Genomic DNA, 55,654 nt, shown 5'->3' with positions numbered 1-55,654 from the left:
CGGGTTTTCCCTCTGCGACTATGGCCACAACGCCGACTTCTCCCACACGGAGGAGTGGATTGAGCACCTTACCCGCCAAGCCCTGGAGCACGGCATCCCGCAGGGCACGGCCCTGAACATCAATATCCCTAAAAACTCCGCTGCGCCCATTGCCGGGGCCCGCTTGTGTCGCCAGGCCCGGGCCAAGTGGCAGGAGGAGTTCGATCTGCGCCACGACCCCCACAACCGGCCCTATTACTGGCTGATCGGCTCCTTTGTGAACGAAGACCAGGGCCAGGATACCGACGAATATGCCTTGGCCAATAACTACATTTCCATCGTGCCCTGCCAGTTTGATCTGACGGCTCAGCACGGGCTGCGCGAAATGAACGCCAGTTGGCAGCTGAGCCCCACTCCCAGTGGCCAGCAGGCCCCGGCTCCCAGCCTGGGCAGTGCCGAGCCAATGCCCGGCGAATCGGCCGAGGGGTTGGGTTAAACCAAGAGGCCTGCCTATAAAATACGCCCCCGACTGCTTGAAGCGGCCGGGGGCGCGGTGGTTATGGAGTGTTGCCTACCGGCCAGGCAAGGAAACGTGTTTGGGACGAGCGGAAACAGAGTGATGGGGCTTCTTGACGACTGGCACGGCGGCCAAGTGCGGGGCCGTGGGCAGAGCTGGCGGAAGCAGATGGCGCAGCAGCCACGCCAGCCCCAGCAAAACCACCACCAACAACAGGAGCTTCTTCATAAACGAGGCAGGCAGGTACAAGCCAAACCTACCAGCCCCGGCATGAAGAGCGTGTGAACCTAGCGTTGTGTGGTAGTAGTACGGCGGGCATTGTTCCGCTTCACCACGGCGGTTTTGCGGCTTGCGGCCGGGACAGGCGTAGTTACGGCGCGGGTTTTATTGGAAGTGTGGTAGTTGCCGCTGGGCGTGGCTACATCGTGGGTGCGCGTGGTGGTGCGTGTGTTGCCGTTGGGGGTGGTTTGCGTACTGGTGGCAGTTGTTTTCTGCTGCACAGCCTGGGCATGCGCGGTAGTTGCAGCACTAGCCAGTACCAGTAAGGTCAGAAGCTTTTTCATGGGAAATGGAAGAGTGGGAAGTGAACGATAGGCTAAATACGCAGCCCCGTTTCCGGAGTTTAAACGCCCCCTTACTACTTCCTCTACGGTGGCCCGGACCGTGACTGTGTTGATTAACCCGCCTTGGAAGGTGCTGTTTTCGAGCCTAGCGGCCCTCGTTCAACTCTGCCATAATCTCGGCAAATAGCCGGGCTGATTTTAGCCGGTCTTCGGGCGCGTACATGGTGGAGGCGGTGATAAGCTCATTGGCGCCAGTTTCGGCCAGGAAAGCTTGGAGTTGCTGCTTCACGGTTTGTTTGCTGCCCACGAAGGAATATTTCAGCATTTGCTGCACGGCCGGGTGCTCCCACATTTCCTGTAGCTCCTCGGTCATGGCCGTAGGCGGCTGGATGGGCGCCCGTGTGTTGCCAGTCAATAGCCCCACAAACATGCGGATAAGGCTGGTAAACAGCTGCTGGGCTTCCTCATCGGTATCGGCTACGAAGGCATTGAGGGCCACGATGACGTAAGGCTGTTGCAGCACATCCGACGGCGTGAACTCGGCGCGGTAAATCCGCAGGGCGTTGAGCAGGTGGGTAGAGGCAAAGTGGCTGGCAAACGCGTAGGGCAAGCCCAGCTGGGCTGCCAGGTGGGCACTATCGGTGCTGGAGCCCAGGATATAGAGGGGCACGTCGGTACCTTCGGCTACGGGGGCGCGCACGGCCGCCTGCCGATTGGCGGACGAGAAATACGTCTGAATTTTGCCAATTTCCTGGGGAAATGAGTGGGCCGCCTGCATAAAGTCCGAGCGGATGGCCTGCGCGGTTTGCCCATCGGTACCGGCCGCCCGGCCCAGCCCCAAATCAATGCGGCCGGGGTAGAGCTGCGCCAGGGTGCCGAACTGCTCGGCCACCAGCAGGGGCGAGTGGTTGGGAAGCATGATGCCCCCGGAGCCCACCCGAATACGGGTCGTATTCTCGGCCACGTACCCAATGAGTAGGGAGGTGGCGCTGCTGCCCACGTTGTCGGAGTTGTGGTGCTCAGCCAGCCAGAAGCGTTTATAGCCGAGCTCTTCGGCTGCTTGGGCCAGGGCCAGCGAGTGGTGCAGCGTCTGCTGCAGCGTAGTACCCTGCGACACGATGGCCAGCTCCAGCATGGAATACGCCACTGGCTGCGGCTGGCGGCTAGTGTTATTGACGGACGAGGACATGGTTCTGTTAAAAAAGAGAAATGAAAAATTTGCCGCCCCAACTGCTTGCACAAAGCGGAAGGCTGGCCTGGGCAGTTCCAAACTGCCGCGCAGGGTGTCGGCCGGGTGGTCATCCTGCAGAACGAGTACCACCAGCTCCACAAAGTGGCGCAGGCTATTGGGGTTGACTTCCTGCGTCGGCCACAGTTGCGGCACGTACAAAGCTGGGTTCTGGCTAGCGTTGGCGGCGGTTGCCGGGTGGTGTCAGCAAGCGTGATTTTACCCCTTGCTTTCACTGGTGGTGTCCCGCCTCAGCTGCTTTTGTTTTCCATGTTGGAGGGCTATTGGGTGCGCAGCGAAGGAATTCTGGCGTGAAGGACTTCCTGGAAATGTCCCTGGAAACTAGGGTAGGAGGTTGAATAGTATAAACACATAAGCAATACCCAATGTTTTGCGTGCCAAAAAAGCCAGTTTAGTACCGGGGCTGACTGGCGGCTAGAAGGCTTACGTCGTTTTAAGCAGCTGCAGAAAGCTTTCCAGCTCCTGCAGCTTGGCCGGGTTAATGGACAGGTGCTTGGTGCGCCCTTCCTTGGCCGACTCAATCAGCCCTGACTCGACTAACGCCTTGAGGTGCTGAGACATGGAGGGCTGACTAATAGGCACAGATTCAAATAAGTCAGCGCACCCCTTGTGCGTTCCTTTGGCAATTTCCAGCAGGATGCGCAGCCGCGTCGGGTCGCTCAGGGCCTTAGCCAATTTAACGAGGGAGGTGGTGTCTGCCGGGGCGTTTTTTGTATGCATGCGCATGTGCTTATGTGTTGTCAACTGCCGGGAGCACAGAAAGGTTTGGCCTGCTCTATCGGTTTGATTTACCGGACCTGCTAGCTGCCAGGGTACGCCGGTTTCTGCAGTGCTAAGCAGCCCATCCAGGATTTATGGCTTCTATAATTCATTCACCGTCAGCCCCAGTGAGTGTTCAGTCTGCCTCATTCGACCAACTAATACTGAAACGTATTAGCAGGGATGAATGCACCGCAACCGGAATCAGTAGGGCAGCTTACCAGAAAACAAACCAGGGGGGTAACCGGCATTTCCGAGCGGCCACTATTTCCGTTTTCTGCGACGAACCTCTACGCAAAGTGCAGACTAAACGTGGTGCCTTGGCCTTCCGAGGAAGTGACCGTGAGCGGGGCTCCATGAAACTCGGCAATGGTTTTGGCAATGGGCAAGCCCAGTCCGTAACCTTCGGGGGCCGAGGCTCCGGCCTGAAACCGCCGAAACCGGTCGAAGAGGTGAGGCAGGTGCTGGGCCGCAATGCCCGGTCCCGTGTCCGTTACTGAAAGCCGGTAGCCACCCTCCGCCATCTTGCCCTCAATCAAGATGCTGCCGCCCCAGCGGTTGTACTTCACGGCGTTGCTCACGAGGTTGAACAGCAGCGTGAACAGCAGGGTCCGGTTGGCTTGCGGTACCACGTAATCGGGCTGCAGGTCTTCCAGCAGCTTGATGTCGCGCTGGGCCAGACGGTCTTCCAGCTCATTCGTCACGTCGGCCAGCACTGAGGCCAGAGATACAGCCTCGTCGCGCAGGTACTGCTCGTTTTCAATGTTTGCAATGAGCAGCAGGGTTTTCACGGTGTTGCGCAGGCGGTACAGCGTCTTCTGCGACTCCACAATTTTCAGGGAGTGAGCGTGGCCCAGGGCCGGGTCCTGGAGCATGTTCTCAAACCGGGTCTGCAAAATGCTCACCGGCGTCAGCAGCTCATGCGACACGTTGGACATAAACTCCCGCTCCTTCTCGAAGGCCGACTGAATCAGGCGCATCATGTCGCTGAGGCTGGTGTCGAGGCGGCGGAAGTCGGTGGTGCTGGTTTCCAGGGGGGCGAAGGAGAAGCCCGAGGGGTGGTGCACGCCCTGAAGCTTGCGCACAATCAGCTGGCGCAGGGGCCGTAGCAGGGCGTGGGCAAAGGCCGCGTCGGTGAAGATGGTCAGCAGGGCCCCAATCACCAGCACCCACAGGGCCATGCGCCGCAGCGTATCCGTGAGCAACTCCACGGTGGCCAGGGAGGAGCCGATTTCCAGCCGGTAGTTGCGGCCGGCGGTGGTAAACTGCTGGCTCAGAATCCGAAAATCCTCCACCTGGTTATCCACCTGCCGGGGCTCGTCGAAGATACGCGGGGGGTGGGGGTCGTGGCGGCCGTCGGGGCTGGGCGGCAGGGCCGTAAGGGTAATATATTCCTGCTTGAGAATATTGTAGTCGGCGTACTGCTCGCCCTGCACGAAGGCCGAAATACCGTTGCGCTCAATCAGCTCCAGCACCTCAGTACGCTTCTCGTGCAGGCGCTGGTCGGTGTGGGCCACGGCCACCCGGCTCACAATGGGCGGAATCACCACGGCTCCCAGCAGCACCAGCAGTAGCTTGGACAGCGCATTAAACAGGGCCAGCTTGGCTTCGAGGCGCATTTTGTTGAATTAAAGATTGAGAATTAAAAATTAAAAATTCTTCGGCGTGCCTGCGCTTTGGCGGCTTAGCATTCGGGTCTGATAAGGCAATGGGCCACCAATTTTTAACGTTTAATTCTCAATTCTTAATTAGCGTCAGCTATCCGGTACCCGATTCCCCGCACGGTTTCCAGGAAGTCGGTGGGGGCGAACTGGGCCAGCTTCTTGCGGATGTTCTTGATGTGCACGTCGATGTAGTTGGAATCCGAATCATCTTCCAGCACATTGCCCCAGAGGTGTTCCCCCAGCTGCAGGCGCGTGAGTACCCGGTTCTTGTGCAGCAGCAGGTAGTGCAGCAGATCGAACTCCTTTTTGGTGAGGGTCACGTCCTGGTCGTGGTAGCGGAGGGTACGGCCGGTGGCATCCAACTGAAAGCCGCTGCCAAATAGTAGCTCCTGGCGCTTCAGGCCAAACTTGCGGCGAGTAATGGCCTGCATGCGGCTTTGCAGCTCCAGCAACGAAAATGGCTTGGGCAGGTAGTCATCGGCTCCCAAATCCAGGCCTTTTACCCGGTCGTCGATGGCGCCGCGGGCCGTGAGGATGATGAAGGATGCTTCCTGCCGCTCGTTGCGCCGGGCCTCGCGCAGCAGATCCAGGCCGTCGCCGCCCGGCAGGCCCAGGTCCAGCAGCACAAAGTCGTAGCTGTTCACGAAAATCTTCTCCGAAGCCTCAGCGTAGGTATAGGCCGAATCGACGAGGTACTGGGACTGCAGCAAAAACTGCCGGATTTCCTGGTGGAGGCTTTTCTCGTCTTCAACAATGAGCACGTGCATAACGGGGCAGAATGGGCTGATAGATGCTGCAACATACGCACCCGCACCGTGAAGAGCCCATGAAGTTGGCGTGGCAGCCGCCCGGGCCCGAGTACCAAGGGGCTACCTCAGCGTAGGTAAATCAGCGCAGGTAGCGGCTAAGTCATAAATGCTGGCAATACCCAGCTGCCGGGCCTGCTGGCGGCGCATGAGCAGGGCGTAGGGGTTGTTGAAGCCCAGCGGGGCCAGCCACTCCAGTTGTAGCGGCGGCGGTACTGCCCCCGCACGTAGTGCAGCACCTTTTTGGGGCTGGGCCCCAGGGAGTCGAGGGCGGCGGCGGAGGGCTGCAGCACCATCAGCAGGCCGGTGCCGGTGTACTCGGGGTACATGTCAATGGTGTCAGTACGCAGGGCCTCCGCCCAGACGCTGGTGCTGCTCAGGTCGTCATTAACTTCCACGCCCAGGTTGGCGTGTAGCCTCAAATCAGAGTGGTGTACAGTTCCAGCAGAATGTTCTGCTCGGCAAAGATTTTGGTTTCCCGGGGTGCTAATTCGCACCGTTAGCTCTAACAGCAGCCGGGCCGCCTTAGCCAAAGCCCGACTCAGTAGCTCTAAATATTCTTGAACTATTACAGTAGATAGTAGAAGTTTTATTCCTGAATTATAGTATCTTATACTAGTTAAGTAAGTAGGTAAATGCTCCTCTGCCAATACGTCAGCCAGCCATGGCGTGCGGAGCTGCAGGCTCAGTCGTTCCACCGCGAAGAATTCCCGCACAAGCTGGTTGGCCGGCCGAAACAGCAGCTCCCCAGGCACAGTGGCCACGTTTTCGGCCGCGGTATAGTAGGGTAGCAGGCCCACCTGCTGAATCAAGTAGCCGATGCCCCGGCGCAGCTGCTCGGGTTGCTGCTCGCGCACATCCAGGCCGTTGATAATTACGGTACCGCCATCGGGCTCTACCAGGCGGTTGAGCATACGCAACAAGGTAGTTTTGTCGCAGCCGTTGGGGCTCAGCAGCACCAGCGTTTAGTCGGCCCTGAGCGTAAAGGAAGCGCGGCCTGCACCACGGCCAGGGAGCCGTAGCGGCGGGTGAGGTTGCGAGCCTCAATAACGTGCAGTGGCTGGATCATTAATGGGTCAGGATAAACATACACAAACGCAAAAGGCCCTCCCGGACGGGAGGGCCTTCAGGATAGTACCCGCCGGCGGGCTGGATGTTTACTCCTTCACTACTTTCAACACCACCGGCTGGCCATCTACCACTACTTTGGCCAGGTACAAGCCAGCGGGCAGGGCCGATACGTTGGTCAGCTCCAGCACCCCGGCCTGAGTAAGCTCCGCACTGAAATTCTGGGTGTAGACTACGCGGCCCGCCAGGGTGGTCAGCTGCACGCTGGCCTGGGTGGGGGCCGGGCCGGTGCTGCTTAGCAGTAGCTGCAGCTGCTCCCGGAACGGGTTGGGGGCCGCCGTTACGCTGATGCTACGCGCGGCACTACGGCCGGGGCTCAACGACAAAACGGCGCTGTAAGAGTTGGTGCCATCCTGGTCAACTTGCCGGAGGCGGTAGTAGCGGATACCGCTTTGCGTGGTAGCGTGGCGGTAGGTGTAGCGGTGCGCCTGGCTGGAAGTGCCGGCTGCGGCCACCTGGCCCACCGGCCGGAAAGTACGCCCGTCCTGGCTGGCCTCCACTTCAAAAGCCGCCGAGTTCAGCTCCTGGGCCGTGTGCCAGGTCAGGTCGGTGTACGTGGCTGCGGCCTGCCCCCCAAAGAAGGTAAGCGTAACCGGCAGGGGCGGGTTGGAGAAGGTGGCTGTCTGGGTGTTGTAGGCCACAAACGCCAGGTCGCTGTTGCCGCTCAGCAGCACCCGAAACTTGCGGATAGCGCCTACGTTGGCGCTGGTAATGCCGAAAGCACTCAGGTCGGCGGCCCAGAGGCGCAGGTCCCGGTCGGTTTGCCGAAACCCGGTCGTCAGGGACATGGGCCGCTCCGAGGCCTCGTAAAAGTCAGCCGTCCAGCTGCCTACTGGGGTTATACTAGTGAAGGTAACCGTTACCGTACTCCCGATTACCTGGTTGTTGGCATCCAGAAACTGGTACTGGTCCTGGGAGCCGGCGGGGTCGGCAATCTGGGTTACCAGAATATCGGGCGTTCCGTCACCCAGGGCCGAGGTTACCACTTCCGAAATCGAAAAATCGAGGGTGCCGCTGGGCACGTTGGCCGCGCCCGTGCCCAGGTTCAGGCCATTGCGGCCGTCACGCAAGTAAAATGGAATATCGTTGGCCGGGGCCGGAGAGCTGGCGCCGTTGGCTACCTTATCGTACAGTTCTCCCAGGCCTACTTTGGTGTTGCCGCCAACGTTGCCGCTGATGGCCAGCACCGGCAGGGCTTTAAATTGGCTGGGCGTAAACACAAGCTGTTGGGCTTCCAGCAGGGCATCATCTACCCCGGTTGAGTACCGGACGTTGTTCAGCGAAAATGCCAGTAAATCGTGCGAGTTATTGGGTTTGGTGGCGTTTTTGACCGTAGTCGAGCTTTGCCAGAAGCCCCCGAAGCTGGTGACGACTTCCGTTACATTGTTCACGGATTGGGCGCGGGCGGTGAGGGCTCCCCCCAGCAGGGCAGCCACCAAGAAGGTACAGTTTCTTAACATAGGAAAAGGTAGAGGCAGGTAGGCAATCAGAGCGTAAGTGGTTGCCACACAACGTAGTGGTGGCCGGGCAGGAGTTGGAGTGTGCAAAACTGGGTATTACTGCGGCGCCATCCAACCGGGCAGCTGAAATAACCCGGGAATTTTTTGCCCCACTTTCTGCGGGCGTCGCAAGCCGATATGTGCGGAAAGTCAGTTGCTTTGTAATCAGCCAAGGGTTGTCATGCTTTGGTGTAGAACCAACCATTTTCTGCTTATGAATATGCGTAGACGTCTGTTGATCAGTTTATTATCGTTGGTTTTGCTGCTGGTCAGCAGTAACTGCGGCCGTCAGGCTTGGCAGCGGCACTATGCCCAGGGCCTGGATACCCGCGTGTACATTGTGCGCCACGGCGAAAAGGAGCTGACGCCTGGCCTAGCCGACCCGCCCCTGACGGCCGCCGGCCAGCAACGCGCCCTGGCCCTGCGCGACTCGCTGAAGGGCAACATCATGCTGAGCGGCGTTTTCAGTACGGCTACCAGCCGCACGCGCAGCACCGCCCAGCCCCTGGCCGATAAGCTCAAGCTGCCGGTACAAACCTATGATGCCCGGCAGCTGACCGCCCTGGTCCGCCGCATCCGCCAGGAGTACCGGGGCCGCGCCGTGCTGGTGGTGGGCCACTCCAATACTATTCTGGAAACGGTGGAGGCCTTAGGGGCCGCCCGGCCCCTGGCCACCGTCGGGGACGGAGAATACAACTACCTGCTGGAGGTGCGGATTCCCCGCGACTCTACCCAGCAGCCTGCTGCCACGGCCCGCCGCTATGGCCCGGCCAACCCCTAGCACTCCTTTCTGAGCCGCCTAGCTGCAACCCAACCGCCATTTTCGCCTCTATGAGGCACTCTCGAGTCCCGCTATATTCTCTCTTTCTATGCGTTTTTCTTCCCTTGGTCGGGCACTTGGTCTGGCTACGGCCCTGGTAGCCACTGCGCCCCTGGCCGCCACTGCCCAAACCACCGCCGACTCCGTGGCCATCCGCAAGCTCTATGATGAGGCTCTGAGCCGCGGGCAGAGCTACGAAAACCTGCGTTACCTCACCGGCCAGATTGGGGGGCGCCTCAGTGGCTCAGCCCAGGCCGAGCAAGCCGTGCAGTGGGGCAAAGTGGTGATGGAGAAAATGGGCCTCGACCGGGTGTACCTGCAGGAGGTGATGGTGCCGCGCTGGGTGCGCGGGGCCCCGGAAAAGGCGCAGGTAAGAGGCTCCAAAGGCAAAGGCCTGGCTCTGAACGTGTGCGCCCTGGGCGGCTCGGTAGGTACCAACGGCAAGCTGAAGGCCGAGGTGGTAGAAGTGCAAAGCATGCAGGAGCTGGCCGCCTTGCCCGCCGAAAAAGTGAAGGGCAAGCTGGTATTCTTCAACCGCCCCATGAACCCGCTTTACATTGAAACCGGCCGGGCCTACGGGGAGGCCGGTGACCAACGCCGCAGCGGAGCCGTGGAAGCGGCCAAGCGCGGGGCCGTGGGGGCCTTGGTGCGCAGCCTCTCCCTGGCCCACGACGATTTTCCGCACACCGGCACCATGCGCTACGATGAGCAAGTAGCCAAAGTGCCCGCCGCCGCCCTCAGCACCAACGACGCCGACCGGCTCAGCCAGCTGCTCAAAGCCGACTCTGACCTGACCGTGGAGCTGGAAATGAGCTGCCAGCAGCTGCCCGAAATCAAGAGCTACAACGTGGTAGGCGAAATCAAGGGCTCAAAATACCCCGAGCAAATCATCAGCGTGGGCGGCCACCTCGACTCCTGGGACCTGGGCCAGGGCGCCCACGACGATGGAACTGGCTGCACCCAAAGCATGGAAGTGTTGCGCCTGCTGAAGGCTACTGGCCTGCGGCCCGAGCGCACGGTGCGTGCCGTACTCTTTATGAACGAGGAAAACGGTGTGCGGGGCGGCAACAAGTACGCCGAGCAGGCCAAGGCCCTTGGCGAGAAGCACCTGGCCGCCATGGAGTCGGATGGGGGTGGATTTACACCGCGCGGCTTCTCCATTGAGGCGGAGCCCGCCGTGGTACGCAAAATCCAGACCTGGCAGCCTCTGTTCCGGCCCTACGGTAGCGGAGAGTTTGTGGCCGGCCACTCCGGTACCGATATTGAACCCCTGAAGGAGCAGGTAAAGGCTCTTATCGGCTACCACTGCGACTCCCAGCGCTACTTCGATATTCACCACACCGCCGCCGATACCTTTGATAAAGTGAACCGCCGGGAGCTGGAGTTGGGCGGAGCCAGCATGGCCGCCCTTATCTACCTGATCAGCAAGTACGGCCTCTAGCCCTACACGCCCTCGCCCCGAGTATCAACGCCCTGCCGCGTGGTGTCGTACTGCCAGTACGGGAGCTACGCGGCAGGGCGTTGATACTCGGGGCACTTTGTATACTCTCAACTACCCATCCTATGGAGCTTTACCTGGTTGCGCTACTACTGCCCGAGGAGGTAAGCCAGCAGGTGTGGGCGCTAAAGCAGGAGGTGCATCAGCTTACTGATAGCCGCAATGCCATCCGGTTGCCCCCGCACATTACCCTGATTCCGCCGTTGCGGCAGCCCCCTGAGTTTGCTGGACAGGCCACCCGCCTCCTGGCATCTTTCGCGGCGGCTCATCACGCCTGCCGGGTTCAGCTTCATGATTTCAGGTGGTTTCAGCAGCGCACCCTATACGTGGCGGTTACGGAGGCTGCGGAATTGCACGAACTACACAGTGCTTTATACCAGCTATGCGGCCGGCAGCTGCTCCCGGTGCCCCAGTCAACTCGCCCGTTCGTGCCGCACGTGACCCTGGCCACCCGCGACTTGCCACCCGCCCAGGTACCCGCCTTGCGGGCGGTTTTCGAGGAACGCCGGTTACATGCCCCGGCCGTACTGCAGCAGCTGGTACTATTTCGCCACGATGGGCAGGTGTGGCAGCGCGAGGCCGAGTTCCACCTTCAGCCTGTTGTAGCGTGACCACCATACAACAGAACCGCCCGACTGCGAGCAGCCGGGCGGTTCTGTTGTATGTATGCGCAGCCGAATTACTCGGCGCTGACGTTCTTTTTGGGGCGGCCGGGGCGCTTGCCGGTAGCGCTTACGGCGCGGGGCTTACGCTCTTTTTTAACAATCTTGTATTCAGGGTCCAGCATTTCATTGAGCTCCGTGAGCAGCTCATTTACCTTTCCTACCTGCTTGCGAATTTGCGTGAGTAGGGCGTCATTATCCTCGGCATTTGCCAGGATTTGTTGCAGTTTGTTAAGGTCAGCAGTTGCCATGGGGCTAGAAATTTATTTAGGAAGAAAAGTAAAACTCAAATTTGAATATTTTTTTCTGTGATGACAAGCGCATTTTTCGCGTACTCTTACTATCATCAACAATTAACTGCCAGAAAAGCCACTGCAAAAGCAGTGGCGGTGAACAGCGTGTAGTTCTTAAAAAGAGTGATTTTGCATACGGAACTATGGGCCGGAAGTTGTAAGCAGAGAAGTTTTATTTGCGCAATTATGCGTAAAAAAATAGGAAGCAGCCGCCTGTATATTTAGGCAGCTGCTCCCTTTTTTAGGCATTATATGCACCTAATTTTGTTCCAGAATTTGGAATAGCTCATCCAGCTTTGGCGTAAGAATAATTTCGGTTCTTCGGTTAAGTGCCTTATTCATAGCGCCGTCGTTGGTGGCTATTGGGGCATATTCGGCCCGGCCAGAGGGGGTGACCTGCGCCGCTGGTAACCCGGCCTGGGTTAAAATCCGGGTGATTTCCGTGGCACGTAATACACTCAAATCCCAGTTGTCGCGCATGCCAGCTGTGCCTTTTGCAACGGGTACATTGTCCGTGTGGCCTTCTACCAGCACATTTACATCCTGATTTCCTTTCAGGGCAATGGCCAGCTTTGTGAGGGCCTCCTGGCCCTTGGGGTCAACCTTGGTAGAGCCGGATTTAAACAGCAGTTGCTCGGAAAGCGAAACGTATACTTTCCCGTTTCGCACATTTACTTGTAAATCCTGGGCAGTGAAACCCAATAGCGCATCGCCAACTTTTTGCCGGAGTGCTTTCACGGCCGCATCTTTTTGATCAAGGATACGCTGCATATCTGCAATTCGCTGCTCCTTGCCCCGCAAATCAGCCGAAAGCTGGGAATTCTCTTGCTGGGCTCCGCTTAGGTTGACATTCAGCTGATTTACTTGCTCACTTTTAGATAATAAACTCGTGCGCAGTGCTTCTTCATTCTGACTTTTTTCCTGCTGAAGAGCCGTTTTCTCGACCTGTAACTGGTCGCGCGAACGAGTTGCGTCTGTGTATTGGGTTTGCAGCGCGGCGTATTTTTTTTGTGATACGCAGTTGGTAGCTCCAAAAAGCAGACCTATGCCGCACGCAGCGCGCAAAAAGTGAGTTGAAGGGAAATATTTCATGGCAGAAATCAGAGGTGTACTACTTGTAAGCGGGCAGTCTAAGTTCAACGCTTGATTTGCCGGCGTAGTTACGGTATCGGTATCGGAGGTTTAGAACGAGTTAGAAATCAATTTGCCGGGGGAGTTGAATGGTTTGTCGTATTTTGGTGCCCGCCCTATACTTCTTCAATTCTATTCGCTTGCGCTTTTACTACCTCGGCTTGTTTTGGCTGTTCTCGCTGGCTGCTCAGGCTCAGAACTCGCCCATTACGGCGCGCTACTGGGTCAGCTTCCGCAACAAAGCCGGCCAGACTCTCCGGCCGGCTACCTATTTCAGTGCCCCTGCTCAGGCCCGGCGCCGGCGCCAGCACCTGCCCGCCGCCGATAGCACCGATTTTCCGGTGCGGCCCGATTTTCTGGCCCAAGTGCGCGCCACCACTGATACCATAACGCTGGTAAGCCGCTGGTTTAACGCAGTATCCTGCCGGGCTACGCCGGCCCAGGCCGAGCGGCTACGCCACCTGCCGGGTGTGCGGAGTGTAGTAGCCTGGCCCCTCATGCCCATGTTGCCGGCTGGTAAGGCTGCTGCTCCTGCCCGCCCGCTCACGGCCGCCGAGCGCTCGTTGGCCCGGCGGCAAACGGCTTCCCTGGGAGCCAAGGACTTTCAGAAAGCCAACCTCAGTGGGAAGGGCCTGCGCATTGCCATTTTTGACGTGGGCTTTAACGGGGCTGACCGGCACGCGGCGTTTGCGCACTTGCGGCGGCGGCAGGCCATTGTGGGTACCTACGATTTTTTGCGCCGCACTCCCTTTGTGTACCAGGGCGGCAACCACGGCACGGAGGTGCTGTCCTGCATTGCCGGGCAGCTGCCAGATAGTACCTACCTGGGACTGGCCCCCGGAGCTGAGTTTCTGTTGGCCCGCACCGAGCAGATGTACCGGGAGCGGTACGCCGAGGAGGAAGCCTGGCTGGCCGCCGCCGAGTGGGCCGACCGCAACGGGGCCGATATCATTAACTCTTCCCTGGGCTACACCGACCGGCGCTATTTTCCGGAGCAGATGAACGGCCATACCAGCCTGGTAGCCCGCGCCGCCGAAATGGCGGTCCGCAAAGGCATATTGGTGGTAAACGCGGCCGGCAACGACGGCGACGACCCCAAGTGGCGCACAGTAGGCACCCCCGCTGATGGAGACTCGGTACTGGCAGTGGGCGGCCTCGACCCCGACACGTACCTGCACATTGACTTCAGCAGCTACGGGCCGGCTCCGGGCAAGCGCCTGAAGCCCAATGTGGCCGCGTTTGGAGCGGCTGTGGTGGCGTTGCCCGGTGGCTACACCCGCACCCAGGGCACTTCCTTCGCTAGCCCTCTGGTGGCGGGCTTTGCGGCCTGTGTGTGGGAAAAGCAGCGTAGCCTCACGGCCATGGAGCTGTTCCGGCAAATTCAGCAGGCCGGACAGCTGTACCCGTATTTCGACTACGCTCACGGCTATGGGCTGCCCCAGGCCCGGACCGTTTTGCAGGCGCGCCCTCCAGTCGCCCCAACCTTCGATTTCGTCCGTCAGGATTCCACTCTGCGGGTTGTCATTCGGCCAGAAGCTGCGTTTGTGCCGGCTCGCACCTTACCGCTTTTCGCCGATTCGGTGCAAGCAACTACTCCGGCCGGCGGGAAATCCGTAGCGCCAGTAGGGCAGGAGCAGGCCCAAGGCCCCCATAGTACTGAACCCGACGAAGTAGTGGCCCCAGAGCTTCCTCATTACCTGTACTGGCAGGTGCTGGACGCCGCCGGGCATCCGCTGCGCTACGAAGTGCTGGAAGTAACCCAGCGCGTGGTGTTGCAGGTGCCTGTAAACCAGTTTGAAGGTGAAAAATCAGTTCGGGTGCACTACCGGGGCTATACCGCAACGTATCCGGCCAAATGAAGAGGACGCTACTACTAGGTGCACTGGCCACCGGCTGCCTGCTGCTGCCCCAGGTGCAGGCACAACGGGTGCTGCTGCGCGCTACTCCAGCCACCGACTCCATGGAGGTTGGGTACGGACCAAACCGGGCCTTTTTTCAGCACGTGTTCCTGGGGTATGCGGCCGTAGTCGGCCGGCCCACCGGCTCCGGCGCCGACTTACGGTACTGGGCATCCTCTGAGCCATTTGCCGGGGTGCGGTATAAGTTTAAGATCAGCAAGGCCCTGGCCACGGGTTTTGATGTGCGCTACGCCCGGCTGGTATATTCGCTGGAGCAAAATAGCCGCAAGCTGCTGCCAACTACCCAGCTCCATCAACAGGAGTCCATCGTACTTTCGCAGCTGCACCTGGAGCCGTACGTGCGGCTTGGCGTCGGGCGTCGGGGCAATGTGATTGGGCGCTACCTGGATGTCAGCGGCTGGGGCGGCTGGGTAATGGCATCAACGCACCGCACTCAGGACCAGCCCGGCCCAACGGGCAGCAAGCGGATAAACACCGTGGAGCACGGCCTGGGCTACGTCCGCCGCTGGCCTTACGGGGTAGGGGCCCGGCTGGGGGCGGGGCGCTATGCTCTGCTGGGCCGCTACCGCCTCTCCGATACCTTTACGGCCTCAGCAAACCCTGCGTATGCGGAACTTCCGCGCTGGTTGGTGGGGTTTGAGCTGGGATTGTTTTAAATACAGTGAAAAAAGTGTGGTAAGTGCATCCCAACGGGTAGTTCATCCCGTAAAAAGCCGCATAGGCTATAGTGCCTAGGGTCTCGGCTCTGCCTCCCCACCGGCTAACTGATGCTCCTCCCTTCCACTCCTGATTTTGCAGGAAAATACGCTGATTCCGGCTACCACTGGTTTTTGTATTTTGCCGAACTGATTTGATGATGGCTCACTCCCCTTTTATGAAAAAGCTTGTACTCCCTGCCGTGGGGGCCTTGTTTCTGCTCCAGCTTGCTTCCTGTATCAATACCGAGCGGGAGGTAGGGACATCCAAGAATGCTGACCGGGTTTTCACACCTTCGCCCGAGGCCAACCGGGGCCGTGTGTCGGAGCGCACTGTGCTACGCACGGTGAATGCGGCGCACACCTTTTCCTCTACCAAAGCCAAGGATAATTTTGTGTTGCAACTGCGCGGGCCCAAAATTGCTACTTCGCAGGCCTACTTCATGATCATCAGCCCCACCGGGGATACGCTCCGCAAGGAGGTGATGCCGGCTACGGCCCTCATCAACGAGCGGGACCTGGACGACCCCCAGGCGGCTACCTTGCGCGACAAGGAAATTGCAATTCTGCAGGGTATGAACAGCTTCTTCCGCGACGACCGGTTTGTGCAGCCTGCTGTGCCCCGCGCCGCCCCCCAGCCCCAGAACGTAGATGCTCAATCCTGGACTTCGGTAAAGGAGGATGCCCGTGCTGTGGGCTTCGATTATCCATCGGCCGATGGTCGGGAGCGGCGAGTAGCGTATTCCAAAAAGCTCGGCCGTGCCGTCGTCATTGCGGAATAGGTACTCCGGCTTAGCTGTACAAAAGCCCCGCCCGATACCGTATCGGGCGGGGCTTTCCGCTGCTAGGTGGGGGCCGCCGCTACGGCATCGTAAAAGCTAAATCGAAGCTGACCACGCTGGCCTGGAAGTCGATGTTGCGCTGGTAATAAGCATAGCGCACATCCAAGGACTTAAATTTGGCCACCTTGCGGCCGCCGGCCCTGTTGCTGAACGGCGTTTTGAAGCGCGAAATGCCGTACACCGGGGAGTAGCGCAGCCCCAGCCCGTACTTGTTGGCCGAGAATTTCGATAGGTCGTAGTCGGAGGTGTAAAACTCGTCGGTGAGGCTGTGCTGGGCGTAAGCGGCGAAGTACCTGGCGGCCGTCTGGGTGTGGTAGCGGTAAAAGGGGTACAGCACGAAGAAGGGCGTGACCTTCAGCGGGGCTTCCAGCTCCAGCGTGTGGGCCGTAATGCCGAAGTTGTCGTTGTAGAAGCGGTAGAAGCCACGTAGCTGCACTATGTCGGTGGCGTAGTAGCTCAGGCGCAGGCCCACCGGGTACTTGAAGCGGCGCTGGGGGAGCTGCTCGACTTTCGGTAAAGCCGTGTTCTGGAAGTATACCCGGTGGAAAGAAGTGCTCAGCAGCCCGCTCTGGTATACCAGTTCGGTGCTCACCGCTAGTTGCAGCCGCTGGCTAATCACCTGCGAGTACACCAGATTCAGGTTGTAGCTCTGGCGGGTATCGGTGGGCACCAGCATCTGGCCGGTGCGCAGCTCGGTGGGGTAAATCAGCTTGGCCTTATCGAAAAAGGCCTGCCCGGCCACGCTTAGCTCCCGGTTGCCATCCTGCGAGGCCTTGGCCCAGGAAGCGGCCACGTTCACCGAGAAGTAGTCATACTCCTTCGACACGCCGCCGCCTACCCCCACAATGCGGTGCCTGGCCTTATTTTCACGGGAGTAGCCCAGGTCCACGTGGTAGCGGGCATCGTGCGAAGACGGCGTGGAGAGGTACAGCCCCTCTACGCCATCAATGCGGTCAGTGGAGGCAGAGGCGTAGAAGTCGGCCCCGATGTTGGCCGTGAGGCGGCTGACAGTATCGAGCGGAATGTTGAGGATGATGGTGGGCGTCACGTCGGTGAGCTGCTCGGTGCCCTGCCCGCCCTGTACGGCCCCGTGGGAACCGTCCTGCTGATAGTAGCTGCCGAGGATGTTCACCTCCGTCTCGCCGGGTGAGGCCGTGCTGACGTTGGTGGCAGAAGGCGTAACGGGCACGCCGGAGCCATCAATCCGGTTGGGCGTGAGGCCGCCCTGGGCCAGGGCCAGCCCCGGCAGCAGCAGCCCGGCGGCTAGCGGCAGTATCCGGTCACCGCGGAGAAGAGGGGAGAAGTTCATCGCAAAAACGAGGGGAGTTGTGTAGAAAGGGGCTTCAGGTCGTCATGCTGAGCGAAGCCGAAGCATCGTTACCTCTGATTAATCAATGCGAGGGCAACGAAGTGGTAGAGATGCTTCGGCTCCGCTCAGCATGACGTTCTATAAAGTTTTCTGAACAGCTAGTTACAGCCACAACCACCCCCGACTTTGCCACCGTTGGCACCGCCGGCCCCTTCCCGGTAGCTTTCGAAATTGGATTCGTACACTTCTACCCGCTTGTTGGCAAGCTTCATGTCCTCGTCGTTGAGATATACTTTCTGGTAAGCGGCCACCGATACGCAGCTCGAAAGGCTGGCCGTAGCGGCCAGTAGCCCGGCCAGCCCCAGCAAAGGGCGGCACCGACGCGAAAAAATAAGGGTTCGGTTCATGGATGAGGGGAGCAAGAGGGCGAAGAAACAGGGCCGCTGCTAGGGCCGTGGGGCCACGACGGTGGGCACCGGGGCATTGTTGCGCAGGTAGCGCACCTGCATGTTTTTGGATACCAGCGTGCGGTTGTCGTCGGTGATAAGCGTACAATCCACGCCTTTCAGCGTGTTGATAAAGGCCAGCCCATCCACCGCTCCTTTTACAAACACTACCTCATCCAGACAGTCGGCCAACTCCACATCGGGGCAGATGATGGTAACGGAACGCAGGCCGGTGGCGGGCATGCCCGTGGCGGGGTTGATGATGTGCCCATACACCCGGCCGGCCGCGGTGAAATACTGCTCGTAGTTGCCGGCCGTCACCACGGCCACGTCGGTTACCTGCACCCAGGAGGAAATGCTGCCGGGGTGGTCCGGGTCGCCGATGGCTACGCGCCAGAGCGAGCCGTCGGCCTGGCGGCCCCAGCACAGGATGTCGCCCGAACCATTGAGCAGGCCGCCTTTGATGCCGAGCTTATCCAGCACCTGCCGGGCCCGCCGGATGCCGTAGCCCTGCAGTACCCCGGCCAGATTCATCCGCATGCCTTTCTCCTTGAGTAGTACGGTGCGTTTGGCGGGGTCGAGCAGCACGTTGCGGTAGTTGATGCGGGCCACGGCGGCCTTCATTACTTCCGGCGCGGGCAGCGGGTGCTCCTGCCGGTCAAACTTATAAATCTTGTCGGCCGAGGCGAAGGTGACGTCAAACGCGCCCCCGCTCAACTCCGAAATGCGCAGGGTACGCTGAATCAGGTCGAACACCTCCTGATCAACCACCACCGGGCGCAGGCCGGCGGCGCGGTTGATGCGGGTAATCTGCGAGGTAGAATCCCAGAACGACATGAGCCGGTCGATGCGGCGTGTTTCGGCAAGGGCGGCGTTGAGGGCGTTCCAGCCTAGCGTGTCGTTGTCGGCCACCACCGTGTAGGTGAAGTGGGAGCCCATTAGCCGGGCCTCCTTGGTGAAGTTGCGCGGATGACCGGGGGAGGCACCAGCGGCCAGCGGCAGCAGGCCCAGCAGGCAGAAAAACCAAAGAAAACGCTGGAGCATAAAGGCAGTAGAACAAAGCAGGCAAAACGGCCGATGCCGCCGAAGAATCGGGCATCGGTCATCGGTGAACTACGGATTATTTCTGCGCCAGCAGCGTGTTCAGGTAGGTGATATAGGTCGTGGCCCCGCCGGCCCGGTAGCCGGTTTTGGCCAGCACTTTACCATCGGGCGAGAGAAGCACCACCAGCGGAAAAGCCCCTTCCTTGTTCAGCTTGGCGGCAGCCTGCTCGTTGAGCTTGGTTTGCTCGGCTGGCAGCTTGTTTTTCTTGCTGCGCGGGAAGTCGAAGCGGGCCAGCACCAGCTTGCTCTGGGCATACTGCTCAAACTCAGGCTTATCGAACACTTCCTGCTTGAGCATGATGCAGGGCTTGCACCAGTCGGAACCCGAGAAAACGACCAGCACGGGCCGGCCGGTAGCTTTGGCCTGCTGCAGAGCCGCATCGAGGGTGATATTCCAGGCAGCGGCCGCAGTGGCGGTGCGGGCGGGCCCGGGGGACTGGGCGAAGGAAACGGGGGCAGCGCCGGCCAGCAACAGGGAAAGCGCGGCGGCAAAAAGGGGAGTGCGCATTGGAAGGGCGGTCTTAAAAAGAGAACAGAAATTTCTGGGCTGGGTACGGGGCAACCACCGCGCCGGGGTAAGAAAAACGCGGAACCGCTTCGTTGACAAAGCGGCCCCGCGTTCTTTACTCCAATCACCGCATCAAACGTACGGGCCGGTGCATGAAGCCCAGGTGAAGAAATAGGGCAGATAAGAGAAAATTATCGGAATAGTCTAGGCTGTTGAAGAGGCAGAGGCAGCAAAGGAACGTTATGCTGAGCGTAGCCGAAGCATCTCTCCCGCTTCGTTATCATGCATCATCAAATGTCGGGTTTACTATTACGGTAGAGATGCTTCGACTACGCTCTGCTGCGCTCCGCATGACGTTCCTTTGCCTGTGTCAGCCAGGCCGCAAGAAACCACCCTACACCGACTGCACCGCTACCCATCCCGTGCGGCCATCGGCCTGGCGCACCAGCCGGTAGCCGCCGAACTCGCCCAGCACTGCTACGGCCGTCTGAGCCGGCAGGGAGGCAATGGCGGGGGCATCGGGCAGCGGGAAGGAGCGAAGCTCTGCCACGGCCGCCAGGTTCTCACGACGCAGAGGGGCGGCCGTCAGGACGGCTTTAGCCAGCACAAAACCAGTGCGGCCGGCCGGCAACTGCACCCGCAGCCACTCGGCTGAAGCCCCGAGCACCAGCAGCGGCGTGGCGCGGGTAGCTGAGGCAGCTACGGCGGCGGTAGAGGCTGGGGTGCGGCGCAGGCTCAATTTGGCTTCCCGGGCCCGCACCCACTGGCCCAGACGGGCGGGTAGCACTTTCGGGGCGGGCGTCAGGGCATCGGCGCGGCGCACGAAGGGGAATGGGTCGACGGCGCCGTTGCGGTACACGCCAAAGTGCAGGTGGGGCGGGGTAGTTTTGGCGTTGCCGGTGTTGCCCACCAGGCCCAGGGTATCACCGGGTTTTACCTGCTGGCCGGCCTGCACCAGCTGCTTATCCAGGTGAGCGTAGTAGAGGTGCTGGCCGTGGTCGGTATCGGCCAGCCATACCACCCGGCCCCCGCGCGGGGTTTCCTGCACCCTAGTAATGTAACCGTTGGCGGCGGCCACGGCCGGCGTACCCCGCTGGGCGAAGATATCGATGCCCTCGTGGCGGCGGGCCCCACCGTCCCGGTCTACGCCCCAGAACGAGCCCACGGCCACATCCGACTTGCCCCGGACCGGAAACCCTAGGCTAGGCTCCCGCCGAATACGCAGGGTGTAGCGGCCCCCGCGCAGCAACTCCGGCTGCACCCGCAGCAGGTGCTGCCGGTCGGCATCGGCCACATAACGGAAACTCAGGTCGGCGGTATCGGCCGAGGCCAGGGGGCGCGGAGCCGAGCGGTCGGGGTTCAGCTCGAAGGCATCCACGAATACTTTGGGCGCGCGGGTGCCGGGGGCGAGCGTGAGGCTGATGTGGATGGCCTCGCCCTGCCGCACCTGGTAGCGCAGGCCGGTGGCTACGGCGCGGTCAGCCGGGAAAAAGCCCGATTCCTGGAAGGGCAGCTTCACCACCAAGGAGTCGCGCAGGGCCTGGTCGGCGGCCCGCAGCCAGTCGCGGCCCAGGGCGGTTTCGGCCAGGCCGGCCTGTTTCAGCTTATGAGCATAGGCTTCGTGCGGGGTGCGGGCCTGGAAGATACCTTGCAGCGTTTGACTTTGGCTGCAAGCGGTAAGAAATAGGACGAACAGAACGGCGGGCAGAGCACGAAGGCGGTGCAGCATTGAACGGGGCTAGATAGAGCGAATTAGGTAATAGGATAAACCCCAGCCGTGGCAGAGTAGTTCTTTGGCAAGTGGTGAAGTTGTGAAAGGTGAAATTGTGAAGTGATGGTTCTGTTGTCCCGTGTCTGGCTTCTGGCTTCTGGCTTCTGCCTGCGCCCAAGCATGATAGCTCCGTGCATTGCACTATCGGACGGCTTGCTGCCACCATCTGAGCCTATTCGTGCAGCTCTGCATGGCGTGGGTTCTTTCACAATTTCACAACTTCGCAACTTCACCACCCTTCCCACCCATGCTCCACCTCACCGAATGCCCCCGCGACGCCATGCAGGGCTGGTCCACGTTCATCCCTACCGCCGACAAGATCAGCTACCTCAACACCTTGCTGCGGGTGGGGTTTGACACGCTGGACTTCGGCTCCTTCGTGTCACCAAAAGCCATTCCGCAGCTGGCCGATACGGCCGAGGTGCTTGCGGCACTGGATTTGAGCCAATCCAAAACGCAGCTGCTGGCCATTGTGGCCAACCTGCGCGGGGCCGAAATGGCCGCCCAGTATCCGCAAATCCGGTTTATTGGTTTCCCACTGTCCGTATCCGAAACCTTCCAGCAGCGCAATACCAACAAAAGCATTGCCCAGGCCCTCGACGACGTGGCCCGCATGCAGGAGCTGTGCGCCCGCACTGAGCAAGAGCAGGTAGTGTACCTGAGTATGGGCTTCGGCAACCCCTACGGCGACGCCTGGAGCCCCGCCGTGCTCGGTGAGTTTACCCAGAAGCTTGACGCCCTGGGGGTGGGCATCGTGGCCCTGTCGGATACCATTGGGGCCAGCACGCCGGCCACCATTGCCCCGGCCTTCCGGGAACTGACGGCCGCTTACCCGCACATTCGTTTCGGGGCGCACCTGCACACCACGCCCACCACCTGGCGCGAGAAGGTGCAGGCCGCCTACGAGGCCGGCTGCCGCCATTTCGATGGGGCGCTGGGCGGCTACGGCGGCTGCCCCATGGCGGCCGATGAGCTCACCGGCAACATGCCCACCGAACGGCTCCTGGACTTCGCCGCCGAAATTGGTGCCGCGCCGGAGTTGACCCGGGAGGCCCTAGCAGAGGCGCTGACCTGGAATCAGCGCATATTTGCCGGGCATTGAACTACGCCAATGGCGAATCGGCGCAATTCAACCCCTGTGCATGCGCAGCGGCAGCAACAACGACGAAAACGGTACACCAAACAGCAGCAAGCGGCAGCGCGGGCCAGGCTGCCCTGGGTGCTGGTAAAGATTGGGCTGCTCGTGCTGCTACTGCTGGCTGGCTCGGGCTTGCTATGGTACCGCGCCAGCCAGCCGCTGGCCAGCCTGGCCCGTGCCGATGGGGTGGTATCGTGGGTGGAGGTTCGGCGTTCCACAGCCCGGTATCGGCCCTACATATTGAAATTTGCCACGCACCCGCAAGACCGGATCTGGGAGGTGTACCTCGGGCAAAGTGAGGAGCTGGCTGCCTATTACACTGCCCAGCTGCACGTCGGCGACTCAGTACAAGTCTACTATAACGAGGATGCCGCCAAGGGCAGCCCGCTGGTATATCAGCTGGAAAAAGCAGGCCAGGTGCTGCTGTCGGCAGGCAGCGTTCAGTCAGAAAACAAAGTGGGGGCTGTTGGATTCGGCTTGCTGGGCTTGCTGACGCTGGTGCTGGCCTGGTCCAGCCCACCGCTACGGATGGCAATCAAATCGTACTTTCGTAGCTCCGCCACCTGACTCTTGACTACTCCCAATGCCAGCCCCTCAAGTCGACCTGTTCATTCCCTGCTTTGTTGACCAGCTTTTCCCGCACACGGCCCTGAATATGGTGAAGGTGCTGGAGGCGGTGGGCTGCGAGGTGCACTACAACGCCAACCAGACCTGTTGTGGGCAGCCCGCCTACAACGCCGGCTATAAGGAGCAGAGCTGCGAGGTGGCCCGCAAATTCCTCACCGACTTTCCCACCGAGCAGGAGCACTATATCGTGAGCCCCTCGGCCTCCTGCATTGGCATGGTGCGCAACACCTACGCCGATTTGTTCGAAGGCACGCCCGACTCGGGCCGCTACCACGGGGTGCAGCGGCGGGCGTTTGAGCTGACGGAGTTTCTGGTGGACGTGCTGGGGGTGCAGTCGATTCCGCAGGCCCGGCTCAGCGGCAAGTACACCTACCACGACTCCTGCTCAGCCCTGCGCGAGTGTGGCATCCGCGAAGCCCCGCGCCAGCTGCTGGATGCCGTGCCGGGCCTGGAGCGGCTGGAAATGGCCGAAACCGAAACCTGCTGCGGCTTCGGTGGCACCTTCGCCGTGAAATTCGAAGCTATATCGGTGGCTATGGCTGAGCAGAAAGTAGAACACGCCCTGGCTACCGGCGCCGACTACCTTATCAGCACCGACACCAGCTGCCTCATGCACCTCGATGCCTACATCCGCCGCGAGAAAAAGCCCCTTAAAACCCTGCACGTGGCTGATGTGCTGGCCAGTGGCTGGTAGGTATGGGTGGGGTGCAACGGGTTAAGCAAAGCCTGATTTTGCTGGTTGGCTTGCTGGGAGTCTTGATTCTGGGTTGCAATCAGGAAAAAGTAAGACCAGAGGATCAGCCTACTAACAGGGAAGCGAAATCCACAGCTAGGAAGCAGGAAGTATTCTCCAAAAACAGAGAATTTATTTACCAGGTAAGTCGCTTCGAGTCGGGCCGATGGGCAGTAGTCGATACTGTAGTGTTGACCTCGTCGGGTGTGGCGTGGCGAATGGATTCCACTCAAAAGGGAATTGGCTGGCATAGCAGAACCAGTAACATATCCAGCAAAACCGGGGTAGAGGAAAGTGCTGGTGGTATCTGGATTCATCCTCCTCGCTTCGACCAGTACGCTATTCTGGAATTGAGTCCCTTCCCGGAAATTAAACAGCCACCTGTAACAGGCCAGCAATGGGACTGGGAACTAGAGGTTGGCTCTCAGTGGTCAAACCCTGCCTGGGCCGTTTGGAAAGGCCGGATGTTGGTCAAAACCCATTACCAAACAGTTGGCGAACAACCCGTAACCACGCGGCTCGGCCAGCTCACCTGCCAGCGGGTAACGGCCGTGGCCCGCTGCACCCAAGGCCGCTCCACGCTGGATCTGCTGTTCCACCCGCGCTACGGCTTTGTACTGCTGGATTACGTTAACATCGACGGGAAGCGGCTGCGGTTTGAACTGTTATCAACTGGTACAACGAATCAGTTCGACGGGGCAGAATATTTCGGAAAGGGCCAGTTTAAGGACCTTCTATAAAGTATCTGGTACAAAAAGAGGCGGCCTTAGGCCGCCTCTTTTTGTACGATGAATTTTATCTGGGCTATCCAGCGTAGGCCGTAATCCGGGCTTTTAGCCCTTCCGAGCCTTCTACCAGCGGCAGGCGTACAGCGTCGGCGCAGATACCTTGGGCAGCCAGAGCAGCTTTCACGCCCACAGGGTTGCTTTCCTCATACATCAGCGGGTTCAGCTCCACGAAGCCGAACAGCAGGCGGCTGGCTTCTTGGAAGTCGCCGGCCAGGGCAGCGCGGGTCATGTCGGAGAAGCGGCGGGGGAAGGCGTTGGCCAGCACCGAGATGATGCCCACGCCCCCGAAGCTAATGAGCGAGGTTGTCATCATATCATCCCCCGAAATCAGCAGGAAATCGTCGGGTTTGGCGGCGGCAATGGCAATGCACTGCTCCAGGTTGCCACTGGCTTCCTTGATGCCGATGATGTTGGGGTGCCGGGCCAGCTCCAGGGTGGTAGCGGTGGTGAGGTTGGAGCTGGTGCGGCCGGGCACGTTATAGAGCAGCACCGGCACCGGCGAGGCATCGGCCAAGCGATGGTAATGGGCAATAATGCCGCGCTGGCTGGGCTTGTTGTAGTGGGGCGAGGCCGAAAGCAGCGCCGCAATGCCCGTCAGGTCGGTGCTGCGGATGGTGCGCTCCACAGCGGCCGTGTCGTTGCCGCCAATGCCGTACACCAAGGGTACACGGCCGGCTACGTGCTCTTTTACTACGCGCAGAATTTCGGCTTTTTCCTCGGTGGTGAGGGTCGGCGACTCGGCCGTGGTGCCGTTGATGACGAGGTATTCTACGCCGCCGTCTATGGTGAAATCAATGAGCCGGCGCAGGGCCGGGTAATCCACGGCGCGGTCGGGGGTGGGAGTGAAGGGGGTGACGAGGGCGACGCCGGTACCACGAAGGTTGTCCATGCGAAAAATTAGCGGTTGATTTGTAGAGGGAAGTCCTGCGGCGAAGATACAATGCCCTAGCCCAAGGTCGGCCTATCACCCTTAAAAGTACGGTCTGAAGCTCCTTGGGCCGCATTATTCCTTTTCATGAACTTCCCCAAGTACCCCGTGCTGGCCGCCGCGCTGGCCACTCTAGCCGCGCTGCCCGCCTGCAACGACGCCAAAAACGCCACTGCCTCCGAAACGGCCGCCGTGGTAAACAAAGCCCAGGATGCGGCCGACTCGGCCAGCACCGCCGCCACGCCCACCGCCGGCAACGCCTCGGCGGCCAGCACCAGCGCCGGCTCCCCGGCTACCATTCCGGCCGGCCAGCGGGCCGATGCGGCTACTATTACGGCCCGCCCCCAGGTGCCCATTCTGTGCTATCACCAAATCCGGGACTGGCGCGCCAAGGACTCGAAAGGGGCCAAGGACTACATTGTGCCGGTGGAGCAGTTCCGGGCCCAGATCAAGATGCTGGCCGACTCGGGCTACCACACCATCCTGCCCGACCAACTGTACGCCTACCTGACCACCGGCGCGGCCCTGCCCAGCAAGCCCATCATGCTCACCTTTGATGACACCGACCTCGACCAGTTCACGGTGGCCCGGCCCACGCTGGACAAGTACGGATTCAAGGCGGTGTATTTCATCATGACGGTGAGCCTGGGCCGGCCCAACTACATGAGCAAGGCGCAGGTAAAGCAGCTTTCGGATGAGGGCAACGTCATCGGCTCCCACACCTGGGACCATCACAACGTGAAGAAGTACGAGGGTAAGGACTGGGTTACCCAAATTGAGGAGCCTACCAAAAAGCTCGAAGAAATTACCGGCAAGAAGATCAACTACTTCGCCTACCCCTTCGGCCTGTGGCGCCCCGAGTCCATTCCCGAGCTGAAGAAGCGCGGCATGGATGCGGCCTTCATCCTGGCCGAAAAGCGCGACCAGCAGGACCCGCTCTACACCATTCGCCGCATTATTGCCAGCGGCTACTGGAGCCCCCGTACCCTGCACAATAGCATCGTGCAAAGCTTTTAGTAGGGGGTGATAAGCCGTTTGTAAACAGCGGTTTATAATATATTTAAGTAAAAAACTGCCCGACTGCCTCGCCTCTGCGAAAGTAGCCGGGCAGTTTTGCTGGCTGCTGAACTTACCGCCGAGCAAACCACGTAGTGGGGGTAGGCTGGCGGTTAATCAGCGCCTTAAGCTCGGGGTAGCGGCTGGCTAGCTGTGGTAATCGGCTATGCAGAACGGCAGTGTCGGTCAGGAGCGCAACGGGCAGCTGGTGAAGCTCCGGATAATGAGCAAGAACAGCTCTTCGGGCTGGGTAATCTGCCTCCCCATTCGGGCACTCGGCGGCAAGCCAGTGCACGGTGGCCCGGCCCGGGAAGTAGTCGACTACTGGCCGCTGGGCGGGTAGCGTCCAGACCAAAATAATGCTGGACTGCGGGCTAGCCTGGGCAATGCGGGCTACGTGCTGCCACTGCCGGCGGTGCTGGCTGGCAGTGAGGGCGGGCGGCAATACTGGGCGGAGCAGCACCGGGGAGCCACTACGCGCCAGCCGCCGGAGCGTGGGAGCCCAACTGGTATCGGTATGGGCCAGAATAGGCCAGCTGAGCAACGGAACGTAGCCGGCGGCGCTAAGCTCCCGCAGCGCAGTGGGAGTAAGCTGCCGCAGCTGCCCGGCGGTAAGCGTCCAGTGCACTAGGGTTGCGCGAGGGGCTGGAGCAGATACGTACGCACCCGCGCCCACCAGCTGCCCAAGCGGCAGTGAGTGCGTCTGGCCGAAATGCAGTACGGAGTCGCCCTGCCACAGCCACTGCTGCGCCAGCTCCGCCTGCTGCAGCTGGGTGTGATGCCGCTGCCAGATACTGCCCCCGACACTGGCGACTCCAACGGCCAGGGCCCCGGGCAGCGCGTAGTAGCGCAGGGCGGGCAGCAACCGGGTGTGGAGGGCGGCCCGCAGTCGGGGCAGGAGCACCAGCAGGTAATGGGCCAAGCTGATAGCGCGCAACTGGTTGTGTAGCCGCTGCAGCAGCAACTGCTGGCCCATCAGTATGACCAGCAGCAGACTCAGTACGTTGAAAGCCGCCAGTAGCGTGAGCAGCCAGCCGTAGGCATCGTGGTGCATCAGTAGGCCGTAGCTACCCACCCCAACCGATACTAGCAGCAGTGTAATATTGGGCAGGCTTAGCCGCCAGTCATTCTGCAGGGTGTCTTCCTTGGGGGTCGGAATGTAGGGCACCCGCACGTTGAGAATGGTATAAATCAGCCCCAGCAGGTATATCCACCAAGTGCCCACCCGCAGCAGGCCGCCCACCAGGTGCAGGCCGGTTTCGTGGGGCTCCCGGAGCCAGCGCTGGGCCTGCAGCCGGATGAGCAGGGCCGTTACCACAACCGGGCCCATGTGCAGCAGAAAGCCCCCCAGCGGTACGTGCCAGGGGAAGCGGTGCAGCCACAAGCCCAGCAGGGGTACGCTCACGTCCAGCAACGTAATCAGCCCGGAAAGAAAATACAGGGGCAGCAGCAAGTAGTGGATCCGCTGCCGCCAGGTAAACTGCCCGAATAGGCGGGGATACACGTGCACCAGCAAATCAAAGCACCCGCGCGACCATTTGAGCTGCTGGGCGTAAAAGGCCGCCAACGACACCGGCACCAGCCCTCGGCTCACTACCACCGGCGCATACACGGAGCGCCAGCCGGCCGCGTGCAGGCGCATGGCCGTGTGCATATCCTCAGTAAGCCCCGCGGCGTGCCCCCCAATAGAGTTAAGGGCACTGCGCCGAAACGTACAGTTAGCGCCTATGGCCTGCACGGTACCGTAGGCGTTCATGCCCATCATCATGGGGCCGTAGAAATGGTAGGTCTGCTCGGCCGCGCCCCGGGCCACCAGGCTGGCGTGCTGGTTACCGTAGGCCTGTACCACCTGCACAAATCCCACCGTGGGGTCGGCGAAATACGGTAGTACCTCGTCCAGAAACTCGGGTGCCGGCACATGGTCTGGGTCGAGGATGACGCAGAACTCGCCGGTAGCTTGGCGCAGGGCGTTGTTGATGTTGCCGGCCTTGGCATTGATTTTCTGCTGGCGCGTCACGTGCACCACGCCCAGGCGTTGGCACTCAGCCCGCAGGAGAGGGTCGTTGCCTTCGTCGCAGAGGTAGCTGGTGTGCGGGTAGCGGATGCCCTGCATGGCCTCCAGGGTCCGGATAATCATATCGTGGGGCTCCCCGGGGCAGGCTGTGGTCAGAATATCCACCGAGGCGGCCGGGGCTGGGCAAAGGGGCAGGGGAGCCTGGGCGTAGCTGATACTGGCATAGTGATACCACTCGTGGAGCATGCGCAGCAACTTAAAACCGAGGGAGATGCACAGCAGCCAGAACAGCGGAGCATAGCCGATGTGCCGGGCATCGGTAAACCACCACCCAAACCAGCCCAGCAGTAGCAGGCCCAGCACAATCAGCCCCCGTAGCACTCCGGTACCGGCAGCGCGGTGCACCCTAACGGCTGCAGCACGCGCCCCGGGTGCGGCCGGTTGCTTGGGCAGGAAAGAAAAAGTAGTAGTTAAGGGCATCGGGCAAGGTAGGTGTGGTAAGATCAGGCACTGGAAAGTACGTATTTTATGTATTTAAATAATAAAAAATATGAATTATATAATTAAGTTTAAAGCCGGTCTGAACCTTCTTGTTAGTGAATCCTTCTCCCCACAGCAGTATATGCTACTCCTTACTTTCCTGAGCCGGCTTCTCTGCAGTGCGTGGGTGCTGGCTATTGTGAGCGGTTTGCTGATTGGCTGCCAGCGGACGGCTACTCCGGAAAGGCTGCCACCCCAACCAGCCGGCGTGGTACCCGTGCGCGTGGTGCAGCAAGGCGAAAATGCCCGGCTGCTACGCGGCGGCCGGCCGTATCGGGTTCGGGGGGCCGGGGGGCTTGCCAGGCTCGCGGAAGTGCAGCGGGCCGGGGGCAACTCAATTCGGCTCTGGACCACTGATTATGCCGATGCCCTGCTGGATTCAGCGCAGCAGTACCACCTTACGGTCCTGTTGGGTATCTGGCTGGGCCGGGAAGTGGAGGGGTTCGACTATTATGACCCCGCCGCCATTCAGCGCCAGCGCCGGGAGGTGGAGGCCCAGGTGCTACGCTACCGTCACCACCCGGCCCTGCTGATGTGGAACCTGGGCAATGAAATGGACCAGCAGGCTTCCAACCCCCGCGTGATGGCCGAAATAAATGAGCTAGCCCGCCTGATTCATCGCCTCGACCCATACCACCCCGTCACAACCACCCTGACCGGCCAGCTGGGTATGCTGCGCAACATCAACGCCTGGTGCCCCGACCTGGATGTGCTGTCGGTGAATGCCTACGGCTCTCTGGCCACCTTACCGGCTGACCTGCGCCGCCTGGGCTGGACGCGGCCCTATTTGGTTACGGAGTTTGGCGGGCCTGGCTGGTGGGAGGTGCCCCGGACCACCTGGAAAGCCCCCGTGGAGGCCACTAGCACCGAAAAGGCCGCCTTCGCCCGGCAGTGCTACCAGGCGGGCATAGCCCAGGATACGGCCCGGTGCCTGGGCAGCTACGTGTTTTATTGGGGCCACAAGTTTGAGCTCACCGACACCTGGCACAGCGCCTTTACCCGGGCTGGTGAACGAACGGAAATAACCGAGCTCATGCAGGAGCTGTGGGCCGGCCCACCCCTCACCAACCGGGCCCCCCGAATTGGGCAGCTGCTGCTGCACAGCCTGCCTGCCACCGCCAGCGTGCGGCTGAAACCCGGCCAGCGCTACCCCGTGCGCCTACTCGCCACCGACCCGGAGGCCGACCCATTGCACACCCGTTGGGAGGTAACTCCGGAAAAGCCTTTTGCCGAAGAAAACGAGTATCAGCAGCGGAGTACCCCGCCCCTGACCCTGGCGGGCGTGGTGCCGGCCGCCGCCCGGCTGCATACCACCCTCCGGGCCCCCAGCCAACCCGGCTATTACCGGCTGGCGGTGGTAGTTACGGATGGGCAGGGTAACGCTGCCACGGCCAATTTCCCTTTTGCCGTGGAGCCCTAGGTGTGGCCGGAACGCACCCCGGGCCCCGGGCAAAACTCCAGCTGAAGTTTTGCCCGGGGCCCGGGGTGGATAGTATCAGTTTTCAGCAGCTAGAGTTGGCGGTCTTCCAGGTTTTTCTCCTGCAAATTGATGTAAGCGCCGGCATTTACTACCTTCTTGAAGCCTTTTTCCTGCATCACTAGGCCGGCTTGGTTGCTGCGGCCGCCGGAGCGGCAATACAGCACGTATGTCTTGCTGGGGTCGAGGCGGGCCAGCTGCTCCGCGAAATCCGCAGCCCGGAAGTCGAGGTTTTGCGCGCCTTTCAGGTGGCCGGCCGCAAATTCAGTGGGCGTACGCACATCCAATAGCACCGTGTTGGGCTGGGTAAGCAGCTTCTGCGCTTCCGGGGTCGGAATGGTGGGTACGGTTGGGGTAGTTATAGCTCCCACGCTCATCGGTTTGGGCGGCGTGCCGGGGGTGGTTTGCAGAGTCTGGGCCTGGGCAGCGCTGCCATAGGCCATAAGGGCAAGAACAAACAGGCAAATACGCATATACTAACAAGTTAAAGAGGAACGGATACTGAATAGACTACGCGTGGCCCGGGAAAGTTGCAACATCTGACTGGCGTAATGTGGGGCAGTGACATTCCGCACCCCGGCGTGGAGCTACGTGGAACCACACTGTACTCCGGTGGCCCGGTGTCGAGCCACGCAGAACTGCGCCGGGCAGCGTTTCTACACCATGCTTAGAACAAAGAGCCTTGCTGGCCAGTGGTTGGGGCGGCTGGTTGCGCTTGCTCCTCCGGGGTTTCGGCTTCATCGGTAGCAGTGGGTAGCATGGCCAGCAGGTCATCTTCCCCAATGATAGGCACGTTCAGGGAGGTAGCCTTTTCGCGCTTGGCGGGGCCCATTTTGTCGCCGGCTACCAAGTAGCTGAGCTTCTTGCTGATGCTGCCCGTAATTTTGCCGCCGTGCTGCTCAATCAGGTGCTGCAACTCCTCGCGGCTGTGGTGCTCAAACACACCCGACAGTACGAAGGTGAGCCCCACCAGCCGGTCGCTTTGGGGCTGGGGTGCCTCGCCGGTGAGGGCCAGCTGCAGGCCCGCTGCCCGCAGGCGCTCCAGCATCGCGCGGTTTTCGGGCTCCTGAAACCACGCCGCCGCCGATTCGGCAATAACACCGCCCACCTCGGGCACGGCGGCCAGCTCGGTGGCCGTGGCGGCTTCCAGGCCCTCAATAGTGCGGTAGTGGTTCACCAGCTTCTCGGCCACCGTTTCGCCCACGTACCGGATGCCCAGCCCAAACAGTACCCGGTCGAAAGGCACCTGCTTGCTCTGCTCCAGGCCTGCTAGCAGCCGCTGCACCGATTTTTCGCCCATGCGGTCCAGTTGAGCCAACTCCGGGGCCTTGGCCGGTAGGTCGTAGAGGGAGGCGGCATCGGTTACCAGCCCCAAGTCGAAGAAGCGGCCCACGGTTTCAGCCCCCAGCCCGTCGATGTTCAGGGCCTTGCGCGACACAAAATGCTCCAGCTTGGCCTTGCGCTGGGGCGGGCAGCCCCGGTCGTTGGGGCAGCGGAAGTGGGCTTCCCCCTCAGGCCGAATCAGGGTCGTACCACAGGCTGGGCACTCCGTAGGATACACAATCGGCTGGCTGTCGGCAGGCCGGGCGGCCACATCCACGCCGGTTATTTTAGGAATAATTTCGCCGCCTTTCTCCACGAACACCATGTCGCCCAGGCGCAAATCGAGAGCGGCAATCTGGTTGGCGTTGTGCACCGAAGCGCGTTTCACTACTGTACCAGCCAGGGGCACCGGGTCGAGCAGGGCAACGGGCGTAACCGCGCCGGTGCGCCCCACTTGGTACTGAATGGCTTGCAAACGGGTACGGCCGGCCTCGGCAGGATACTTATAGGCAATAGCCCAGCGGGGGCTCTTGGCCGTGAAGCCCAGTAGCTCCTGCTGGCGAAAGTCATCTACTTTGATAACGATGCCGTCGGTGGCCACCGGCAGCTCAAACCGCTTTTTGTCCCATTTGTGCACAAAGTCCAGCACTTCCTCAATAGTCCCGCACAGCCGCCACGTATCCGATATGGGCAAGCCCCAGGTACGCAAGGCCTCCAGGGCGGCGCTGTGCGTGGGAAACTGGTTGCGGCCGGGCATCAAAAACGAATACGCGTAGAAGCGCAGCCGCCGCGCCGCTACCAGCGCTGAGTCCTGCAGTTTAAGGGCGCCGCTGGCGGCGTTGCGGGGGTTAGCCAGCAGGGCTTCGCCGTTGGCTTCCCGTTCCTGGTTTAGCTCCGCGAATACGGGCAAGGGCATAAAAATCTCCCCGCGCACCTCAAAGTCGGGGGGCTGGGGGGCGCCCTCGGCCCGCAGGTGCAGGGGCAGGTTGCGGATGGTGCGCACGTTGCTGGTTACTACGTCGCCGCGGGTGCCGTCGCCGCGGGTCACACCCTGGGTAAGCTGGCCCTGCTGGTAAGTGAGGCTCATGGCCACGCCGTCGAACTTTAGCTCGCACACGTAGGCCACACCGGCTCCTTCCAGGCCCCGGCGCACCCGCTCGTCAAACTCGCGCAGGTCGGCTTCGGAGTAGGTGTTGCCCAGGCTCAGCATGGGGTAGCGGTGCTCGGCCGTGGGAAATTGCTTGGTGATGGTGCCGCCCACGCGCTGGGTGGGGGAGTTAGGGTGAGCCAGCTCGGGGTACTGCTTTTCCAGCTGAGCCAGTTGGGCCAGCAGCTGATCAAACTCCTGGTCGGAAACCTCCGAAATATCGCGCTGGTAATACTGGTAGTTGAGGTGGTGAAGCCGCTCGGTCAGGGCCGTTATCTGCTGCTGAATATCAGGCATGGCGGGTAAGTTCGGGTGGAAGGTGACGGGCCGCGGCACGGTGCGGGAAGCAGCCGCCAGCGTAGGGCGCAAGCTACGGCTTTCTAGGCATCCGAAACAGAAAAACCCGCCAGCTATAAAGCACGGCGGGTTTTTCTGGGAGAAATGAAGGGGGGTAAACTATAGCCGGCCCTGAATCAGCACGCCGTCGGCCTCAAAGTTGAGCTGCTCCTGGGGCTTGGTAATGGCCGCAATTTCCTGGGCCGACTTGCCGGCATCTTTGGCGTAGTGCTGCTGGGCGGCCACCGATACTACCTCGCGCTGGGCTACCCCGTTCACTACTACCGTGCGGCCGGCAATGTCCTTGGGCACGAAGAAGGCGTAATCCTTGAACTTAACGCGCATCTTCTGCCCGTCGGGCAGCGCCAGGGTCAGCCAGCAGCCCTTGGCCTGGCACACGGCCTCGGCCTTGCCTACCAGCGTGAGGGGGGCGGTAGTGCGGGTGCCCAGCAACTGCCGAACTTCTCCCACCGGACGGGCAGAGGCTGCCGCGAAACTGGTACCATAGATAGTGCCGGGCGCTACCGTTTGGGCCTTGACCTGGGCTGCCGTTTCGGCCTTATTGTCGCAGGCTTCGGCTACTTTAACCGGCTTTTTCGAAGTTTTCTGAGCAACAACGCTCAGCGGCAGGCTCAGGGCCAGTGCGGCGGCTGATACAGCCAGGAGGTTGGAAGGGCGCATAACGGCAAAGGAGTGGTTGGAGGCCCTAAAATTACGACTTTTTTACCTTGATTTTCTGCTTGGTTTCCGAGCGGCCTTCGGCGGCGCTGCCCGAGCCGGTAGAAGTAAGTAGCTGCACCTCAGCCAGCTTGCCTTTCTTGTCGTAGCGCTCCGCCTTTACAATGCCTACCTCCGGCGAGTAGTACTCCACCGTCCGCACCGCATTGCGCATCACCAAATCGGCGCGGGCCACAGTGGAGGACGACTGTTCCCCCTCGACTTTGTAGCACTGGAAGGTACCGGCCGGGGTGGTAACTGTTTCGGTTCCGGTAATCTTGCGGTTCTGCGCCAGCGCACTCACGGTGGCAATGCTCACGGCCGTGCTGCTTACCTGCACAGTAACCCCGCCGCCGGGCAGGCTGCTGCCCACCGCAGGCTGGTTGGGCCAGGCAATGGGCACCGGAGTAAATGCAAACAGCCGGTCCCGGAAGGAGCGTAGGGCGGTGGGGTCCAGCAAAACCATACCATCGATGAAGGTAGTATCCTGGCGGCAGCGGATGGTGTAGTCCTGCTGGTGCTGAAGGCGGTTTTTAACATCGTACACTCCGTGTTTGAGTAGTACAGTGTTGGTAGTCAGGGTCTTTTTCTTGTTCTGCTCCGTGCCCAGGCTTACTACCCGCTGCCGAATGGTGCCGCTGGGTTTGCCAGCCGCATCCTGCAGCTGGTACACGCGTTCCATATTGTCTTGGAGGCCAAAGGGGTGAGGGCAGTCGGCGGGGGGGGAGGCCGGCGTTTGAGCGGCAACGGCCGCTGGCAGCAAAGCAGCCAGCACGGCAAGTAATCGAGTCATAGAGGGTGCAAATGGGTGGAAAACCAACCGTTGAGCCTGCATACGCAGCCAGTCAGTTTTGGATTTTGGGGAAGCTGTACAGTGCCCGGCGTCTTGGCAGGCAAATGCCTTGCCAGACGAAGCATGTAACTTGCTCCCGCCACGGCCGTTTGTCGGGAGGCGGCCTTAGTAGCCTGCCGGGTTGGTGCCTTTGGGGCCGCCCGGCCATAGGGCGGCCCTGTGGCGCGCTTGTTTCCTTGTATTCTCACTGTTTGTACTTTGTACCCATGCCTGAACAATCAACTTCCTGGGCCGATACCGCAGCTTCTCTGCTCTCCAAGCTTTCGGGCGGAGTAGAATTGGCCCTCAACTTCGAACAAATGGAATTGCAGGTGCCCAACCCCCAGAATCCGGCAGCTCCCACCACCTGGCGGCTGAACGGCTCGTTGCGGGTGCGTACCCGGGGCGAGAACCCGCCCAGCCCCACCTTGCCGCCTGCCAACCCCTCGTCCGTTGGCTAGGGGGCTTGATGTAGAGGCCCGCTTGGTTATCAGCTTCGACGGGGACGATATTCAGGTGGCGGGCTCGGGGGGCTATCTGATTATCAACCTGCCCAGCCAGCGCGTGCTGGACAAGCTCACCAGCGGCCCGCCCAAAGACCCTAACGCCCCGGCATCGCCCCGCACCGGCCCCAAACCCGACCCCATGCAGCAGCTCAACGACCTGGCCCACCAGCTGGGTTTGGTGCTGGATTTGCGCGTGGGCGGCAAAACCTATGTCACCTTCGGCACCGGCCGCTCGGCCAAAATTTCGCTGAATGCCGTGCTGGGCAAAATCGGCTCCTTCTTCCGCAACGACTAATCGGTGCCCGGGCTAGCCACCCACTAAAGCAGCCCCATCCCCGGCTCGGTAGTACCCCCAAAAGTCGTACGCCGGGGATGGGCGCAACTGCGTATTTTGCTCGGAAGCCTACGGTTGGGTTTCAGGCGCCCGCCCCCGGAACTAATGGGTGCTTAATTGGTTTGCAACCACGTACGCACTACCGTTTTATAGCATGAATTCCGACTTTGAACGCAGCAACAAAATAGGCTCCAACCGCCCCGCTTCCTCCTTTCGGCGACTGGAGCGGGTGCCCATGCTGCTGCTGATGCTGTACGTGGGGCTGGCGGGGGTAGCAGCCCTGTTTGTGGTGCTTATTGGGGCCTACACGTACACGCGGCTGCACAACGGCGAAGCGGCCGGTGTCTACCCGTTGCCGCGCTATTTCTCGCTGAGCACCATTGTGCTGCTGGTCAGTAGCTACGTGGTGGCCCAGAGCCCGCGCCTGTACGCCCAGGATGACCTCTCAGGCCTTTCGCGCTGCTTAGGTGCAACTCTGCTGCTGAGTAGCATCTTTGCCGGCCTGCAACTACTGGGCTGGCAGGAGCTGACCCGGCAGGGCCTGACCATTACCGGCGACACCAGCGTCCGGTTCCTGTTCCTGATTTCGGGGGTGCACGTGGCCCACGTGCTGGGGGGCATGCTGTTTCTGCTGGTGCTGCTGGTACGCACCCACCAAGCCTCCCGCGACGCGGTGCGCGGGCTAGTGTTTATCCGCAACCCCTACCGCCGCCTCCAGCTGCGCATGATTACGCTCTACTGGCATTTCATTGATGGGGTATGGCTGGCGCTTTTTGCCGCTTTTCTTTTTCTGTACTAATGATGAGAGAATAGAACACCCGGCAGGCTGTAAGTTTGAGCAATGGGTATTAAACAGCCCCCTAGTAGTGGTTTGATTCCACTGCCAGGGGGCTGCTCGTTACAGGAGCCTCGTCAAGCGGGGAAGACGGCATTTCCCAACAGGCACCGTTCAACTCGCATATTTCCAACTGCTATACCTTAGTTGGCAATGGTTACGGTGCCTTTGTATTTCTTGCCGTCCGTAAATTCAATCAGGTAGAAGTATACGCCGGCCGGGAGCCGGCCCCCGTCCCAGCGGAAGCTGCGGTTGGCCGAGCGGTACACCTGGTTACCCCAGCGGGAAAAAATCAGGATATCGGCAAACCGGGAGTCGCAGAAGTCGGGCGGGAGGTTGGCCTGGGCATTGTCGAGGGTGAATTCGTCGTTTTTGCCATCCACGGTGTAGGGCGTAATGATATTGGGCGGCAGAAAGGGCTGTGCCTGGGGCGGTTCCACCTCGAAGCGGACGGTGCGGGTGCGGGGCTGGGGCCGGCAGGTAGTTTCCTGAAGCTGAAAAGTGACTTCCAGCCCGTTGCGCCGCACGGCTTCACAGTCGCTCACCCACCGGAACGTAGCGGCGGCTGTGCCCGCGCCGTTGCGGGGCGTAAACGTCATGCCGGCCGCGGCCAGGTCGAAGCCATTACCGGCCGCCGACAGCACCAGGCCATCCTGCTCCAGGTCGGTGCCGCTCAGCGTGGCCTCAAACACCCCACCAATTGGGCGTCGCACTACCGTAATGGAGTCGGCGGCTACGGGGGGGCTGAAGGAGGTGGTGAGGGCTGGGGGCGTGTTGCGGTAGTCAATCTGAATAGGTATGACTACCGTAGTTGGCTGCAGCTCATTACAGGGGGAGGCGGCGGCCGTAAACTCAAATTCGTAGAGTGGCTTGTCCACGGCCCGGCAGTCTACGCGCCAGCTGAAGCGCCCATTCAGCCCAGTTCCCGCCGAGCCCTGGCTGAGGGTAGCACCCAGGCCAGCGGGTGCAAATCCCCGGCCCGTCATGGTCAGGGTGAGCGGGTCACCGTCGGGGTCTGTGGCGTTCAGGTCGAAGGTTATCAGGTCGCCCACGCGGGCGCGCAGGGGTAGGGCCGCCGTGGTTTTCAGCTGGGGTGGGCCGTTGGGGTTAGGCACCGAGATAAAGGCAATGCGCACCGTGTCGCGCTTGGGCAAGCTGCAGCCGTTGTCGGCCACCATCACATCCAGCAGGTATACCCCTTGCTTGGAACTCAGGCATTCCGGAAAGCACAGGCGCGAAACCAGCGTATCGGGCTGGCCAGGGGCCCGCACGGTGCCCTGCAGCACACTAAGCGTAGGTAGCGGCCCCGTAAAGTTTACGGGCCGCAACGAGAGGGTGAGGGCCGATGTGGGGTCGGCATCGGTGAAGCGCAGGGTGACGCACCGGTTGTTGCCGGGCGTTAGGCGCAGGGTGTCGCGGCCCGGCAAGTAGGCCCGGGTAGTGCCCGGCAGCTGCATGAGCACCTTGGGGCGGGCATTGGTAGAGCAGGGAATGACTTTCAGCTGAAAATCGCGCCGTACTTCGCCCAGGCGCACGCCCTTGCGGTACTCAGTGCAGCGGATGGCGAATACAAACAAGCCCACCTGGGTGGGGCGCACCTCCAGCCGCCCGCTCAGCCGCCCGATGCTGAGGCCAGGCGCCCCCGGAATCTGGTTGGTAGCACTCAGGCCCGGCAGCCAGGAGATGGGGGCGTAGGGGGCGGGGTCAGCAAACCCCGGGTTGGGAAAAGCGGCGGTAGTATGGCCGTTGAGGGGCGTTACCAGGTCGTATACCAGCGAGTCGCCATCGATATCCTGGCCCCCAAAGTTGTAGTAAAACAGCTCACCCCGGCAGGCATAGTCGCTGAGGGGCGGGAAGATGCGGGGCGTGGAGTTGCGCAGGGCTGCGCCATTGCGGGTAACGGGCGGAATTTCCAGGTAAAAGGTTTGGGCGGCTCCGCTGGGGTTGAGGATGTTGTTGATGCCATTGTTGCGGCAGCACCGCTCCACGGCAATGTAGTAGCCGGCCGCATTGGCGTAGGTTTGGGGCGGCAGGGTAATCAGGCGGCTGTATACGATGCGGCGCGTGACCAAATCGGGGTTGGTACAGGCGGGACTGGTATAAGCCACCAGGGTGTTGCTGGTTTGGCGCAGGGCCACGTTCAGCATGCGGCGGTTCGAGCCTATTTCGAACAGGCTGGCTACCATTTCGGGGTCCAGGGCGCCGGGCTGCCCGTTCACGGCATCAAAATACAGGTTGAGGGTAAGCTGGTAATCATTCCCGCTGAGGTACTGCAAATCCAGCTCCCCACCCACAATGTGCGTGGCTTGCACCGGCCGCGCCAGGGCCAGCACCAGCACCAACGATGCTAATAGGCCTTTGAACAGGTAACGAAACGTAGAAGTGGGCATAGAAGAAGGTAAAGTAGCTGCCTGTCAGGAAGGTACAACAGCTTTACACAATTACGGCTCTGCCCGGCCATAATCAGTGGCAGTCACGTACTTTCGTCTATCTGCCCACTAGCCCGTGCCCGCCCACCTATGTGCCTGAAATTCTACCGCTTATTGCTGAGTGGCCTGCTGTTGAGCTTGCCCCTGGCTGCCCAGATTCCGGCCTACCGCCCCACCGCCGCCGACCTAACCGGCGCCGCCGCCGATGCCTGCGTGCAAACCCACGCCCGGGCGGCGGCCCGTCCCGCATACGCCAGCCTCAGCCACCGCCAGAAAATGGCCCGCTACGATGTTAAGTACTACAAGCTCGACCTCAACCTGACCAATACCGCCCGCACCGTCAGCGGGGCCGTAACCATGCGGGCCCGCACCAACGTGCAACCCCTCGATTCCCTGGCCTTCGAACTGTACTCTACCTATACCATCGACTCAGTGGTGGTGAACGGGCGGCGCAGCCTGGGTTTCCGGCGCGTAGGCCTGGGCGATGTGACCGTGGGCCTCAGCCAGGCAGTGGCCTCGGCTACGCTGTTCAATGCCATCATCTACTACCGGGGTACGGCCCCCAACGGCAACTCGGCCGCCATCGGCAATGCCCTGGACACCCGCGTGGCCCCCACCTATGGGGTAAGTACCACCTGGAGCCTCTCCGAGCCTTATAATGCCTACGAGTGGTGGCCCTGCAAGCAGGTGCTTACCGATAAGGCCGATTCGTCGGATGTCTGGGTTTCAACGGCCGCTGCCAACAAGGTTGGCTCCAACGGTGTGCTGGTTAATACCACCTCGCTCCCCGGTGGGCAGGTGCGCTACGAGTGGAAGTCGCGCCACCCCATTGATTACTACCTGATTTCGGTGGCCGTGGGGCCGTATGTGGAGTACGTAAACTACGCCAGCCCTGCCGGCGGCCCGCGTATTCCCATCGTCAACTATGTCTACAATCAGGCGGCTCTCAACGCGTTTCGTACGGAAATCGACCGCACGCCCGGTTTCCTGGAGTACTTCTCGGAAGCAGCGGGGCTGTATCCGTTTGCCGATGAGAAGTACGGCCATAGCATGGCCCCCATTGGGGGCGGCATGGAGCACCAGACCATGACTACCCAGGACGGATTCACCTTCACGCTGACGGCCCACGAGCTATTTCACCAGTGGTTCGGCGACCATGTAACCTGCGGAGCCTGGGAGGATATCTGGCTGAATGAGGGCTTTGCTTCTTATGGCGAGTACCTTTCGTTAAACCGCTTCAGTACCCCGGCGGCGGCCCTCTCCTGGATGAACCAAGCCCATACCTCCGCCATGAGCCAGCCCGGCGGCAGCGTATTCGTGTCGGATACCACCAGCGTCGGCCGAATTTTTAGCTCCCGCCTCAGCTATAAGAAAGGGGCTGCCGTGGTGCACATGCTGCGCTACCTGCTCAACGACGACGTAAAGTTCTTCCGGGCTCTGCGCACTTACCAGAATACCTACGGCGGCCGCACCGCCCGCACCCGCGACCTGCAGCGCGTGTTTGAGGCCGAAGTCGGCCGCTCTTTGCAGTACTTCTTCGACCAGTGGTTTCGGGGCGAAGGCTACCCCACGTTTACCGTGCGCTGGAACCAGGCCAACGGGCTGGTATACATCCAGAACACCGAAACTACCTCTATGCCCGCCGTAACGCCATTTTTCTCCACGGAGGTGGATTACCGGCTTACTTTCACTGATGGCAGCACCCGCACCATTCGCCTGCCCCAGTACCAGCCCGTAGTTTCAGCAGCCGTGGCCGAGTCGCGCGCCATCAGCACCATCACCGTCGACCCCGACCAGTGGCTGCTCAACGGTACCGGCCCCATCACCCGCGACAATGGGCTGGTGACCGGCACCCGCCAGGGGAGCCGCCTAGCGGCCATTACCGTGTATCCCAACCCTTGCCGTGACCAACTCCGGCTCGCCGACTTTAGCGGGGGGCTGGCCACCGCCGAGGTTACTGATGCTACCGGCCGGGTAGTGCTGCGCCAGCCCGTAACTGCGGCCGCCCCCGTGCTGTACACGGCGGCGCTGGCTCCCGGTATCTACCGTCTGCGTCTGGTAAGCAAAAGCGGGGTGGTGGCCCAGGCCCGTTTCGTGCGTGCTTCGGAGTAATTCCGGCCTAACGCCCTGGCATAAAAAAGCCCCCGATACAGCTTGTCGGGGGCTTTTTTGTGGTTTGGATCTTATTGTCGTTGTTTACTTAAAGCTTGGCATACTGCTTTATGCGTTGTTGCACCTCGGCAGGAGCGGCGGGCTGGTTGAAAACCGCATCAACCAATTCATCAAAAGAAGCCGCTGGCGTGAAAATAGCATCCGCGAACGGGTTGCTGAATAGACGAATAAAGCCGGGTTGCCCATTGATGCTCACCAAGTCCACGGTAACGTTGCCGTATTGCTGGTTGCAGCGGCCCGAGCTGGTGCAGTCGTTGGGCCGGGGCTTGAGGAAATACTTCTGGGTGGATTCCGTAAACGTATCGTGCCGCACGGTACGGTGGTCGGCCGCGCCCAGGTGGTAGCCCAGCGCCAGCACTCGGTCCCGGATGTAGTCGAACAGGTGCTGGAAGTTGCCGGGGCCAATGCTGGGGTCGTACAGGAATACGGCGGCCTGGCGGTGGGGCTCCCGGGCCAGTTGCACCCGGAAGGGGGCACTAGGCAAACCGGCCTTCTGATAATGATAAGCTTTAAAGTACGGCCCCATCCAGTTCAGGTACACCTGCTGCGCCAGCCATTGCTGGCGCACCCGCTCCTGCGCCGCACTGCGCTGAAGGGGCTGCCACTCGCCGGAAGGGGGCGGGGAGCCGGAAAAAAGCCGTTTAAGGAAGTCAGACAAAACGTGCAGGGTAGTTTCAAGGGTAACACCGCGCCCGGCGAATGGTTTAAAGGAAAGAACCTAGGCCAAGCGCTTAAATTCAGTCAGGCTATGGGCCACAGAACCCGCTCGTTTTGGTAGGTATTGCTGGCTTGGGCATAAAAAAAGGCTTCTTCTGGTACCAGAAGAAGCCTTTCTTAGAGTAATCGTGGGCTTATTTCACCCGCGTCCAGGTCTGCGACTTGCCAATGAGCGAGAAGCCGATGTAGCCCTTCACCTCCATGGTGTTGGCGTTTTCCATTTTCATGTAGCAGGAGTACGTTTTGCCGCTTTCCGGGTCGTAGATCTTGCCATCATCCCACTTGTTGTCACTGTCGTACTCAAAGCCTTGCATGAACACCATGCCCAGGCGAGGACGGCTGCGCAGCTTGGGGTCGGGGTTTACGGTATCGGTTTTGGGCTTGCCGGTTTTGGGGTCGTTAGGCACGGTGAGGCTCACAATTTTACCGCACAGCTTGTTGCCGCACTTGTAGATTTCAAACGTGGCCTTCTTCTCCGAGTTCTGCCAAATACCCAGCGGGGAGAGGGTTTGGGCCGAGGCCGCGCCAGCCAGCGTCAGAAACAGGCCCAGACACAGAAACAGAAATTTTTTCATGGTGATGATGAAGTAAATGTGGGGTTTTCGGGAAAAAGATAGAGGAAAACTCAGTAACAACGGCAAAATGTAGCTGAGCTATTTCTCGGGTTCAGGTGGCAAGTTTGGGGCCAGGCTTTTATAACCAGTTGTCGGCAAAAAATATAGCTAATTAAAGTCTTTGATGATCAGGTAGATGAAATAAAGATAGGGTGGGAGGCCTAGAAAAAGGGGTTTTTATTTTGAACCATCCCCCAGGCTTTTAACTTTACTAACCGTAGCGAGTGCTACAGCCCCCGCCAAGCCGCCCTAAGGTGCTGGGAAGCGCGGCCGGGGTTATGTCGGATCTAAAGAAAGGAGGTACAAAATGTCTAGTAGTCCCAAACAAATCCTGCCAAGCCTGTCGAATGTAGTCCGCTTCACCGCCGGACGCGCTTAACAACAGCTTTCGCGCGGAACTCGCTCTTACCTGAGTTATTTCCCGCATTCTGGCAAGGTCTTACAACGTAGATGGCGGGCCTGTACCCCAGGCCAGTCGCTTGGTAAGATTTGAAGGATTAGATGCCCGGTTCACCCAGCAGCCTCACAACGGAGGACCTGCATAGGTGGCCGGGCATCGTTGCGTTCAGCAAGTTGTGAACTTGTGAAGGGTGAATTTGTGAACGGGCTGCTTGCCTGATTTCGAGCAGAGAAGCCCGGAACACATGACAGTCCGAACACTCCTCGGGAATTATCAGGCATTCACAACTTCACCTTTCACAACTTCACCCTCTACAGCACCCGGCGCACCTGCATGAAGCGCCGCTCATAGTCGGTGCCTTCCACCTGACTGATTTTCACGCCCGATTCGCGGCGGGCCGAGGAGGAATGGATGAAGCGGAGCGGCTCACCGGGCTGGCTGAGCACGATGCCCGCGTGGCCGGGCGTGGTGGCCGTTTGGGCCGTGCCCGTGAATACTATAATGTCGCCGGGGCGGGCCTGGGTGCGGGGCACGGGCCGGCCCACATCAATGAGCAGAGCCGTGGAGTGGGGGACGGGTACTTTGTGACGGGCAAACACGTAGTTCACAAAGCCGGAGCAGTCGAAACCAGTTTCGGGGGTGCTGCCAGCGTAGCAGTAGTTGGTGCCCAGCTGGCGCAGGGCAAACGCCACAATGCTGTCGGCGCGCGGGGTAGCCTTATTACTGATTACGTAGGCCACTGCCTTGGCCGGCATTGGTGCAACAGGCTCGGGCGCGGCGGCTGGCGGGCCACCCCACACGGCCCAGCCTACCAGCCCGGCCACTAACCCCAGAAATACAAGCCAGACGATACGCATAGGAACAGGAGCCAAGGTTGAGCTGCTTCCGTAACGGGAGAGGCTGCGGGCGGGTTCGAAGGGCAAGACGGATAAACCCGGCTGAAGCTGCATGGGCAGATGAAGTAATGGGTGAAGTACGCGGCAGGAGCGAGCGGGCAATTTTGCGGCCAGGCTTGCAGCCTTTAAGGCTTTTCCCCGTTCTTTGGCGGCCCGGCGGTTGCAGCCGCCACCTACCCGTTTACCTCTCACCCCACTTCCTGATGCACCTGATTCGTACCCGCCGCCTGGCGGTCCTGGCCTTTGGTGGCCTGTTGAGCCTGGCGGCTTCGGCGGCCACGGCCGCGCCCGTGCTGCGCTACACGCTTTCCATGCCCGCCCCGCAAACTCACTACTTTGAGGTGGATATGCAGCTCGACGGCTTCAGCAAAGCCTACACCGACGTGAAAATGCCCGTGTGGGCTCCCGGCTCCTACCTGGTGCGGGAGTTTGCCAAGAACGTGGAGGGCTTCGAGGCCAGCGCCGGCTCGGAAAAGCTGCGCACCGAGAAAATCAGCAAGAATACCTGGCGGATATTTCACAGCGGGGCCAAAAACTTCCGGGTGCATTACCGCGTGTACGCCTTCGAGCTGAGCGTGCGCACCAGCTTTATTGACGGGGCCCACGGCTACGTGAACGGTACCAGCGTGTTCATGTACCCCGCCGAGGCCAAAATGCTGCCCAGCACCCTGGAAGTGAAGCCCGCCGCCGGTTGGGGCCAAGTAAGCACCAGCCTCAAGCCCGCCGGTGGCACCTTCACCTACCGCTCCGCGAGCTACGATGAGCTGGCCGACTCGCCCATCGAAATCGGCAACCAGAAAATCTACTCCTTCACCGCCAACGGCACGCCCCACACGGTGGCCATGTTCGGCGACCCGAAAGTGGACGAGCAGCGCCTCACCCGCGACATGCAGCGCGTGTGCGAGGAGGCCCACCAGGTGGTCGGCAAAAACCCCCTGGACCGCTACGTATTCATTGTGCACAACATCGACCGGGGCACCGGCGGCCTGGAGCACCTGTTTTCCACCACGCTGTCGGTGTCGCGCAACGCGTATTCCTCAGAAGCCGGCTGGAAGGGTTTTCTGGGCCTCGTGGCCCACGAGTACTTCCACCTCTGGAACGTGAAGCGCATCCGGCCGGTGGCGCTGGGGCCGTTTGATTACGACAACGAGAACTACACCCGCATGCTGTGGGTGAGCGAAGGCGGCACCGAGTATTTCTCCAACCTGATTGTACAGCGCGCCGGCTTCGTGAGCCCCGATGAGTACCTGGGTGACTTGAGCAACGGCATTAATCGGGTCGAAAACACGCCCGGCAACAAGCAGCAGTCGGCCGCCGAGTCGAGCTTCGATGCCTGGATCAAGTACTACCGCCCCAACGAAAACTCCGCCAACACCGGCATCAGCTACTACGACAAGGGCGAGGTAATCGGGGCCGTGCTGGACCTCATGATCATTCAGGAAACCAAAGGGCAGAAGCACCTGGACGACGTAATGCGCTACCTCTACGACCAGTACTACACCAAGCTGGGCCGGGGCTTCACCGACCAGGAGTACCAGGATGCCGTGGCCAAAGTAGCCGGCCGCCGCTATGATGATTTCTTCCGCCGCTACGTGTACGGCACCGAAACCCTGCCCTACGAGCAGGCCCTGGGCTACGCCGGCCTCAAGCTGAACACCACCCCGGCCGCCGCTACCGATGCGGCGCTGGGAGCCGGCATCAGTCCCGCCGGTGGCCGCCAAACCGTTAGCAGCGTGCTGCGCGACGGTAGCGCTTGGCAGGGCGGCCTGAGCGTGGGCGACGAAATCCTGAGCCTCGACGGAGCCCGCGTAACCGACGACCTCAACAAGCTACTGGCCGGCCGGGCCGTGGGCTCCACGGTGAAGCTGCTGGTAACCCGCGACGGGCAAATCCGGGAAGTGACTTTCCCGGTGCTGGCCTCACCGGCCCGCCGCTACCGCATCGAGCGGCAGCCCAACCCCACCGCCGAGCAGCAAGCCGTGCTGGCCAAATGGCTGCCGGTAAAGAAATGAATTAAAAATTGAGAAGTAAAAATGGAAAATGGGCCGTTCAACGATTCCACTTGGAATGTTGAACGGCCCATTTTTCATTGAAGCTGTTTAGAAAGTCGTAAAAATCAATAGAATGTCATGCAGAGCGGAGCGAAGCATCTCGCGTGCTGACGTTGCAGTAGTAATCAGACGTCAGCACGCGAGATGCTTCGCTCCACTCTGCATGACGTTCCACCACTTTCTAAACAGCTTCATTTCTACTTCTCAATTTTTAATTGGTCAAAGCGCCCACCGCCGAGGCCAGGTTCACGCGGCCCCAGCCGAAGTTGGGGTCCCGGCTGCTGCGGTTGGAGCTGGCCGCTATCAGGCGGCTCTGGATCTGGGCGCGGGTTTCGGTGGGGTACTTCGACCAGACCACGGCCGCCATGCCCGCCAGGCTGGCGGTGGCCATCGAGGAGCCCCCAATGGTGCCGGGCGCGTCGCCGCTCTGGGCCAGGGTGAGGGGGCGCAGGTTGTTGCTCGTGCGCTGCATCACCACGGTAAACTCCACGTCGGGGCCCACGTGGCACTCGTCGCAGCGGGTGGTCAGGTTGTCTTTTACGCCCGTTACGGCCACGGCCTCGGCCAGGGAAGCCGGGTAGATAACCCCCACAAATCCCGCCGACCAATCAAACGAAGTGCCGGCCGCGCAGAAGATGAGCTTGCCCTTGCCGTAGGCGTAGCGAATGGCATCCGTCATCTGCGAAGCCGAGGTAAGCCGCCCCATGCTCATGCTGATGATGCGCACATCGGCGCGGTTGCCGGCCAGTAGGTAGGCGTCCGTGACGCCCTGCACCTCCCGGCTGGCATCCAGAAATACGTCTTCGGCGGCCCGTACCGTAATCAGGTTGGCGTTGTAGGCAATACCCACCGAGGCTCCATCCGTGCCGCGCGGGGCGGCGCAGGCCCCGGCCATGCCAGTACCGTGCCCGCAGGCGTCGTTGGGGGTTTCGGCGTCGCCGTAGGGAATGCCGAAAATGGTGTTGCGGGGCAGTGTGACCAGCCGCTCTAGGGTGCGGCCGGTGCTTAGGCCCTGGTTGAAGGCGGCACCCAGGTTTTCCTGCGTTCCGGAGGCCCCGGTGTCGATAATCAGCACTTTGGTGCCCCGGCCGGTGCTCTGGCCCCAGGCCGCCCGGATGCCGTGGTACACATCGGCCTGGTTCCAGGAAGATTTGCTGCCGTTGCTGAGCACGGTGTAGTCGGAGCCGGCAACCAGGCCAGCGGTGGCCGTGTTGCTGCCGCAGCCGCTGCTGCTCAGGATGGCAGCGGCCCGGCTGGCGGGCTGGCGGTTGGGCTCATAGCCAATGGGCTCGGCGTAGCGCACCAGCCCCGATTCGCGCAGGGCCTTGATGGTACTCAGCTCCCGCACGGTTACGGTGAGTACCGGCAGCGCATTCGGCTCGAATACCGCCAGTTTTTCGGCGGTCAGCTCCGGGCGGGTGAGTTGCTCCTGGGCCAGAATCAGGGCCAGTACCTGCTGGCGGGCCTGCTGCCACTCGGGGCTCCGGCGGGCATCCTCGGGCAGGGCCGCCGTGGCCCGCACCGTAGCCGGCCGGTACCCCACCGACAGCACGTGGTCGGACTGTTCCAGGGCGCTCCAGACGGTGTGGGCCGAGGCCTTGTTCCAGTCGAACTCGCCCGTCTGGCGCAGGGTGCCGAGGATCTGCTCATCGAGCTGGCGCAGGCTCAGGGCGGTGGTGGGGTCGGGCTGGGGCGCGGGCACCTGGTCGGCGGCATCGTGCTGGCAGGCCGCCAACGCCAGGGCCAGCCCCGTTACCGAGGCAAGGGTAAGAGTACGCATAGAATGGTGGGTTTTGGTTGGGAAAAGAACGATTGAATAAAGGAAGCAGAATATAGGATAAGTACAACGTATAGAATTATGTTCGGCTTGCCGAACAGTTGCCGGCTACCCTTTGGCAGCCGGCAAACCGCACCAAAAAAGGCCCTGCTACTCGGGAGTAGCAGGGCCTTTCTGACTTGATTCCGAAGCATCAGAAACTTACCGCACGCGCTTGAGGGCCACGTCGCGGACGGGCGTAATCACCAGCGGTACTTTCTCCACTTTCACCGAGCTGGTGTCGAGGCCGAAGTATTTGTCTTCAGAGGCAATGAACTGCTTGATGTAGAAGTAGGCCTGCATCACCAGTTTTTCTACCATCGGGAATTCATTTTCTACCGACAGGAATTTCTCCAGCACCACGAAGCGGAAGTCGCCGGTAACGTGCTGCTTGCTGAGGCTTTCGTAGCGGGAGGTGATGTCCACTTCCTTGTTGCGCACCAGGTCTTCCACCACTTTGCGGAAGTAGAGGTTGATGCGCTGCTCCACCCGGAAACCCAGTCGGAAGGTGATGCGGAACACGTCATCCTTTGCCAGCTCGGTTACCTTGTACTCCATGGTGTACGGCTCGTCGGTGGTATCCACGTGCACAAACCAGTAGATGTCGGCGCGCTTGGGCCGCTTCTGGAAGATGGAGTAGATGATCTTGGACTCGATTTCCGACTGCCGCTCCGCCGACGACATAAACACGAGGTGCGTGGCGTACTTGGACACCGTTTCGTCGTTGCTCAACTCTTTCAGTGCTTCCACGTAGGGTTCAATCTTCACAAACTCCGTGAGGCGGCGTTTGATGTAGAAGGCCCGCAGCCACACGTACATCACGCCCATGAGGGTGATGCCAATGGCCAGAGAAACCCAGCCGCCGTGGGGAAATTTGATGAGGTTGGCAATCAGGAAGGAGCCTTCAATAGCCCCGTATACCAGGGCAAACAGCACAATGGCCGGCAGCGGCACCCGTTTGGAGCGCAGCCACATGATGAGTAGAATGGTGGTCATGAGCATGGTGAGCGTGATGGCCAGACCGTAGGCCGCTTCCATGTTTTCCGACTTGCGGAAGTACAGCACCACGGCAATGCAGCCCAGCAGCAGTAGCCTGTTCATGCTGGGCACGTACAGCTGGCCCTTCACGTCGGTGGGGTAGTTGAGCTTTACCTTGGGCCACATGTTCAGGCGGATAGCCTCGGCCACCAGCGTAAAAGAACCCGTGATGAGGGCCTGGGAGGCAATGATGGCCGCAATGGTGGCAATACCGATACCGATGAGCAGGAACCACTCCGGCATCAGCTCATAGAAGGGGTTGCGCTTGTTGAGCATCTCGCCCTGGTGCGCGAGCAGCCAGCCGCCCTGGCCCAGGTAGTTCAGCACCAGGCACGACTTCACGAAAATCCAGCTGATGCGGATATTGCCCTTGCCGCAGTGGCCCAGGTCGGAGTACAGCGCCTCGGCCCCGGTGGTGCACAGGAACACCGCGCCCAGCAGCCAGAAACCGCCGGGGTAGTTCACCAGCAAGTCGTAGGCGTAGTAGGGGTTGAGGGCCTTCAGGATTTCGGGGTGCTGCATCACGCCGGTAACGCCCAGCACCGCCAGCATGGAAAACCACACGAACATAATCGGCCCGAAGGCCTTGCCCACAATCTGGGTTCCGAAGCTTTGCAGCAGAAACAGCCCCGCGATAATGCCGATGACGATGGGTACCGTGGGAATATTCGGATACACCGCTTCCAGCCCTTCAATGGCCGAAGAAACCGAAATGGGCGGCGTAATTACCCCATCGGCCAGCAAAGCCGAGCCCCCGATGATGGCAATGGCCGACAGCCAGGCCCCGCGCCGGCGCACCAGGGCGTAGAGCGAGAAAATGCCGCCCTCCCCGTTGTTATCGGCGTTGAGGGTGAGCAGCACGTACTTGATGGTGGTCTGGAGCGTGAGCGTCCAGAAAACGCAGGAAATACCCCCCAGCACAAGCATCGGGTTGATCTGCTCCGGAACAATGGCCTTCATTACGTACAGCGGCGAGGTGCCGATGTCGCCGTAGATAATGCCGAGGGCAATGAGCAAGCCGGCCGAGGAAATGGCGGTGTGCTGGTGTTTGGCGTCCATGAGAGGAGTACTAGTGAGAGAATAGCGGGTTTTTTACAGGCGGGGCCAAAGGTAGCAGTTGAACCCGAATGCAGGCTCCAACCTCAGCCGCGCTTACGCAGGTGCCAGGGAAAAGGGTAAGGCCAAACAGATAATCAGGGTGTGAGGCCCGCCGGAGGAGCTGCCCGCTGGCTGCGCCAGTCGGCTAAAGCCAACCAGTAGGTGGCCGTAGCGGCAGCCTCGTCGTGGCGCTGCCGGATGCGGTAGTTGGCTTCCTGGGCCAGCTGCTGCCAGCTGCGGGCCGGCCCCGCCAAGGCAAAGTGGCGGGTTTCCTGGCCCGGGCGGTGCAGGCGCCAGCGGTTGGTACCCCGCGCGCCCCAGGCCAGCAGAGCCACGCCCAGCCCCATGCCCAGGGCGGCCGTCACTGAGCGCAGCCAGTACTGCAGAAACCCCAGTAGAAAGGCGCACAGAATAAAAGCCCCCAGCAACACGCCCAGTAGCCAGCGTACCGGGCGCACGTCCACGCCTTCCAACTCCCGCCAGCCAAACAGCTCCCCGTTCAGCTCCAGACCGTCGTTGGTCAGGACCACGCGACTATCCTCGCTGCGCAGGGTGGCAAATTGCACGGGCGGGGCGGGCGGTACCGGCGGGAGCAGCGGCTGGCTGAACGTGCCGGGCTGGTCGTTAGGCTCGGGTCCGGCCGAATTGTGGGGAGAAGGGATAGAGTGGTCCATAGCCGAAAAAGCCCCACTGCCGGTGGTGGTCCGTACCCAACTGGGGGGTACGAGGCGCACGGGTGGCAGCGGGGCTTGCATGTAAGCGGGTAGAAAAGAAGTGCTTTTCTGGGTCCCGGCTAGCGGTTTACCTTCAGCAGCTCCACGTCAAAAATCAGGGCTGAATCGGGGCCGATGTCGCGGCCGGCGCCACGCTTGCCGTAGGCCATGTCCGAGGGAATGTACAGGCGCCACTTCGAGCCTTCGGGCATCAGCTGCAGGGCTTCTGTCCAGCCCGCAATTACCTGGTTCACGCCAAACGTAGCCGGCTGGCCGCGTTGGTAGCTGCTGTCGAATACGTTGCCGTTGAGCAGGGTGCCGTGGTAGTGGGTTGTTACCGAGGAGGAGGGGCCGGGCTTGGGGCCGGTGCCTTCCGTCAGTACCTCGTACTGCAGGCCGCTGGGCAGGGTGGTAACGCCGGGTTTGTTGGCGTTTTCTTTCAGGAAGGCTTCGCCTTCGGCTTTGTTGTTGCTCATATCAGTAGCGTCTTGAGTGTCGTCCTGGTCTTCGCCGCCGCCCAGCTGCTCCTGCAGCTGCTGCATGGCGCCCTGCATCTGCTCGGGGGTGAGGCGGCTGGGCTCACCGGCAATAGCCTCTTTCATGCTCTGGGCAAACACGTCGATGTCCAGATCAAGGCCCTGCTGGGCGAAGTTGCGGGCCATGTCGCGGCCGATGATGTAGCTGATTTGCTCTTTCAAGCCGGTCAGGTTCATAAATCACGGGTTTTGCTGCCTTGCCTGATGCGTAAAGCAGCCCGGTAATAGGGTCAGCCGCGCCAAGCCGGGCAGTGATGGGAGAGATAAAGCGGCCCACCGCGGGCCACCCTAGCAGTGAAGTACCGAAAACCGCCGCGAATGGATATGGTTTTTTTCACCTCGCCCCGGTAATGCCCTGATTTTGAACCTCAGTTTGTGCGGGCCCGAAAACACAACACCCCGCCGGTAGGGCAGGGTGCAGATGAAAACCAGATAGCAGGCTGCCTAGCAGAAGTGCAGTTCTTCCTCGTCGCGCAGATCAAAAAACAGGTTCAGGTCGCGTACGTGAGCGGCCAGGAAGCTCAACGAGCCCAAGCCCCCCAAAACCAGCAGCGAAGAAACGGCGGCAGTGCGCTTTTTCATAGGAAGTAGTCTGTATGGTGGTGCAAATCAGTTTGTTGGTTGCAAAGATACTACGCAAGAGCTAAGAAATTGTTATGCAAGCATCATTTATTTGAGTTGCTTCAGTGAAACGGAGCTAACAACTGTTCGGGACGGGATGCCGGGTGTTCTCCTGGTTTTCGTTAGGCGCATGGCGGCTCCGGCAGGTTAGCGGGAAAGCTCATCCAGTTGCTGTTTCTCCCGCTTGCTGAGGCTTTCCAGGCCCGTGAGGCTGATTTTTTCCAGCAACTCGTCCAGGGCTCCTTCTTCCTGCTGTTTGCGGGCGTGGTACCGGTCGTCGGTGGTTTGGTACTGAGGAGCGGCGGCAAACAGGTTGCCCACGCGGCGGCCAGCCGGCCGGCTGACCAGCAGGTAGAGGAACACGGCGGCCGGTACCACAATTGCCAGAATAGGTAGGTAGTTCACCCGCAGAATTTCGGGCACAAGGAATACGGCCGTTGCCAGGCCTACCAGACCGCCGCCCAAATGGGCATCGTGACCAATGTTGCTGTGGCGAGTAACGATGCCGTAGGCCGACACGATGACGTACAAGGCCCCGTACAGCCAGCCCGGCAGGTACAGGCCGAACAAGCCTACCTCAATGCCCGGAAACAAGGCAATACTGGCGAAAATAAGTCCGCTAATGGCCCCCGATGCCCCGGCCGCCGTGTAGCGGGGCTCATGCCGGTGCAGCCCCAAGGAAAACAGATTGCCCCCTACCAGGCTGCCAAAATACAGCAGCAGAAAATTCTGCATACCCACCACCGCTTCCAGCGCGCCGCCAAAGCACCATAGCGTAAGCATGTTGAACCCCAAGTGCCACCAGCCTACGTGCAAAAAGCCCGACGACAGCAGCCGCTGATACTGCCGCCCGTGCCGGATGGGGCCCACCTCAAAAGCGTACCGGTCGAAATACGCAGCATCCTGCATGCCCCGGTACGAAACCAATCCCGTCGCCACTACCAAGCCCAGGCCAATAATGCCTAAGTCATCCATACAAGTATTACTAGAAATATGCGTTGAACCAGCCCCAGCAGCATTCCAGGGCAAGAAACAGGGAAAGTAACCGGATTTACTAGCCGGATTGCGCGTTGCGGTATTGCCTCGCCACTTTATCAACATCGGCCCGGAGGAAACCAGGCAAATGCGGAAATTGTAAGAACTACTTTTTCAGAACCAGCTCGGCTTTCCGGAGCTGGAGGGTGGGGTTGGGGGCAGCTATCAGGCGGGCTTTGAAGGTATAGTCGGCGTTTTCCTGGATAGTAAGCTCCGTGTTTTTGCCGCTGAAGCTCCAGCTGATGCTGCCGTTCACATCGGTTTTTACCTCATTCATACTCACGTTTTTCTGGGTGGGGTCGAGCTCCAGCTGGTGGAAGGGTCGCCCGTTTTTGAGCACTACCACCTGAAACCGGAGCGGGGCCTCGCCCTGATACTCCATGTCCATCTCCGACCAGATGGCCACCTTATCATTCTTCTGCAGTTTCACGGTAGCTTCCTTCGCTACCTCCTGTTGCGGGGTGCTGATCTGGTTAACCGGTAGGCGGGCTATTTCCTTGCCGAGCAGCGCATCACAGGCTCCCAGCGGAGCAGTCAGCAGGAGGGTGGCCAGCAGCAGGCGGCTAGTGCGAATGGTAGAAAGCATACGGAGGGGTAAGTGGTTAAGCCAGTAAATTGAGGTAAACGAAAAGGTAAAAGGATAGTGCAAGCTGAAGTTGCCAGGGCTACACCTGCGTCAGACGAAGTGTAAATGGTTTGCTATTGCTCGAATACCTTGCGTAGAAAGGCCACAGTGTACTCCAGCGTGGGCGCAAACCAGGGGTTGAACAGCGGAAACGGATGGGGAGCCTCCGGGAAAGTGTGCTCTTCGGAGTAGATGCCTAAGGCCGTAAGCTGGCGGCGCGCATCGTCGCGGCCGGCGTGCATGCGGGCCACACCACTGTTGATGAACAGCATAGGCGGCGTGCCGGGCCCCAGGTGGCTGAGGGCCGAAGCCTGCTGCCATAACTCGGGCCGGGCGAGCTTGCTGCTGCCCAGCCACTGGGTAGCAGCCGAAAGCCCTTTGCTGTCGTCGCCTTCCCCCGATTCGGGGTGGATAAAGGCCAGAATTCCGTCTACGTCCACAATGGCCTGCACCTGGCTGGAGTGGCTGCGGAAGCAGGGGCCGGTTTCATAAAGTGAATTGCCATTGGTGGTGCCCACGAGGGCGGCCAGCTGTCCACCCGCCGAAAACCCCCATACGGCCACCCGGGTGGTATCGAGGCGGTAGGAGGGGGCGTGGGCGCGCAGCCAGCGCAGGGCGGCTTTCAGGTTTTGCACGGCCGCCGGGTAGGGGGCTTCCTGACTGAGCTGGTACTCGGCCGTTGCAGTCACAAACCCCCGGGCTGCCAGCTGCTGGGCCATGGCGTGGTGCTGGCTTTTGTCGCCGGAGCGCCAGCCGCCGCCGTGCACTAGCAGCACGGCCGGGTAGGGTCGCTGCCGCCGTGCCTTGGGGTAAAATACATCCAGCCGTAGCTCCCGCCCTTCCGGCAGCCGGCAGTACGGCACGTTGGTGCGGCTGCGGATGCTGGCGGGTACCGGCGGGCGGGCAATGCTGATGGTAGGGTGCTGCTTGCGGGCCTTAACGTAGGCGCTGTAAGTGGTAAAAGAGGTGTCGCGCGGCACAGCGGGCTGCTGTGCTTGGGCCGGGACTACCGCCAGTAGCAGGCTAACGGCCAGGGGCAGCCAACCCGCCGCCGGCCGCCGGTCCGGCCAGGGAGCTTGTTTGCTTACGGAAAACTTCATCAGCATAGAATCCAAAGGCCCCAATCAAACGGGAGGCTTCCTATGACCATACCTGTTATAGAGTAGCCTCCCATCGGGTTGATGTCGGCTATTTTCGGCGTAAGCCCCGCACGGCCACGAAAATACCTCCCACAAAGAGTAGTGCCGCCACAATCAGCGGGCCGGCACTGGCTCCGAAGGCTGCCCCCACCACCAGAAACGCGCCGGCAATGGTGGCCACCAGTATCCCCAGTATTACCAGCACCGATGAGCCCAGGGAAGAAGCCTGCGTGCGGGCCGTTGATTCGGCGTGGTGACTGGGGAGCAGCTTGCGCACCACAGGGCGCAGGGGGGCCGTGGCGGCAGCGGCGGCAGACGGTAACGAACGGCCACGCGCTACGGGGAGGGAGCGGCCAGCAGCCGGCCGCGTTGGGCGCGCCTGGGAGTGGGATGCGGCCGGCGCGGCGGGCATTGCCGGGGCGGGGGCAACGGAAGCCGGTGCAGAAGCTGAAACCGGGGAACCCGTGTGAGTGGTGGTAACGCCCGAGTGGTGGTAGGCCGGTGACTGGGGCCGCGCGGTGTAAGGAGTACGGCTGCACGAGGCCAGACAGCCTAGGGAGATTAGGGCTGGTACAAGAAAAGAGCGCATGAAAAGAGTAGAGGATTAGGCCAAAGAGAACGGATAGGATGGAGCGTAAGCAAGGTAGGCAAAGCAAACCGGTGCTGCCAACGCAACAAGCCTCGCGGGCCGTTATTTCAGCATTGCTGAAAGGGCCGTTGCGGCACCTTCCGGCGCGCTGGGGTGGTCAGTATTTCCAAGGGGCGGGCGGCGGTAGCAGCTGATGCAGACTGGAACGGGGAAGTTCGTCGTTCAGCCTTAGCCGGGGTTATTCCTCCAGGGCCTGCACTTCTACGCGGCGGTTGCGGGCATCGGGGGAGGCGTAAAGGGGGCGGGCGTCGCCATACCCAACGGTTTGAATGCGCTGCGAAGCCACGCCACTTTTTATCAGGTAGGTTTTCACGGCCTCGGCCCGCTGCTCGCTCAGGACCTGGTTTTTCTGGGGCTCACCTACCTTGTCGGTGTGGCCGGCCACCAGAATGGTAAGTGCGGGATTGGCCTTTAGCTGAGCAGCCAGCTGAGCCAGCGCTGGCAGGCCGTCGGCCAGGAGCTCGGGGGTACCCAGTTTGAACAGCACCGTAGGCAGTACCACCGCTTTGGTAGGAATTACCGGAGCGGCAGTCTGGGGCCTGAGCGTGGGCGGCAAACTAGGCAAGTCATCCGTACGCAGACGCGCCAGCGGGGGCGGGGGCAGGAGCGCAA

General features: G+C 60.8%; 53 protein-coding genes and 1 pseudogene (2 of these 54 only partly in view). 18 read left to right on the top strand and 36 right to left on the bottom strand.

Annotated features, from left to right (window positions below):
- A protein-coding gene (gene surE, locus ROI90_RS07650) for a 5'/3'-nucleotidase SurE (RefSeq protein WP_315997836.1) crosses the window boundary here: on the top strand, nt 1-475 show its 3' portion. It extends 401 nt beyond the left edge of the window; 475 of the gene's 876 nt are visible here — the last part of the coding sequence; the start codon falls outside the window, past its left edge; its stop codon occupies nt 473-475.
- A 75-nt stretch (nt 476-550) separates the two neighbouring features.
- Here the strand turns inward: surE and ROI90_RS07645 are convergent, their stop codons facing one another.
- From ROI90_RS07645 to ROI90_RS07605, 9 genes and pseudogenes are all read right to left on the bottom strand, one after another.
- Nucleotides 551-724 (bottom strand): hypothetical protein, encoded by a 174-nt coding sequence (locus tag ROI90_RS07645; RefSeq protein ID WP_315997740.1) that lies wholly within the window; start codon nt 722-724, stop codon nt 551-553.
- Nucleotides 725-783: 59 nt separating this feature from the next.
- Nucleotides 784-1,059: a hypothetical protein gene (locus ROI90_RS07640; protein ID WP_315997739.1), complete on the bottom strand. Its 276-nt coding sequence runs from the start codon at nt 1,057-1,059 to the stop codon at nt 784-786.
- 145 nt (nt 1,060-1,204) lie between these two features.
- Nucleotides 1,205-2,443 carry an LLM class flavin-dependent oxidoreductase gene (locus ROI90_RS07635; protein ID WP_315997738.1) on the bottom strand — a complete coding sequence of 413 codons (1,239 nt, stop codon included), beginning with the start codon at nt 2,441-2,443 and terminating at the stop codon, nt 1,205-1,207.
- Nucleotides 2,444-2,731: 288 nt separating this feature from the next.
- Nucleotides 2,732-3,028 (bottom strand): ArsR/SmtB family transcription factor, encoded by a 297-nt coding sequence (locus ROI90_RS07630; protein WP_315997737.1) that lies wholly within the window; start codon nt 3,026-3,028, stop codon nt 2,732-2,734.
- Between the two features lie 329 nt (nt 3,029-3,357).
- The gene (locus ROI90_RS07625) at nt 3,358-4,686 is read right to left on the bottom strand and encodes a sensor histidine kinase (RefSeq protein WP_315997736.1); all 1,329 of its coding nucleotides are present in this window, start codon (nt 4,684-4,686) and stop codon (nt 3,358-3,360) included.
- Nucleotides 4,687-4,811: 125 nt separating this feature from the next.
- A complete protein-coding gene (locus ROI90_RS07620) occupies nt 4,812-5,498 on the bottom strand; it encodes a response regulator transcription factor (RefSeq protein ID WP_315997735.1) in 687 nt (228 codons plus the stop codon).
- 102 nt (nt 5,499-5,600) lie between these two features.
- Complete coding sequence (locus tag ROI90_RS07615) at nt 5,601-5,717, bottom strand: hypothetical protein (protein ID WP_315997835.1); 117 nt, start codon at nt 5,715-5,717, stop codon at nt 5,601-5,603.
- Nucleotides 5,718-6,307: 590 nt separating this feature from the next.
- Nucleotides 6,308-6,451, bottom strand: a pseudogene (locus ROI90_RS07610) (ABC transporter ATP-binding protein); the annotation flags it as partial.
- A 243-nt stretch (nt 6,452-6,694) separates the two neighbouring features.
- The gene (locus ROI90_RS07605; RefSeq protein ID WP_315997734.1) at nt 6,695-8,125 is read right to left on the bottom strand and encodes a T9SS type A sorting domain-containing protein; all 1,431 of its coding nucleotides are present in this window, start codon (nt 8,123-8,125) and stop codon (nt 6,695-6,697) included.
- 259 nt (nt 8,126-8,384) lie between these two features.
- Here ROI90_RS07605 and ROI90_RS07600 point away from each other — a divergent pair, with 259 nt between their 5' ends.
- The 3 genes from ROI90_RS07600 (at nt 8,385) to ROI90_RS07590 (ending at nt 11,093) form a co-directional block, all read left to right on the top strand.
- Nucleotides 8,385-8,945 (top strand): phosphoglycerate mutase family protein, encoded by a 561-nt coding sequence (locus ROI90_RS07600; RefSeq protein ID WP_315997733.1) that lies wholly within the window; start codon nt 8,385-8,387, stop codon nt 8,943-8,945.
- 88 nt (nt 8,946-9,033) lie between these two features.
- Nucleotides 9,034-10,425 (top strand): M20/M25/M40 family metallo-hydrolase, encoded by a 1,392-nt coding sequence (locus ROI90_RS07595; RefSeq protein ID WP_315997732.1) that lies wholly within the window; start codon nt 9,034-9,036, stop codon nt 10,423-10,425.
- A 122-nt stretch (nt 10,426-10,547) separates the two neighbouring features.
- Nucleotides 10,548-11,093: a 2'-5' RNA ligase family protein gene (locus ROI90_RS07590; RefSeq protein WP_315997731.1), complete on the top strand. Its 546-nt coding sequence runs from the start codon at nt 10,548-10,550 to the stop codon at nt 11,091-11,093.
- A gap of 68 nt (nt 11,094-11,161) precedes the next feature.
- On the opposite strand, the gene ROI90_RS07585 is transcribed toward ROI90_RS07590, so the two are convergent.
- Nucleotides 11,162-11,395, bottom strand: coding sequence for an SICA family protein (locus tag ROI90_RS07585; RefSeq protein ID WP_315997730.1), 234 nt, complete (start codon nt 11,393-11,395; stop codon nt 11,162-11,164).
- 300 nt (nt 11,396-11,695) lie between these two features.
- Nucleotides 11,696-12,529, bottom strand: a complete 834-nt coding sequence (locus ROI90_RS07580; RefSeq protein WP_315997729.1) for an OmpA/MotB family protein — start codon at nt 12,527-12,529, stop codon at nt 11,696-11,698.
- 179 nt (nt 12,530-12,708) lie between these two features.
- Between ROI90_RS07580 and ROI90_RS07575 the strand changes: the two genes are divergently transcribed.
- The 3 genes from ROI90_RS07575 (at nt 12,709) to ROI90_RS07565 (ending at nt 15,964) form a co-directional block, all read left to right on the top strand.
- Entirely contained in the window at nt 12,709-14,427 is a 1,719-nt protein-coding gene (locus tag ROI90_RS07575; protein ID WP_315997728.1) for a S8 family serine peptidase, read from the top strand.
- Nucleotides 14,424-15,143 (top strand): hypothetical protein, encoded by a 720-nt coding sequence (locus ROI90_RS07570; RefSeq protein WP_315997727.1) that lies wholly within the window; start codon nt 14,424-14,426, stop codon nt 15,141-15,143. The genes ROI90_RS07575 and ROI90_RS07570 overlap by 4 nt, the downstream gene beginning before the upstream one ends.
- A gap of 218 nt (nt 15,144-15,361) precedes the next feature.
- Entirely contained in the window at nt 15,362-15,964 is a 603-nt protein-coding gene (locus tag ROI90_RS07565) for a hypothetical protein (RefSeq protein ID WP_315997726.1), read from the top strand.
- A gap of 79 nt (nt 15,965-16,043) precedes the next feature.
- Here the strand turns inward: ROI90_RS07565 and ROI90_RS07560 are convergent, their stop codons facing one another.
- From ROI90_RS07560 to ROI90_RS07540, 5 genes are all read right to left on the bottom strand, one after another.
- The gene (locus tag ROI90_RS07560; protein WP_315997725.1) at nt 16,044-17,333 is read right to left on the bottom strand and encodes a DUF3570 domain-containing protein; all 1,290 of its coding nucleotides are present in this window, start codon (nt 17,331-17,333) and stop codon (nt 16,044-16,046) included.
- Between the two features lie 158 nt (nt 17,334-17,491).
- A complete protein-coding gene (locus ROI90_RS07555; protein ID WP_315997724.1) occupies nt 17,492-17,740 on the bottom strand; it encodes a DUF4266 domain-containing protein in 249 nt (82 codons plus the stop codon).
- 39 nt (nt 17,741-17,779) lie between these two features.
- The gene (locus ROI90_RS07550; protein WP_315997723.1) at nt 17,780-18,823 is read right to left on the bottom strand and encodes an FAD:protein FMN transferase; all 1,044 of its coding nucleotides are present in this window, start codon (nt 18,821-18,823) and stop codon (nt 17,780-17,782) included.
- Between the two features lie 76 nt (nt 18,824-18,899).
- On the bottom strand, nt 18,900-19,391 hold the full coding sequence (locus ROI90_RS07545; RefSeq protein WP_315997722.1) for a thioredoxin family protein: 492 nt from the start codon (nt 19,389-19,391) through the stop codon (nt 18,900-18,902).
- Nucleotides 19,392-19,785: 394 nt separating this feature from the next.
- Entirely contained in the window at nt 19,786-21,120 is a 1,335-nt protein-coding gene (locus ROI90_RS07540) for a M23 family metallopeptidase (RefSeq protein ID WP_315997721.1), read from the bottom strand.
- A 289-nt stretch (nt 21,121-21,409) separates the two neighbouring features.
- Here ROI90_RS07540 and ROI90_RS07535 point away from each other — a divergent pair, with 289 nt between their 5' ends.
- Genes ROI90_RS07535 through ROI90_RS07520 form a run of 4 tightly spaced genes read left to right on the top strand, consistent with a single transcriptional unit; the run spans nt 21,410 to nt 24,400 of the window.
- A complete protein-coding gene (locus ROI90_RS07535) occupies nt 21,410-22,264 on the top strand; it encodes a hydroxymethylglutaryl-CoA lyase (protein WP_315997720.1) in 855 nt (284 codons plus the stop codon).
- Nucleotides 22,265-22,300: 36 nt separating this feature from the next.
- Nucleotides 22,301-22,867 carry a DUF3592 domain-containing protein gene (locus ROI90_RS07530; RefSeq protein ID WP_315997719.1) on the top strand — a complete coding sequence of 189 codons (567 nt, stop codon included), beginning with the start codon at nt 22,301-22,303 and terminating at the stop codon, nt 22,865-22,867.
- A 16-nt stretch (nt 22,868-22,883) separates the two neighbouring features.
- Nucleotides 22,884-23,621, top strand: coding sequence for a (Fe-S)-binding protein (locus ROI90_RS07525; RefSeq protein WP_315997718.1), 738 nt, complete (start codon nt 22,884-22,886; stop codon nt 23,619-23,621).
- A 2-nt stretch (nt 23,622-23,623) separates the two neighbouring features.
- Nucleotides 23,624-24,400 carry a hypothetical protein gene (locus ROI90_RS07520; protein WP_315997717.1) on the top strand — a complete coding sequence of 259 codons (777 nt, stop codon included), beginning with the start codon at nt 23,624-23,626 and terminating at the stop codon, nt 24,398-24,400.
- Nucleotides 24,401-24,464: 64 nt separating this feature from the next.
- On the opposite strand, the gene dapA is transcribed toward ROI90_RS07520, so the two are convergent.
- The gene (gene dapA, locus ROI90_RS07515; protein WP_315997716.1) at nt 24,465-25,337 is read right to left on the bottom strand and encodes a 4-hydroxy-tetrahydrodipicolinate synthase; all 873 of its coding nucleotides are present in this window, start codon (nt 25,335-25,337) and stop codon (nt 24,465-24,467) included.
- A gap of 126 nt (nt 25,338-25,463) precedes the next feature.
- Here dapA and ROI90_RS07510 point away from each other — a divergent pair, with 126 nt between their 5' ends.
- Nucleotides 25,464-26,393: a polysaccharide deacetylase family protein gene (locus ROI90_RS07510; RefSeq protein WP_315997715.1), complete on the top strand. Its 930-nt coding sequence runs from the start codon at nt 25,464-25,466 to the stop codon at nt 26,391-26,393.
- 112 nt (nt 26,394-26,505) lie between these two features.
- On the opposite strand, the gene ROI90_RS07505 is transcribed toward ROI90_RS07510, so the two are convergent.
- Nucleotides 26,506-28,926, bottom strand: a complete 2,421-nt coding sequence (locus tag ROI90_RS07505) for a glycosyltransferase family 2 protein (protein WP_315997714.1) — start codon at nt 28,924-28,926, stop codon at nt 26,506-26,508.
- Between the two features lie 142 nt (nt 28,927-29,068).
- On the opposite strand from ROI90_RS07505, the gene ROI90_RS07500 reads away from it, so the two are divergent.
- Nucleotides 29,069-30,406, top strand: coding sequence for a glycoside hydrolase family 2 TIM barrel-domain containing protein (locus tag ROI90_RS07500; protein WP_315997713.1), 1,338 nt, complete (start codon nt 29,069-29,071; stop codon nt 30,404-30,406).
- A gap of 89 nt (nt 30,407-30,495) precedes the next feature.
- Here the strand turns inward: ROI90_RS07500 and ROI90_RS07495 are convergent, their stop codons facing one another.
- The 4 genes from ROI90_RS07495 to ROI90_RS07480 form a co-directional block, all read right to left on the bottom strand.
- Nucleotides 30,496-30,936: a rhodanese-like domain-containing protein gene (locus ROI90_RS07495; protein WP_315997712.1), complete on the bottom strand. Its 441-nt coding sequence runs from the start codon at nt 30,934-30,936 to the stop codon at nt 30,496-30,498.
- Between the two features lie 194 nt (nt 30,937-31,130).
- The gene (gene ligA / locus ROI90_RS07490) at nt 31,131-33,230 is read right to left on the bottom strand and encodes an NAD-dependent DNA ligase LigA (RefSeq protein WP_315997711.1); all 2,100 of its coding nucleotides are present in this window, start codon (nt 33,228-33,230) and stop codon (nt 31,131-31,133) included.
- A 159-nt stretch (nt 33,231-33,389) separates the two neighbouring features.
- Nucleotides 33,390-33,950 (bottom strand): DUF4920 domain-containing protein, encoded by a 561-nt coding sequence (locus ROI90_RS07485; RefSeq protein ID WP_315997710.1) that lies wholly within the window; start codon nt 33,948-33,950, stop codon nt 33,390-33,392.
- 31 nt (nt 33,951-33,981) lie between these two features.
- Nucleotides 33,982-34,779 carry a TapB family protein gene (locus ROI90_RS07480; protein WP_315997709.1) on the bottom strand — a complete coding sequence of 266 codons (798 nt, stop codon included), beginning with the start codon at nt 34,777-34,779 and terminating at the stop codon, nt 33,982-33,984.
- 266 nt (nt 34,780-35,045) lie between these two features.
- On the opposite strand from ROI90_RS07480, the gene ROI90_RS07475 reads away from it, so the two are divergent.
- The 3 genes from ROI90_RS07475 (at nt 35,046) to ROI90_RS07465 (ending at nt 36,457) form a co-directional block, all read left to right on the top strand.
- Entirely contained in the window at nt 35,046-35,279 is a 234-nt protein-coding gene (locus ROI90_RS07475; protein ID WP_315997708.1) for a hypothetical protein, read from the top strand.
- The gene (locus ROI90_RS07470; RefSeq protein ID WP_315997707.1) at nt 35,272-35,619 is read left to right on the top strand and encodes a hypothetical protein; all 348 of its coding nucleotides are present in this window, start codon (nt 35,272-35,274) and stop codon (nt 35,617-35,619) included. The genes ROI90_RS07475 and ROI90_RS07470 overlap by 8 nt, the downstream gene beginning before the upstream one ends.
- A 193-nt stretch (nt 35,620-35,812) precedes the next feature.
- Nucleotides 35,813-36,457, top strand: coding sequence for a cytochrome c oxidase subunit 3 (locus ROI90_RS07465; protein ID WP_315997706.1), 645 nt, complete (start codon nt 35,813-35,815; stop codon nt 36,455-36,457).
- Between the two features lie 179 nt (nt 36,458-36,636).
- Here ROI90_RS07465 and ROI90_RS07460 read toward each other — a convergent pair whose 3' ends face one another.
- Complete coding sequence (locus ROI90_RS07460) at nt 36,637-38,883, bottom strand: T9SS type B sorting domain-containing protein (protein WP_315997705.1); 2,247 nt, start codon at nt 38,881-38,883, stop codon at nt 36,637-36,639.
- A gap of 129 nt (nt 38,884-39,012) precedes the next feature.
- On the opposite strand from ROI90_RS07460, the gene ROI90_RS07455 reads away from it, so the two are divergent.
- Nucleotides 39,013-41,034: a M1 family aminopeptidase gene (locus tag ROI90_RS07455; RefSeq protein WP_315997704.1), complete on the top strand. Its 2,022-nt coding sequence runs from the start codon at nt 39,013-39,015 to the stop codon at nt 41,032-41,034.
- Between the two features lie 88 nt (nt 41,035-41,122).
- On the opposite strand, the gene ROI90_RS07450 is transcribed toward ROI90_RS07455, so the two are convergent.
- From ROI90_RS07450 to ROI90_RS07440, 3 genes are all read right to left on the bottom strand, one after another.
- On the bottom strand, nt 41,123-41,752 hold the full coding sequence (locus tag ROI90_RS07450) for a hypothetical protein (protein ID WP_315997703.1): 630 nt from the start codon (nt 41,750-41,752) through the stop codon (nt 41,123-41,125).
- Between the two features lie 193 nt (nt 41,753-41,945).
- Nucleotides 41,946-42,386 carry a DUF2147 domain-containing protein gene (locus tag ROI90_RS07445; RefSeq protein WP_315997702.1) on the bottom strand — a complete coding sequence of 147 codons (441 nt, stop codon included), beginning with the start codon at nt 42,384-42,386 and terminating at the stop codon, nt 41,946-41,948.
- 750 nt (nt 42,387-43,136) lie between these two features.
- Nucleotides 43,137-43,682: a C40 family peptidase gene (locus tag ROI90_RS07440; protein WP_315997701.1), complete on the bottom strand. Its 546-nt coding sequence runs from the start codon at nt 43,680-43,682 to the stop codon at nt 43,137-43,139.
- Nucleotides 43,683-43,924: 242 nt separating this feature from the next.
- Here ROI90_RS07440 and ROI90_RS07435 point away from each other — a divergent pair, with 242 nt between their 5' ends.
- A complete protein-coding gene (locus tag ROI90_RS07435) occupies nt 43,925-45,733 on the top strand; it encodes a M61 family metallopeptidase (protein WP_315997700.1) in 1,809 nt (602 codons plus the stop codon).
- A gap of 250 nt (nt 45,734-45,983) precedes the next feature.
- On the opposite strand, the gene ROI90_RS07430 is transcribed toward ROI90_RS07435, so the two are convergent.
- The 10 genes from ROI90_RS07430 to ROI90_RS07385 form a co-directional block, all read right to left on the bottom strand.
- Entirely contained in the window at nt 45,984-47,552 is a 1,569-nt protein-coding gene (locus tag ROI90_RS07430; protein WP_315997699.1) for a S8 family peptidase, read from the bottom strand.
- A 198-nt stretch (nt 47,553-47,750) separates the two neighbouring features.
- A complete protein-coding gene (locus ROI90_RS07425) occupies nt 47,751-49,685 on the bottom strand; it encodes a KUP/HAK/KT family potassium transporter (protein ID WP_315997698.1) in 1,935 nt (644 codons plus the stop codon).
- A 134-nt stretch (nt 49,686-49,819) separates the two neighbouring features.
- Complete coding sequence (locus ROI90_RS07420; RefSeq protein ID WP_315997697.1) at nt 49,820-50,479, bottom strand: hypothetical protein; 660 nt, start codon at nt 50,477-50,479, stop codon at nt 49,820-49,822.
- Nucleotides 50,480-50,517: 38 nt separating this feature from the next.
- The gene (locus tag ROI90_RS07415; protein ID WP_315997696.1) at nt 50,518-51,150 is read right to left on the bottom strand and encodes an FKBP-type peptidyl-prolyl cis-trans isomerase; all 633 of its coding nucleotides are present in this window, start codon (nt 51,148-51,150) and stop codon (nt 50,518-50,520) included.
- A 267-nt stretch (nt 51,151-51,417) separates the two neighbouring features.
- Nucleotides 51,418-51,555, bottom strand: coding sequence for a hypothetical protein (locus ROI90_RS07410; RefSeq protein ID WP_315997695.1), 138 nt, complete (start codon nt 51,553-51,555; stop codon nt 51,418-51,420).
- A 186-nt stretch (nt 51,556-51,741) separates the two neighbouring features.
- A complete protein-coding gene (locus ROI90_RS07405) occupies nt 51,742-52,569 on the bottom strand; it encodes a rhomboid family intramembrane serine protease (protein ID WP_315997694.1) in 828 nt (275 codons plus the stop codon).
- A gap of 166 nt (nt 52,570-52,735) precedes the next feature.
- The gene (locus ROI90_RS07400; RefSeq protein WP_315997693.1) at nt 52,736-53,215 is read right to left on the bottom strand and encodes a hypothetical protein; all 480 of its coding nucleotides are present in this window, start codon (nt 53,213-53,215) and stop codon (nt 52,736-52,738) included.
- Between the two features lie 113 nt (nt 53,216-53,328).
- Nucleotides 53,329-54,354: an alpha/beta hydrolase gene (locus ROI90_RS07395; protein WP_315997692.1), complete on the bottom strand. Its 1,026-nt coding sequence runs from the start codon at nt 54,352-54,354 to the stop codon at nt 53,329-53,331.
- Nucleotides 54,355-54,442: 88 nt separating this feature from the next.
- Nucleotides 54,443-54,982 (bottom strand): hypothetical protein, encoded by a 540-nt coding sequence (locus ROI90_RS07390; protein WP_315997691.1) that lies wholly within the window; start codon nt 54,980-54,982, stop codon nt 54,443-54,445.
- A 238-nt stretch (nt 54,983-55,220) separates the two neighbouring features.
- Nucleotides 55,221-55,654 carry the end of an OmpA family protein gene (locus ROI90_RS07385; protein ID WP_315997690.1) on the bottom strand. Its footprint extends 673 nt past the window's final position, so 434 of the gene's 1,107 nt are visible here — the last part of the coding sequence; its start codon lies beyond the right edge, outside the window; its stop codon occupies nt 55,221-55,223.

Source organism: Hymenobacter endophyticus (assembly GCF_032464715.1).
Lineage (GTDB): Bacteria > Bacteroidota > Bacteroidia > Cytophagales > Hymenobacteraceae > Hymenobacter > Hymenobacter endophyticus.
This window is presented reverse-complemented; position numbering and strand designations above follow the sequence as displayed.

Coding starts and splice junctions, on each gene's coding strand:
- ROI90_RS07395 (WP_315997692.1), bottom strand. CDS start 54,354: ATGAAGTTTTCCGTAAGCAAACAAGCTCCCTGGCCGGACCGGCGGCCG.
- ROI90_RS07625 (WP_315997736.1), bottom strand. CDS start 4,686: ATGCGCCTCGAAGCCAAGCTGGCCCTGTTTAATGCGCTGTCCAAGCTA.
- ROI90_RS07425 (WP_315997698.1), bottom strand. CDS start 49,685: ATGGACGCCAAACACCAGCACACCGCCATTTCCTCGGCCGGCTTGCTC.
- ROI90_RS07585 (WP_315997730.1), bottom strand. CDS start 11,395: ATGGCAACTGCTGACCTTAACAAACTGCAACAAATCCTGGCAAATGCC.
- ROI90_RS07475 (WP_315997708.1), top strand. CDS start 35,046: ATGCCTGAACAATCAACTTCCTGGGCCGATACCGCAGCTTCTCTGCTC.
- ROI90_RS07545 (WP_315997722.1), bottom strand. CDS start 19,391: ATGCGCACTCCCCTTTTTGCCGCCGCGCTTTCCCTGTTGCTGGCCGGC.
- ROI90_RS07435 (WP_315997700.1), top strand. CDS start 43,925: ATGCACCTGATTCGTACCCGCCGCCTGGCGGTCCTGGCCTTTGGTGGC.
- ROI90_RS07440 (WP_315997701.1), bottom strand. CDS start 43,682: ATGCGTATCGTCTGGCTTGTATTTCTGGGGTTAGTGGCCGGGCTGGTA.
- ROI90_RS07520 (WP_315997717.1), top strand. CDS start 23,624: ATGGGTGGGGTGCAACGGGTTAAGCAAAGCCTGATTTTGCTGGTTGGC.
- ROI90_RS07410 (WP_315997695.1), bottom strand. CDS start 51,555: ATGAAAAAGCGCACTGCCGCCGTTTCTTCGCTGCTGGTTTTGGGGGGC.
- ROI90_RS07390 (WP_315997691.1), bottom strand. CDS start 54,982: ATGCGCTCTTTTCTTGTACCAGCCCTAATCTCCCTAGGCTGTCTGGCC.
- ROI90_RS07570 (WP_315997727.1), top strand. CDS start 14,424: ATGAAGAGGACGCTACTACTAGGTGCACTGGCCACCGGCTGCCTGCTG.
- ROI90_RS07645 (WP_315997740.1), bottom strand. CDS start 724: ATGAAGAAGCTCCTGTTGTTGGTGGTGGTTTTGCTGGGGCTGGCGTGG.
- ROI90_RS07495 (WP_315997712.1), bottom strand. CDS start 30,936: ATGCGTATTTGCCTGTTTGTTCTTGCCCTTATGGCCTATGGCAGCGCT.
- ROI90_RS07590 (WP_315997731.1), top strand. CDS start 10,548: ATGGAGCTTTACCTGGTTGCGCTACTACTGCCCGAGGAGGTAAGCCAG.
- ROI90_RS07505 (WP_315997714.1), bottom strand. CDS start 28,926: ATGCCCTTAACTACTACTTTTTCTTTCCTGCCCAAGCAACCGGCCGCA.
- ROI90_RS07430 (WP_315997699.1), bottom strand. CDS start 47,552: ATGCGTACTCTTACCCTTGCCTCGGTAACGGGGCTGGCCCTGGCGTTG.
- ROI90_RS07605 (WP_315997734.1), bottom strand. CDS start 8,125: ATGTTAAGAAACTGTACCTTCTTGGTGGCTGCCCTGCTGGGGGGAGCC.
- ROI90_RS07540 (WP_315997721.1), bottom strand. CDS start 21,120: ATGCTGCACCGCCTTCGTGCTCTGCCCGCCGTTCTGTTCGTCCTATTT.
- ROI90_RS07510 (WP_315997715.1), top strand. CDS start 25,464: ATGAACTTCCCCAAGTACCCCGTGCTGGCCGCCGCGCTGGCCACTCTA.
- ROI90_RS07485 (WP_315997710.1), bottom strand. CDS start 33,950: ATGCGCCCTTCCAACCTCCTGGCTGTATCAGCCGCCGCACTGGCCCTG.
- ROI90_RS07580 (WP_315997729.1), bottom strand. CDS start 12,529: ATGAAATATTTCCCTTCAACTCACTTTTTGCGCGCTGCGTGCGGCATA.
- ligA (WP_315997711.1), bottom strand. CDS start 33,230: ATGCCTGATATTCAGCAGCAGATAACGGCCCTGACCGAGCGGCTTCAC.
- ROI90_RS07535 (WP_315997720.1), top strand. CDS start 21,410: ATGCTCCACCTCACCGAATGCCCCCGCGACGCCATGCAGGGCTGGTCC.
- ROI90_RS07465 (WP_315997706.1), top strand. CDS start 35,813: ATGAATTCCGACTTTGAACGCAGCAACAAAATAGGCTCCAACCGCCCC.
- ROI90_RS07525 (WP_315997718.1), top strand. CDS start 22,884: ATGCCAGCCCCTCAAGTCGACCTGTTCATTCCCTGCTTTGTTGACCAG.
- ROI90_RS07405 (WP_315997694.1), bottom strand. CDS start 52,569: ATGGATGACTTAGGCATTATTGGCCTGGGCTTGGTAGTGGCGACGGGA.
- ROI90_RS07630 (WP_315997737.1), bottom strand. CDS start 3,028: ATGCATACAAAAAACGCCCCGGCAGACACCACCTCCCTCGTTAAATTG.
- ROI90_RS07600 (WP_315997733.1), top strand. CDS start 8,385: ATGCGTAGACGTCTGTTGATCAGTTTATTATCGTTGGTTTTGCTGCTG.
- ROI90_RS07595 (WP_315997732.1), top strand. CDS start 9,034: ATGCGTTTTTCTTCCCTTGGTCGGGCACTTGGTCTGGCTACGGCCCTG.
- ROI90_RS07620 (WP_315997735.1), bottom strand. CDS start 5,498: ATGCACGTGCTCATTGTTGAAGACGAGAAAAGCCTCCACCAGGAAATC.
- ROI90_RS07455 (WP_315997704.1), top strand. CDS start 39,013: ATGTGCCTGAAATTCTACCGCTTATTGCTGAGTGGCCTGCTGTTGAGC.
- ROI90_RS07500 (WP_315997713.1), top strand. CDS start 29,069: ATGCTACTCCTTACTTTCCTGAGCCGGCTTCTCTGCAGTGCGTGGGTG.
- ROI90_RS07400 (WP_315997693.1), bottom strand. CDS start 53,215: ATGCTTTCTACCATTCGCACTAGCCGCCTGCTGCTGGCCACCCTCCTG.
- ROI90_RS07555 (WP_315997724.1), bottom strand. CDS start 17,740: ATGAACCGAACCCTTATTTTTTCGCGTCGGTGCCGCCCTTTGCTGGGG.
- ROI90_RS07445 (WP_315997702.1), bottom strand. CDS start 42,386: ATGAAAAAATTTCTGTTTCTGTGTCTGGGCCTGTTTCTGACGCTGGCT.
- ROI90_RS07460 (WP_315997705.1), bottom strand. CDS start 38,883: ATGCCCACTTCTACGTTTCGTTACCTGTTCAAAGGCCTATTAGCATCG.
- ROI90_RS07415 (WP_315997696.1), bottom strand. CDS start 51,150: ATGAACCTGACCGGCTTGAAAGAGCAAATCAGCTACATCATCGGCCGC.
- ROI90_RS07565 (WP_315997726.1), top strand. CDS start 15,362: ATGAAAAAGCTTGTACTCCCTGCCGTGGGGGCCTTGTTTCTGCTCCAG.
- dapA (WP_315997716.1), bottom strand. CDS start 25,337: ATGGACAACCTTCGTGGTACCGGCGTCGCCCTCGTCACCCCCTTCACT.
- ROI90_RS07560 (WP_315997725.1), bottom strand. CDS start 17,333: ATGAACTTCTCCCCTCTTCTCCGCGGTGACCGGATACTGCCGCTAGCC.
- ROI90_RS07420 (WP_315997697.1), bottom strand. CDS start 50,479: ATGCAAGCCCCGCTGCCACCCGTGCGCCTCGTACCCCCCAGTTGGGTA.
- ROI90_RS07640 (WP_315997739.1), bottom strand. CDS start 1,059: ATGAAAAAGCTTCTGACCTTACTGGTACTGGCTAGTGCTGCAACTACC.
- ROI90_RS07480 (WP_315997709.1), bottom strand. CDS start 34,779: ATGACTCGATTACTTGCCGTGCTGGCTGCTTTGCTGCCAGCGGCCGTT.
- ROI90_RS07550 (WP_315997723.1), bottom strand. CDS start 18,823: ATGCTCCAGCGTTTTCTTTGGTTTTTCTGCCTGCTGGGCCTGCTGCCG.